This window comes from Pseudonocardia wallangbongensis, assembly GCF_054486945.1.
In genome coordinates this window covers 398723-452744 of record NZ_JBRERS010000001.1, presented here as the reverse complement: position 1 = coordinate 452744, position 54022 = coordinate 398723, and the positions used below count along the sequence as shown (strand labels likewise).

Below are 54022 nucleotides of genomic sequence, written 5' to 3'. Positions count from 1 at the left end.
TACGTCGACCACGCCGTGCACCTCGACGGCAGTGTCGAGCGCTTCCGGTTCCGCCACCACCTCACCGACGGTGGCCGGTTCTTCGTGGCCCGCTACGAGCACTCGATGAACTGCCAGGTGGACACCGAGCCGTTCGGGTTCCTGCTGATGGGGCAGGTGTTCGAGGGACGGCTGCGGATGTCGTCGGGGCGTGAGGAGCTGACCCCCGGCCACGGCGAGCCGTTCGTCCTGGATCCGGCCGCGCCGATGCGGATCCGCTGGGAGGACTTCCGGGCCGGGCTGGTCAAGCTCGACCTGGGCATCGTCGAGCGCGTCGCCGGGGAGATCGCGGGGGGCGGGCCGGTGCGGTTCTCGCTGGCGCGGGCCGTGTCGCCCGCGCGGGCCGCGAACTGGCAGGCGCTGGTCCGGTACATCACCCACGACTTCTGCCGCAACGATGTGGTCTACGGCAGCCCGCTGATCCACGCGCAGACGATGCGGTTGCTGGCGGCCACCGCGCTGGAGACGTTCCCGAACGTCACGATGTCCGCCGACCGCACCCCGCCCGGGAGCGGCAGCGGACCCGGCGCGGTGCGCCGCGCCACGGCGTTCATCGACGACTACGCGGCCGACCCGATCGGGCTGACGGAGATCGCCCACGCGGCCCGGCTCTCCCCGCGTGCGATGCAGGACGCCTTCCGCCGCCACCTCGAGACGACGCCGATGGCCTACCTGCGGCTGGTGCGCCTGCGGCGGGCCCAGCAGGAGCTGCGGGCGGCGGATCCCGGGGCCGGGACGACGGTCGCCGCGGTCGCCACCCGGTGGGGCTTCGCCCACCACGGCCGGTTCGCGGCGAGCTACCGGCGCGAGTTCGGCCGCACCCCCGCCCAGGACCTGTACGGCTGACGGGGGTCAGGCCGGGTCGAGCCGCAGGTCGAGCCAGGCCACCTGCTCCGCCGTGAGCCGGACCGTAGACGCGTTCATCGACGAACGGGTCTCCTCGACCGAGCGCGGCCCGATGAGGGCGAACGTCGGGAAGCGCTGTGCGAGGACGTAGGCCAGGGCGATGGCGGTGGGCGCGACGTCCAGCTCCTCCCCGAGCGTCCGGGCCCGGGTGAGGCGTTCGAAGTTGCCGTCGCTGTAGAAGCACCGGACGAGCTCGGGGTCGGAGCGGTCTGCCGGCGCCGCGCGGCCGGCGAAGAACCCGCGCGCCTGCGACGACCACGGGAAGAGCGGTGTCCCGGTGCGTTCGAACCACTCCCGCCCGGCATCGTCGGTGACGTGCACGCAACCCTCCCACGGCACGTCGAGGGCATGTGCCAGCCCGAAGTGGTTGCTGACGGCGGCGAAGCCGCGCTTGCCGCGGGCCGCCGCGTACGCGTTGGCCTCGTCGACCCGTGCGGTCGTCCAGTTGGAGCCGCCGAAGGCCCCGATGCGGCCGGCCGTGACGTGTGCGTCGAGCACGTCCACGAACTCCCCGACGGGCACCTCGGGGTTGTCGCGGTGCATGAAGTAGATGTCGACGTGATCGGTCTGCAGGCGCTCGAGGCTCTCGACGAGCTGGCTGGTGATCGACGGCGGGTCGCAGTTCGGGGTGTGGGCGCCCTTCCCGATCACGACGACCTCGTCGCGGACGCCGCGGTCGGCGATCCACTGGCCGAGGAGCTTCTCCATCAGCCCGTCGGCGTAGTGGTGGGCGGTGTCGAAGGCGTTGCCCCCGCGGGCGAGGAAGTCGTCGAACATCGCGGCCGCGTGCTCGGGCGTGCGCTGGTTGTCGCAGCCCATGACGAGGCGCGAGATGTCGCGGTGGACGCCGGGGATCCGGCCGGTGGGCACTGGGTTCGGATCGATCACGGCCTCATCGTGCCGCACGATCACCTCCTGCCGTGAGCAAACGATTGACCAACCCTCCTCGCTTCTTCCCGTTCGTCCGCGACGCGCACCTGCCCGCGTACGCCAAGGCGGCCTACCCGGTTGCGGCGATCGTCGTTCGTCGGCGACCCGAGCGGGGTCTCGGCCGTCACGGTGGGGCACCCGGAGAAGACGCTGTCGGGCACCCGGACCGACGTGATCCTGCACTATGCCGACCGCCCGCTGCGGGCGGTCGTCTCGACCAACCACGACCACCGCTTCGGCCCCCGCCACGAGGAGAGCTACATCCAGTGGGAGGGCACTCACGGGGCCGTCCGCGCCCAGATGGGGCTGCTGCTCGACTACCCGACGGGCGGCCCCGACCTGCTGGAGTGCCGGCTCGACGGCGACCCCGACTGGCGGCAGGTTCCGTTCACCGGGTCCTGGTTCCCCGACGCGTTCATCGGCTCGATGGGCGTGCTGCAGCGCTACCTCGAGGGCTCGGTGGCGACGCTGCCCACCTCGGTCGAGGACGTCCTGCACACCACGGCCGTGATCGAGGCGGCCTACGCCGCGGCCGCGGCCGGCGGCGTGCCGCCGGCCTACGGCTCGTGGGCCGGCCGGAGCTCGTGATCGTGCCGGGCCCGGCACGGCACCCCCTGCAATCGGCTACGGGGCGGTGGACTCGCGCACGACCAGCTCCGGGGGCGGGTCCGTGATCGTCACGTCGGCCTTGTCGCCACCCTCGACGCGCCGGATCACCGCGGTGATCGCCGTGCGGCCGAGCGTGTAGAACTGCATCCGCACCGCGGTGAGCGGCGGCCACGTGTTCTCGGCGGTCCACGAGTCGTGCACGCAGACCACGGACAGGTCCTCCGGCACCCGCACCCCCGCCGCCCTGGCCTCGGCCAGCAGCCCGATCGCCGCGTTGACGTTCGCGACGACCACCGCGGTCGGTCGCGGGCGCAGGTCCAGCATCCGGCGCAGCGCGGCGCGGCCGTCGTCGGGCCGGTAGCCGAGGCGGGTCTCGTGGCCCTTGGCCACCGGCAGTCCCGCGTCGGCCATCGCCTTCTTGAACCCCACCCGGCGGCGCTTGGCGGTGAACGAGCGCGGTACGCCGCCGGCGAATGCGATGCGTTCGTGCCCGAGGCCGATGACGTGCTCGGTGGCGATCCGGGCGCCCGTCTCGTCGTCGAGCGCCACCGATCCGACGTGGCCCGGGGCCGCGGAGTTGATCAGCACGATCGGGGCGGAGGACGCCATGAGCTCGGCGAGCCCCGTCGGGTCCACCCCGTCGCCGACCTGGACGGCCATCCCGTCGACCCGGCCCTCGCCGATCAACCGGGCGATCACCTCGGCCCCCGGCCGCACGTCGTCGGAACGCCCGAGCAGGAGGGTGTACTCGTGCGCGGACGCCTCGTCCTCGGCGCCGTGCATCAGCTCGGTGAACAGGGCGTTCGTCAGGTCCGGCACCACCAGCCCGATCACCCGCGTGCGGGCCGACTTCAGCGCGCGGCCGGCGAAGTTGGGCCGGTACCTGAGCTCCCGCGCGGCGTCGAAGATCCGTTGCCGGGTGGCGTCGCTGACCCGCACCGAGGGGTCTCCGCTCAGCACCCGCGACACGGCCGACACCGAGACGCCCGCCAGCCCCGCGACATCGGCCAGGGTGGGCACGGCGGCGAGCCTACCCGGCGCACTCCCGCGTCGGCCCGCCTCGCCGCGCCCACCGCTCACGGGTGCGGGGCGGACGCCGGGGCTTCTCCGGCGACGTCGGCGGCGACCCCGAACTCGGCGAGCAGGGCCACCGCCCGCGCCTCGTCGCCCACGGCCCGCAGCGCCGCGGCGACGGCGCGGGCGTTGGCGACGGTGCCGGGATGGCCGTCCCCGAGCACGCGGCGCCGCCGGGCGAGGGTGTCCTCGTCGAGCTCGCGGGCCCGCTGGTGCTCGCCCAGGGCGTGGAGGTCGGCGGCGAGGTTGTTCACGGAGTTGAGCGTGTTGGGGTGGTCGTCGCCGAGCGCGCGGCGGCGCCGGGCGAGGGTGTCGTCGTCGAGCGCCCGTGCCTGCTGGGGATCGCCGAGCTCGCGCAGGGCGACGGCGAGGTTGTTGGCGTTGGCGAGCGTGTCGGGGTGGTCGGGGCCGAGGATGCGGCGGCGCCGGTCGAGCGAGTCCGCGTCCAGCTCGCGGGCCTTCTGGAACTCGCCCAGCGCGCGGAGGTCCGTCCCGAGGAAGTGGGCCGACTCCAGGGTCTGGATGTCGTCGCCGCCGAGGACGCGGCGGCGCCCGAAGAAGGCGAGCTCGTCCAGCTCGCGGGCTCTCCGGAAGTCGCCGAGCCCGCGGTAGTCCCCGGCGAGGACGCCCGCGTTGGCGAGCGTGCCGAGGTGGTCGTCGCCGAGTGCGCGGCGGCGGCGCGCGAGGGTGTCCTCGTCGAGCTCGCGGGCCTGCCCGCTCTCACCCAGCTCCCGTAGGTCGGCGGCGAGGTTGTTCGCGGTGGCGAGGGTGGTGGGGTCGTCGGGGCCGAGGATGCGGCGGCGGCGCTCCAGCGTGTCCTCGTCGAGCTCGCGGGCTTGCTGGTACTGGCCCAGCGCACCCAGCTCGACGGCGCGGTTGTGCGCGTCGGCGAGGGCGTCGGGGTGGTCGGCGTCGAGAGTGGGTCGACGGTTGAATGTCCAGGGCACTGGGTCCTCTGCGATGTCGAGATGATCAGGCGTTGTGCTTGCCCTGATCGTGGCAGGCGCGCCGCGCCATGGCAGCAACGACCCGCGCACCGGTCAGCGAGTATCCGCTCCGATCCCGTAGAAGCGGCGCGCGGTGCCGGCGTACACCTCGGCCCGATCGCCCTCGGACAGCCCGGCGAGAACCCGGGCCAACCCGTCGAACACCCGGTCGTACCCGCCGGCCGCCACCGAGATCGGCCAGTCGCCGCCGTACATCAGGCGGGTGGGGCCGAAGAGGTCGAGGGCCCGGTCGACGAAGGGGCGGAGCGCGTCGGGCGTCCAGGTGTCCGGCGCGGCGCCGGGGTAGAGGCCGGAGATCTTCGCGTGGACGAGCGGGTTCCCGGCGGCCGCGGCGATGAGGCTCCACCAGGGCTCGACGGCGTCCTCGCCGATCGGCGGCTTCCCGAGGTGGTCGATGACCAGGCGCAGGCCGGGGTGCCGTTCGGACAGGGTGGGCACGTGCTCGAGGTGCCGGTGGAGCACGGCGACGTAGTCGAACGCCACCCCGCCTCCTCGAGGACGCCGAGGCCCTCGTCGACGTCGGGCCGCAGGATCCAGTCCGGGTCCGGCAGGTCGTGGGTCAGGTTGCGGATGCCGACGATCCGCGGGTCCTTCCGGAGCTCGGCGAGCCGTTCGGCGGCCCGTGCGGGCCGGTCGAGCGGGACGTAGGCGACGACCGCGGCCACTCGCGGGTGCCGGTCGGCCACCTCGAGCATCAGGTCGGTGTCGGCGTCCGTGTCGTCGGACTGGACGAGGACCGTGGCGTCGACGCCGGCCCGGTCGAGGTGCGGCTCCACCTCGTCGAAGGTGAAGGTGCGGTTCCACTGCGGGACGTGCCGGCCCAGCCAGGGGTACGGCGAGCGGGTGAGGTCCCAGACGTGCTGGTGGGCGTCGATGATCACTCGTTCCGCCTCTCTGCTGGATGTCCCGCTCGGCGCGGACGATCGCGGGTTCCGGGTCCGCTCCCCGCCAGACCACGGCGTCGACCAGCGCGCTCACGGAGGCTCCGGCCCGCAGCGGCCATGGCGGGGAGCCAGTCGGCGGGGACCACCAGGATGTCGGTGGGAGGCGGAGCCGGCCCGAGCGCCGCGGCCTGCAGCTCGGGGAGCCCGTGCCAGGTGGCCGACACCGTCCCGGCCGACCAGGCCGCGGCGTGCGCCGAGGCGGCCCGGCGGAAGCCCTCGAACTCGCGCCCCCACAGGCGCAGGGGTGGAGCGGTCATCCGCGCTTGTTGGCGCTGCGTTTGTTCACGAGGTACAGGTGGGTCAGGACCAGGACGGTCTCGCGGCGCTGGTTGGTCACGGTGACCTGTTCGTGGACGTAGCCGTGGGTCTCGGGCATCCGCTTGTGGTCGGCCTTCTCGGTGATCTCGGCCGTGACGGTGATGGTGTCGCCGATGAACACCGGCTTGATGAAGCGGATCTTGTCGTAGCCGTAGGACATCGACTGCGGGTTGATGTCCCCCGCGGTCATCCCGACGGCGACGGAGAGCACGAGGGTGCCGTGCGCGATGCGCTGCCCGGCCGGCTGCGTGGCCATCCACTCCGCGTCCATGTGATGCGGGAAGAAGTCCCCGGTCTGGCCGGCGTGCAGCACGATGTCGGCCTCGGTGATGGTCCGGCCGACCGTCGTGCGGCTCTCGCCGATCGCGTGGTCCTCGAACCAGCGCTCCTCGACCTTCATGCGCCCTCCTCCCGCAGCAGCCGCTCGGCGGGGGCGCCCGCCCGCCCGAGCAGGTCGTCGTCGGTCAGCTCGCCCGCGAGCACCGCGGTGACCCAGGGCGAGACGGTGTCCTGGAACTCGATGTAGCCGGCGGTGTGCGGCCGCACCCACGCCCGTTCGAGGGTCTGCCGGGTGCCGCGGAAGAAGACCCACGAGTCGGCGCCCCGGCGGTCGTCGTCCCAGGACGCGCCGTAGCCGGGTTGCCCGCCCGCGTCGTAGTAGACGCCCGACCGCACCTGCGGCGACGCGACCCAGAGCGCGCAGGCGCGGGCCGCGTCCACGTCGCGGGCCCGCGCCGACACCGCGACGCCCGCGCCGCCGAGCAGAGAGCCCGCGACGCCCGGCACGTCCCCGTACTTCAGCCGGTGCGGGCGGAACCCGGCCCGGGAGTAGTTGGCGTAGCACCAGCGGTCGTCGCCGTCCCCGGCGAGCGCCTCGGCAACCTCGATGGGGTTCGCGGAGAGGCACCACCGCGGCACCCGCTCGGCGAGCCGGTGCATCAGGTCGAGGACGGGAGCGGCATCCTCGGGGGAGAGGAACGTGCCGGGCGCGGCGCCCACGGGGGTGCCCCGTCCCGCGGCCAGCGTGCACAGGGTCGAGAACGCGTCCACGGGCTTGGCTGGCCACAGCACCCGGCCCTCCCGGGCCAGGTCGAGCGCGCCGTCCCAGGCGGTCGGGGCGGCGGCGAGCCGGTCGGGCCGGTGGACGGCGACCTGGGCGGCCGCATCGGTGGCCAGGCCGTACTGGTGGCCGGCGTGGGCGTAGGTCGCGTGGCTCGGGCCGAGCGTGTCGGCGGCGAGCGCGGTGAGCGCCTCGTCGTGACCGGCCCCGTCGAGCGGGGCGAGGAGCCCCATCGCGGCGGCCAGGGGGACGTGCGGGTGGTCGATCACGAGCAGGTCGTAGCGGGCGGTCAGGTGCTCGAGCGGCTCGTCGGCGAAGGCCTGCAGGGAACGGAACTCCCAGCGCACCTCGACGCCGGTCAGGCGCGCGTACTCGGCGGCCGCCGCGACCTGGCAGTCGTAGCCGCGCGGGTGTTCCCAGGTCATCCCGCGCAGGACGGTCATGCGCCGCCCCCGATCGGCTGCGCACCGCGGACGGCGGTGTTGTGCTCGCCCAGCCGCGGGCCGGGGCGCGGGCTCGTGAGGCGGTGCCCGTCGATGCGGATCGGGGTGCGCGTGGTGGTGAGCGTGAGGCCCTCGCGGCGGACCTCCTGCGTCATCGCGATCTCCCGGAAGCCGTCGTGCTCGACAAGCTCGTCGAGGGTGAGCACGGGGGCGCACCAGACGTCCTCCGCGTCGAGCACCGCGAGCCACTCGTCGCGGGTGCCGGTGCGTAGCCGCTCGCTGACGAGCTCCTCGATCTCGTCCTGCCGTTCCCACCACTGCGCCGGGTCCGTCATGGACTCGAGGGCCGGGATGCCGAGCAGCCGGCTGATCGTCGGCACCGGGTTCATCGCGATCGCGAGGTAGCCGTCGGCGGTGGGGTAGATGCCGTAGGGCGCCGAGAGGAACGCGTGGGCGGACCGCGGGCCCCGGCGCCGGACCGCGACGGTGGGGTCGTTGAGCCTGGTGGTGAGCAGCTCGAACTGCAGGTCGAGCATGGCCTCGAACAGGCTGGTCTGGGCGAGCCCGCCCCGGCCGCTGCGGAACCGGCGCACGAGCAGGGCGGTGATGCCCTGGGCGAGGTGGCAGCTCGCGAGGTGGTCGGCCACCGCCAGCCCCACCGGCACCGGCGGGTCGCCCTCCGAACCGGAGAGCCACGGCAGGCCGGCGACGGCCTGAGCGAGGAGGTCCTGGCCGGGACGGTTCTTGAAGGGCCCGCTGTCGCCGTAGCCGCTGACGCTGCCGTAGACGATCGCCGGGTTGATGGCGCGGGCCGACTCGTAGTCGAGCCCGATCCGCTCCATGACCCCGGGCCGGAAGTTCTCGATCAGGACGTCGGCGCCGCGGACGAGGTCGCGCACCATCGCGAGGTCGCCGGGATCCTTGAGGTCCGCGGTGATGCCGTCCTTGTTCCGGTTCATCGCGTGGAAGGACAGGCTGTCGCCCTGGACCGTGCGCCCGGCGAAGGCGAGGGACCGGCCGAGGTCGCCGCTGCCCGGGCGCTCCACCTTGATCACCCGGGCGCCGAGGTCGGCGAGCCGGAGCGCCGCGACCGGGCCGGCGAGGAACTGGCTGAAGTCGAGAACGACGACTCCCTCGAGCGGCAGGTCGGTCACGGAACCTCCTTGTCGGATGGGCCTGCTCAAACGTTATACCAGGGAAATGGGAGGGTCAATCGACGGCAGGTCGCGCCGTCAGACGGCGGCGGGCGCGCTCCGGGTGCGGCCCACGGCGACCTGGGTGCCGAGCGAGAGCAGGGACGCCGCGACCATCACGACGGCCATCACGAGCGGGCTCGACCCCACGAGCGGCGATACGACCGCGCCAAGCGCGAACTGCAGGGCGCCGAGGAGCGCGGACCCGGTCCCGGCGATGTCGCGCACCTCGCGGGAGGCCAGCGCGGTGGCGTTGCCCATGATGAAGCCGAGGCTCGTGAGCGCGAGGAAGAGGACCACGAGCACGGGCCACAGCGACGGCCCGGTCAGGACGATCCCGAGCAGCGCGACCGACAGCAGCACCAGCGCGGTGGTGGCGATCGCGAGCACCCGTGCCGGGTCGACCCGGCCGGCGAGCTGCCCGTTGGCGATGCTCGCGCCGATCAGGCCGGCGGAGTTGATGCCGAACGCGAGCGCGTACGCCCCGCTCGAGAGGCCGAGCGTCTCCTGCAGGACGAACGGCGAGCCGGAGATGTAGGTGAACAGCGTGGCGAAGGCGAGCGCGAAGGCGCAGGTGAACCCGACGTAGCGCGGGCGCTTCAGGGCGGACCGGACGTCGCGGCCCGTCGTGCGCAGCCCGCCCCGGACCCGGCGCTCGGGCGGAAGCGTCTCGGGCACCGCGGTGAACGCGCCCACCGCCATGAGGAGGGTGAGCGCGCTCAGTGCCACGAAGATCCAGCGCCAGCTGCCGGCCGCGAGCAGGCCGCTGCCGATCAGCGGGGCGACGACCGGGGCGATCCCGTTGATCGCCATCATCAGGGAGAACAGGCGCACCGTCTGGCTGCCCGTGGTGCGGTCGACGATCATCGCGCGGCTCAGCACGATGCCGGCGGCGCCGCCGAAGCCCTGGAGGAACCGGGCGACCACCAGGACGCCGATCGTCGGCGCCGCCACGCAGGCAGCGCTGGCTGCGAGGCAGAGCACGGTGCCGGCGAGGAGGAGCCGCCTGCGGCCCCAGGCGTCGGAGAGGGGGCCGATGACGAGCTGGCCCGCGGCGAGCCCGACCAGGAACCCGGTGAGCGTCAGCTGGACGTTCGAGGCGGTGGTGCCCAGCTCCGCGGCGACGTCGGGGAGGGCCGGGAGGTACATGTCCGTCGCGAGCGGTGCGATCGCGGTGAGCAGCGCGAGCGCGCAGATCCAGACCGCGAAGGGGGCCCGGGTGGCGAGCGACATGTTATCAAGTTATATCTAATCTCTGCGGATATCATCCGGGTGTGACCGACGTCGACGTGGAGCTCGACGACCTGGCCGAGGCGGCCCACACGCTGTCGCGGACGCTGCGGCGCACCGGGGAGCTCGAGGTGGGGCTCGACCAGCTGCCCGGCTCCGAGCTGGACGTCCTGCGGTTCGTCGTGGCCCACCCGGGCGCGTCGGTGTCGGAGGTGGCGCGGGCGCTGCGGCTGCAGACCAGCAACGTGAGCACCACGGTGCGCGCGCTCGTCGAGCGCGGGCTGGTCGTCCGGGAGGCCGACCCGCGCGACCACCGGCGCAGCCGGCTGCGGTCGAGCCCCCTGGCCGACGAGCACCGGCGGCTGCTCGGCCGGGCCTGGTCCCGCGCCATCGCCGGCGCGCTCGCGGAGCTCGCGGACGACGACGCGGTGGCGGTCCGCGCGGCGGTGCCCGCCATGTCCCGGCTGGCCGAGTCCCTCCGTCGGCGGGCCGAAGGGAATACATGACAGTCGGTGACGCGTATCCGGTCCGAGACTGGTCCGCATGGCGAAGCACGTGGTGGACATCGAGGTGATCGGTCCCTGGTCGCTGGAGACCAGCAGGACCTTCTGGGAGCGGTGCGCGCCCGTCGCCCCGGCCGCGACGGCCGGTCCGGACGGCGTGTTGCGCACGGCCTTCTGCGCGGACTCCGATTGGCGGCGCGTCGACGTGGCGGTCACCCGGGGCGGCGGCCCGGCCCGGATCGTCGTCAGCGGCGGCGGTGACCTGGACGCCGCCGCGGCCCAGGTGCGCCGGTTCCTGTCCCTGGACGTCGACGGCCGGGGCTGGCCCGGCGTGGTCGGCCGCGATCCGGTCCTCGCCCGGGTCGTGGCGCGGTGGCCGGGGTTGCGCCCGTGCGGGTTCCACTCGCCGTACGAGGCGGCCGTGTGGGCGGTGCTGTCCCAGCGCATGGGCCAGGCCCGGGCCGCGATGCTGCGCGACCGCCTGATCGCGGACCACGGTGACGCCGGCGCGTTCCCGGCTCCGGCGCGGCTCGTCCGCCTGGACGTCGAGCTGCCGTGGCGCAAGAGCGAGTACCTGCGTGCCGTTGCCTCGGCCGCGCTGGACGGGCTCCTCGACGGGGCCCGGCTGCGCGGCCTCGACCCGGAGGAGGCGGTGCGGCAGGTCCGGCAGGTGAAGGGGCTCGGCCCGTTCTCCGCCGAGCTCGTGGTGCTCCGCGGCGCGAACCACCCCGACGCGCTGCCGACCCAGGAGCCGCGGGTGCGGGCCGAGATCGCCGCGCGCTACGGCCGCGACCCCGCGGAGGTCGCCGAGGGCTGGCGCCCGTACCGCACCTGGGCCGCGGTGCACCTGCGCGTGCTCCGCGCGATCACGGCCGGGACGTGCTCGCCCGGGGACGCCCCGGCACCGCGCGGCGGCGGCCGGGCACCTGGGTCCGCGCCTGCGCGACCGCGGCGGCCACCCGCGCCGATGCTCCGGGCAGGGGGTCCCGGGCCGAGCGGCCGACCCAGTCCGGCCGGTCCCGGAAGCGGGCCAGGACCGAGGCGCCCTCCAGCACCACGGCGGCCGTGATCACCTCGTCGTGCGTGCGCAGGACGATCACGACGATCGCACCGCGGAAGCGGCTCTTGCCGCGGCCCGTGACGAGCATGTGGCCCGGCTCGTCGTGCGCGCGGGCGAGCCGCTTCACCGTGCGGGCGTAGTACTTGTGCTGGGCGATCGCGCTGATGCCGGTGAGCGACATGATCGCGACGACGAGCACGAAGACGGTGGCGTTGTCCACGTCAGGCCTCCTGCGTCGAATCTCCCGGGCCCTTCCGGGAACGGAGGGGCCACGGCTTCGCCCGGCCCTGGGCGGAGGCCCGCTGCGCCCGGACGATGGCCTCCGGGTCGCGCGCCCGCAACTGCACGGTGCCGCAGCCCTCGCACATCCGCGCGCCCACCTCCGTGGCCACCTCGGTGGTCCCGAGCCGGTAGGTGAACCGGAGCGAACCGACGACCGGCACGGCGATCCGGCCGTCGATCCACTCCCCGCCGCACGACGGGCAGCGCTCCGGTGCCTCGCTCATGCCGCCGGTACCCGCCCGAGCCCGGACACCACCGGGTGGCCGTCGAGCAGGCGGTCCTGCAGCGCGCGCAGCTGGGCGATGGTCGTGCCCGTGTCGATCTCCACGTCGTCCTGGGTGAGGACCTGGTCCTGCCCGACGTCGCGGGTGAGCCGCGCGCCCGCGAGCAGGCCCAGCGGTGCGAGCCCGTCCGCCTTCAGGCCCTCGGCGCTCCGGATGACGCCGTACACGCAGTCGCCGCCGATCCCGTCGATCACCTCGCCCGCGCGCATCGCCCGCTTCGCCCCCGCCGCGACCTCGGCCCGCCACGCGCGCGGCTGGATGTCGCTGCGGCCGTCCAGCACGGCCGCCGGGATCGAGAGCGGCGCCTCGATGCTGGCGAGGTGGTAGGGCCGGTAGAAGGAGTAGTACGGCCCGGCACCCATGCCGAGGTACTCCATCTCCTCCAGCACGGTCGGCTCGTCGCTGCGGGCCACCACGAACACGCCGGGCGCCACCGGGCCGGTGGCCATGTCGACCACCCCGCTGCGGTCGAGGATCCCGCCGTCGGCGGCCGGCCGGAACACGTCGTGCAGTTCGGGCACCGTGGTGCGGTGGCCGGAGAGCCCGCGCTCGCCGACGCCGAGGTCGGCGGCGTTCGCCAGTGCCGCCATCTCGATCATCGCCTTGGACCCGTCGACGAAGCTCGCGAGCATCTTCGGGTTCATCCGCTTGCGCCGGGCCTCGTCGGCGAGGCCGGCCGGGGTGGCGTGCGGGTCCAGCGGGTTGTTCTTGCCCTTGCCCGCGCACACGACGTCGAACGCGAGGTCGCGGGCGAACTCGACGAGCTTGAGCGCCTCGGCGGGCTCGTCGCCCCGGCACAGCGTGTACACGGCGCCGGACTGCGCGGCGATCCGCGACAGCATCCAGCCGACGGTGACGTCGGTCTCGACGTTGAGCAACCCGACGTGCCGTCCCGCCAGGAGGCTCCGCAGCGCCACCTCGGCACCGATCTCCGGCACCCCGGTGGCGTCGATGACCATGTCGACGGGCAGCGCGGTGGCCAGGGTGTGGTCGGTGACGGCGACGGTGCCCCCGTCGGCGACGACGCCGCTGAGCGCGTCCAGGTCGTCGCCCGTCGAGACGTTCTCGACGCCCACGGCGTGCAGGGCCCCGGTGGCCCGCCGGAGATCCACGTCGGCGACGGCGACCACCTCCACGCCGCTGATCCGCCGGACCTGCGCGACGAACCCCCGGCCCATCTGGCCGGCCCCGACGAGCCCCACCCGCACGGGCCGGCCGGTGGCCCGCTCCCGATCGAGAAGGCGTTCACGGTATGCCAATGCGACCCCCTAGCGTGGCGAGCGGAACTCGATGACGTGGCCGGGCCGCGGCTCGGGCACGCCGCCCGCGGCGTGGACGGCTCCGGGCAGCAGCTTCTGGTCGGGCTGGTCGACGTAGAGCACGACGTGGCCGAGCTCGTCGAGGTTCTTCGCGGCGATGTCGCCGACCGCGGTGACCGTGAGCTCGTGCCCGCCCACGGAGACGACGTCCCCGACCCCGATCACGATGTCGGGAACGCGGTCCTCGGGGCGGTGCACGACGCTCACGTCGGCCAGCGCGTCCGGGAGCGGCTCGGCGTAGAGGATGACGACGCCGGCGGCGAGCATGTCGCCCGCCTCCGGCCCGACGCTGGTCACGGTCGTGCGGTAGTAGGTCATTTCCCTCCAGTCACAGGCCGAAGCTCGCGAACCACGCGATGACGACGGCGAGCGGGGACGTGATGAGCCGGCTGAACAGCACGGCCGGCACGCCGATCTCCACCGTCTCCGCCCTCGCCTCGCCGAGCCCGAGGCCCACCGGCACGAAGTCGCAGCCGACCTGGCCGTCGATGGCGAACAGGGTGGGGAGGGCGTACTGGACCGGCAGCGCGCCGGTGGCGATCTGCGTGCCCATCAGGACGCCGACGATCTGGGCCACGGCCGCGCCGGGCCCGAGGATCGGCGACAGGAACGGCAGCGCCACCACGGCGCTGATCGCGATCAGCCCGAGCGGGTTGCCGGACAGCGGGGCGAGCAGGTTGCCGATCGCGGTGGCGATGCCGGTGTAGATGACGACGCCGAGCAGCAGGCTGACGTACGCCATGAACGGCAGGATCGTGTTCAGCGTCAGGCTGATCGACTGGCGGCCCGCGGCGAGGAACGTGTTGATGATGTGGCCGATCCCGCCACCGAACCGCACCAGGAACCCGCGCGGCGCCTGGGTTGCGGGTGCCGGCGCAGGAGACGGTGTCGGCGTGCCCTCGGGCAGGGCGGCTTCGGACGCGCCGTCGCTGAGCTCCACCTCGTCGGGCCCCACGGCCGAGACGAAGATGTCCTCGGTGATGAACTGCGCGAGCGGCCCGCCCGGCTCCCCGGGGTAGACGTCGACCGTCGGGATCCGCTTGCGCGGGTACACCCCGATCCGGGCGGTGCCCCCGCAGTTGATGACCGCGGCGAGGACCTCCTCGTCCGGCACGCGGGTGCGGAAGCCGTCGACGACCTCGGCGCCGGAGAGATCGGCGATCCGCTGCGCGACGGCGTGGATGCCACCGCCGGTCACGGAGATGACCTTGTTGCGTTCCGCGGTGGGGGTCAGCTCGAGCCCCTGGCCCCAGCCGTTGGCGCCGGGACGCACGGTGACGGTGCGGTAGGCGACCTCGCGAGTGGTCATCTCGTCGCACCTCCGGCGGTGCTGAACTCGGCGTCGAACGAGCGGAACAGCTCGGTCTTGCCGGCGCGCCGGATCAGGTAGGAGGTGATCAGTTCGGTGATCACGCCGCGGATGAGGATGACGACGACGCCCACCGCGAAGTAGCGCACGGCCAGCGGCACCGTCGACTGGCCGAGCTGGGTGATCCCGCTCGCGACGCCGAGCCAGACGAAGAGCTCGCCCGCGTTCGCGTACGGGAAGAACGTGGTGACGGGGTGGACGAAGGAGACCGCCGAGTCGTAGAAGGCGGGCTTGTGCCGCTCCCGCAGGAAGCGGCCGAACGTGTAGCACATCGGGTTGGTCAGCATCAGCACCGCGATCACCGGCATGACCGTGTATCGGGTGATCCACCAGCGCGACGACCACTGCACCGCCCGTGTCACCCGGTCCTCGCCGATGAACGCGATCAGCGCGTACATGCCGGTGAGCAGCACGATCAGGGTTGGGAGGATGCCGGTCACCAGCCCCGCGAACTGCTTTCCGGCCTCGTTGAAGATGCCGATGAAGTGCTCGCCGGCCCAGATGATCGCGTTGAGGATCGGGTTGTCGCTGCCCTCGCTCGGGGGCGGGGGAGCTTGGCTCAGGGAAAAGGTCACGTCCATGGGAGCCTTCCGGATGCCAATTTCACGTATGTGCAGACGATTCACATCTGCGCGCGATGCGTTGATAGCACCGCGAGACGTGGAGCACAAGTGGGCCGGCTACTCGTCGAGCTCGCGCTCCAACATCGCGGCGAGCTCCTCGAGGGTGGCGGCGGCGTCGTCCCCGTCGGCGTGGAGCGTGACGACGTCGCCGTGGGCCGCGCCCAGCGTGAGGAGGTTGAGCAGGCTCCGCGCGTTGACCGGCGGTTGCCCGTCCTTCGCGATCCGCACCGGGACTCCCGCCCGCGCCACCGCTTTGGCGAACAGCGACGCGGGTCGCGCGTGCAGCCCGACCTTCGAGCCGATCCGGACCTGCCGTTCGGTCATGGGCAACCTCCGTTGGTTGGGTCGAGTGTGCACATCTGTGCAGATATCGCACTTGGTGGGTACTATCCATGCTCACATCGGTGATTGACAAGGAACTTGGTGACGATGCCTGCTCCACGTGATCGCGGTTCCCTGGTCAAGGCGGCCCGGATGTACTTCCTCGACGGCCGTTCGCAGGACGACATCGCCCGCGTGCTGGGCACGAGCCGGTCGAACGTCTCGCGGATGCTCACGGCGGCCCGGGCGCAGGGCGTCGTCGAGATCCGCGTCCACGACCAGACGGCCCGGGCGTTGGAGCTGGAGCAGGCGCTGCGCGACGCGTTCGGGCTCGCACAGGTGCGGGTGGCCGCGTTCCGCCCGGGGGCCGACGTGGTGGCGGCGGCGGGTGACCTCGCCGCCCAGTGGCTCGACGAGACCGTCCGCGACGGCCAGGTCGTGGGCCTGTCGTGGGGGACGTCCCTGCAGGCGATGGTCTCGGCGGTGTCCGTCGACAAGCCCCGTGACGTGGAGGTCGTCCCGCTCGTCGGCGGCCTGACCGTCGACGCGTCCCTCGTCGCGGGGGAGGAGCTGGTGCGCGAGCTGGCCGGCCGGCTCGGGGCGACGCACCGCTACCTGCACGGACCGGCCCTCCTGCGCTCGGGTGCCGCACGCGACGCGCTGCTCGCCGAGCCGTCCATCCGGGAGGCGCTGCGGTCGGCGCTCTCGGCCGACATCGCGATGATCGGGATCGGGTCGGTCGGCATCGGTTCCAGCAACGTCATCGTCGACGGCCTGGCGCTCACGGACACCGAGCGCGCGGCGTTCCTCGCCGAGGAGCCGGTGGGCGACGCCTGCTGCCGGTTCTTCGACGCCGAGGGCCGGCCGATCGGGGGCGAGGTGCACGACCGGGTGCTCGCCGTCGAGCTCGAGGAGCTCCGGCGCATCCCCGTGGTCGTGGGCGTCGCCACCGGCGCGGAGAAGGCAGCGGGTGTGCTGGGCGCGGTGCGCGCGGGGTTCGTCGACGGGCTGGTCACCGACTCCGGGCTCGCCCACGCCCTGCTCGGCGCGGCCGGTGGGGGTTAGTGCTGCAGCCGGGGTTCGTGATGGTGCCGGCGCAGCGTCGCTGCTGGCGTGGGGTGCGCAGTGATAGTCATCGGGTGGAGCTGGCCAGGGGATTCGCTGCCGGTGGGCGCGCCGTACCCGGCTCGTAGCCCGATCGCCGCACCCCGTCGACCCGGTCCGGGGCGCGGGCCCTCCGGTTCGCTTCGTCTCCGGCGCCTTTCCGAGATGGCCTGGTTGGCGCCACTACCGTCCCCCCGGGGTCACCCGGGCGGCCGTCCCCGACCTGCCGGCACGCCCGTTGGCGACGGGATCCTGCGGATGGGTGGGACTCGACCGGCGGTGGTGCCGTTGCCCGGGCCGCTCAGGCTGCGGTGTCGGCGCCGAGTGTGCTGCCGCCCGACGCCCGGCCTGGTGTGACCCGAGGATGGGGCGTGATCAGCGGATACGGGACCTGCCGTGCATAGGTGAGCGTGATGTCCCGATCCCGCCGATCACGGCCCGCTGGGTGTCGATGTCGGGGTTGTTCGTGGGGTCGCCCGGGTGTCTGGGGAGTGCAGAAGGGGCGGGCGGGACCACCGCAGGTCGAGTGGCCGCCAGCAGTGGCGGTCTCGTCGGGACTGGCGTGCCGGCAGGTCGGGGACGGCCGCCCCGGTGACCCCGGGGGGACGGTGGTGGTGCCAACCCGACCACCCGCGGGGGTGAGGTCGGGTCCGGACGGGAGTGGCCGCGCCCGGGGCCGGGTCGACGGGGTGGGGGCGGTCGGCTGCGAGCCGGGTACGGCGCGCCCACCGGCAGCCGATCCCGCGACGAGACAGACCCGACCGCCGGGTGCCGGTCACGTTCATGATCCGAAGTATCGGGTGTCCATGGGCGTAGCGACAGCCATGGGCAACCGAAACTTCGGATCATGCCTGCGCATCGACGGGCATCGGCCCTGCGCCGCCGGCCAGCAACATGATCACGAACTACCGCTGCGGTATTGAGCACCCTTTACAGCCGGTTCTCACGCGTGCTAGAGATGTTCACCATCGTGAATCATCTGCACGAAGTTGCGCTTGCGAGGGGAGCGGCGTTGCGTGATCTCGCGAAGGAGCCCGAGGCGGCGCGGCATGCGCTCCGGACGATGTGGACCGCCCGCCGGTTCGAGGAGGCGGTGGACCAGCTCTTCGCCCGCGGTCTCATGCACGGCACGATGCACCTGTCCATCGGCCAGGAGGCCAGCGCGGTGGGCACGTGCCTCGCCCTGCGGCCGGACGACCTGATCACCTCGACGCACCGCGGGCACAGCCACTGCGTGGCGAAGGGTGCGGACCTGACCCGGATGATGGCCGAGCTGCTCGCCAAGGACACGGGGTACTGCCGCGGGCGGGGCGGCTCGATGCACATCGCCGACGTCGACACCGGCAACCTCGGCGCGAACGGGATCGTGGGTGGGGGGATCCCGATCGCGGTGGGCGCGGCGCTCGCGCAGCAGCTCGGGGGCACCGGGCGCGTCGTGGTCGCGTTCTTCGGGGACGGTGCCGCCAACGAGGGCGCGTTCCACGAGGCGGCCAACCTGGCGGCGGTGTGGGAGCTGCCGGTGGTGTTCGTCTGCGAGAACAACCACTACGGGATGTCGATGTCGGCCGACGAGGCGTTCGCGATCGAGGACATCGCGAGCCGCGCGGCGGCGTACGGATTCCCGGGGACCACCGTCGACGGGAACGACCTGCAGGCCGTCTACGAGGCGGTGTCCGCGGCCGTCGACCGGGCGCGCACCGGCGACGGCCCGATGCTCGTCGAGAACGTGACCTACCGGTGGAAGGGCCACTCGAAGAGCGACAAGAACCTCTACCGCACGCGCGAGGAGATCGCCGAGTGGCAGGGGCGCGACCCGATCGCCCGCTTCGAGGGCGCGGTGCGCGCCGCCGGCGGCCTCACCGGGGCCGAGGTCGACGCCGCCCGCAAGGAGGCGACCCACGCGGTGCGCGAGGCCATCCGAACGGCCAACGCCGCGCCGCCCGCACTGGCCGGCCGCGACGTGCTCCTGGCCGCGGTGTACGCGGACGCGCCGGCATGACCACCACCTCCGACCTCCGCGAGACGACATACGCCGAGGCCGTCCGGGAGACCCTCGCGGACCTGCTCGGGACCGACGAGCGGGTCTTCCTCATGGGGGAGGACATCGGCGTCTACGGGGGCGCGTTCGGCGTCACCACTGGCCTGCTCGAGCGGTTCGGGCGCGAGCGCGTCCGCGACACGCCGATCTCGGAGATCGCGATCGTCGGCGCGGGTGTCGGGGCCGCGCTGTGCGGGCGGCGGCCCGTCGTCGAGCTGCAGTTCTCCGACTTCGTCACCTGCGCGATGGACCAGATCGTCAACCAGGCCGCGAAGATCCACTTCATGCTCGGCGGCGCGGCCCAGGTGCCGCTCGTCATCCGCGCCCCCGCCGGCTCCGGCACGGGCGCGGCCGCGCAGCACTCGCAGAGCCTGGAGGCGTGGTTCGCGCACGTCCCCGGCCTCAAGGTCGTCATGCCCGCCACCCCGGCCGACGCCATGGGCCTGCTGCGCGCGGCGGTGGCCGACCCGAACCCGGTACTCGTCCTGGAGCACAAGCTGCTCTACAAGGAGCGGGGCCCGGTCCCGCCCGGGCACCACGTCCCGCTCGGGACGGCGGCCGTCCGGCGCCGCGGCGGCGACCTGACGATCGTCGCGACCTCGGTGATGGTCGGCCGGTCCCTCGCCGCCGCGGAGGTGCTCGCCGCCGGGGGGATCGAGGTCACGATCGTCGACCCGCGCACGATCACGCCCCTCGACGAGGCGACGATCCTCGGCGAGGTCGCAGCCACCGGGAAGGCGCTCCTGGTGCAGGAGGCCCCGCGGACCGGCGGCTTCGTCGCCGAGATCGCGGCCCGGATCGCCGAGTCGGACACGTTCCGCGCGCTCAGGGCACCGGTCGTGCGGCTCTGCGGGCTCGACGTGCCGATGCCCTACGCGCCCGACCTCGAGAAGGCGGCCGTGCCGCAGGTGCCGGACATCGTCACGGCCGCCCGCCGACTGCACGAGGGAGGATGACCGTGGCCGAGACGCCGATCCGGATGCCGAAGCTGTCCATGACCATGGAGGAGGGCGAGTTCGCCGACTGGCTCGTTGCCCCGGGAGATACCGTTACCAAGGGGATGCCGCTGGCCGTCGTCCTGACGGACAAGGTGGAGATGGAGATCGAGTCGGAGGTCACGGGCACGGTGACGCGCCTGACCGCCGCCGAGGGCGACGTCGTCGCCGTCGGCGATCCGCTCGGCTACGTCGACGCCACCGACGAGGACGGCCTCGGCGACCTGGACGAACTGCTCTCCTGACCTGCCCGCCCTCACCGACGAGGAGCAACGCATGCACGAGGTCCTGCGCGGGATCGGAGCGAGCCCCGGTGCGGTCGCCGGACCCGTCGTCCGGCTCGCGCCCCCGCCGCCGGACCCGCCTGCGGACGGCGCCGTCGAGGACCCCGGTGCGGAGGCCGCGCGGGCCGGGGCCGCGCTCGCGGGCGTCGCCGAGTTCCTCCGGGCGCGCGGGGCGGCCGCCGGGGGAGCGGCCGAGGAGGTGCTCGAGGCCCAGGCGATGATGGCCGAGGACCCCGAGCTGCGCGAGCGGGTCGCCGATCTCGTCGCCGGCGGCCGCACGGCCGCTCGCGCCGTCCACGAGGGGTTGACGTCCTACGCCGAGGTGCTCCGGGGGGTGGGCGGCTACGTCGGCGAGCGGGTGGCCGATCTCGAGGACATCAGGTGCCGGGCGATCGCCCTGCTCACCGGCGCCAGGATGCCCGGGATCCCGCTCCTGCGCCGGCCGTCCGTACTCGTCGCGCGCGACCTCGCGCCCGCGGACACCGCCATGCTGGACCGCGACCGGGTGCTCGGTTTCGTCACCGAGCTCGGCGGCCCGACCAGCCACACCGCGATCCTCGCCAAGCAGCTCGGCATCCCCGCGGTGGTCGCGTGCCCGGAAGCCGCGGATCTCGACGAGGGCGCCCATGTGGCCGTCGACGGGTCCGGCGGGGAGATCACGGTCGACCCGCCGGAGAGCGTCCTCGCCGGCATCGTCACGCGGACCGCGGCCCGTGCGGCGAGGCCCCAGCCGGCCGGACCGGGCCGCACCGCGGACGGAACCCCCGTCGCCCTGCTCGTCAACGTCGGCACGGTCGCCGATGCGCGGGCGGCCGCCGACGTGGCGTCCGAGGGGGTCGGGCTGTTCCGCACCGAGGTCCTCTACCTCGGCCGCACCTCCGCACCGCCGGTGGCGGAGCAGGTCGAGGCCTACCGGGCCGTGTTCGACGCGTTCGCCGGGCGGAAGGTCGTGATCCGCACCCTCGACGCGGGCGCCGACAAGCCGTTGCCGTTCATCGACCACGCGCAGGAGGCGAACCCGGCGCTCGGGGTGCGCGGGCTACGCGTGGCGCGGCGCCAGCCAGGGCTGCTCACCGACCAGCTCGCGGCCATCGCCGATGCGGCGGCGTCCTGCTCCGCGGAGGTGTGGGTGATGGCGCCGATGGTGTCCACGCCGGCCGAGGCCGCGGAGTTCGCCGGGCAGGCCCGCGCGTACGGGCTGGCGACGGTCGGCGCCATGGTCGAGGTGCCGGCCGCCGCGCTCCGCGCCGCCCGGCTCCTGGAGTGCTGTGACTTCGTCAGCATCGGCACGAACGACCTCGCCCAGTACGCGTTCGCGGCCGACCGGACGACGTCCGCGCTCGCCGACCTCCTCGACGTCTGGCAGCCCGCGCTGCTCGACCTCGTCGGGGCGGTCGCCGACGGCGGGCGTCGCACGGGCCGTCCGGTCGGCGTCTGCGGGGAGGCGGCCGGTGACCCGCTGCTGGCGCTCGTCCTCGTCGGGACGGGGCTCAGGAGCCTGTCGATGGCCCCGGCCTGCCTGCCGGCCGTCCGCCACGCCCTGAGCACCCACACCCTCGACGAGTGCGTCGACATGGCGAAGGCCGCGCGGGAGGCGGACGACGCCGTGTCCGCCCGCGAGGTCGTCCGCCGGCTCGCTTCTCCCGAAGTACTGGCCCTGCTGTAGTGGGAGGCACCATGCAGCGCTACGTCGTCCCCCTGCAGTGCCACCGCTGCGGGAGCGAGCGGTCGCACGCGGTGGTGTACCTGGGAACGATCATTGCCCGCGTCACGTGCTCGGAGTGCGGCTCCACGGTGGCCCCCCGGCCCGATGTCCTCCTGGAGCGCTACCTGCGGGACCTCGAGCTTCGGCTCGCCGACAAGCCGGGGAAGATGCTGCGCCACGCCCGCCGGCAGCCGGTCGACTTCCTCTTCCACTACCTGCCGCTGGGCATCATCCGCAAACCCGGCGAGATCCTGCGCGAGTGGAAGCTGCTCGTCGGCAGCTCGTCCACCGGCACGTCCCGCACGCCGGGCTGCGGCGAGCCGCGCCCGGCCGACGTCCCGGAGGAGACGCCGCGGAAGCCCTGATCGAGGGCGGTCCGCTCAGCTCGTGAGCTGCCGGACGAACCACCGGGTCACGATCTCGTCGACCGCCCCGGCCGTGGGCAGCTGCGGAGCCGGTTCCAGGCCCGGCTCCTCGGCCAGCGGGTGCGCCAGGCCGGGCACGCCGACCAGCTCGACCTCGTCGGGGTGCGAGTACCGCTCGCGCAACGCATCGACCAGAGCGGCCGCGTCCGTACGCAGGGCCGGGTGGTCCCGCTCCCCGCTGACGAGCAGCAGCGGCGGCTGCACCGTGAGATCAGCGGCACGGGCGACGAAGTCCAGCTCGTCGGCGACCTCGTCGGCCTTCGCGGTCCACCGGTACGGGTGGCCCGCGAGGCCCTCGACGAGCGGGACGACGGACCGGATCCGCACCGCCGGGTTGACCAGCGCGACCGCACTGACCGGAACCTGCCCCGCGGTCAGCACGTGCAGCGCCACGGTGCCGCCGAGCGAGGCGCCGAGGACACGAACCGGCTCGTCGTCGACCGGCAGCTGATCACGCAGCGCGGTGAGCGCGGCCGGGAACTCGGCGGCGGCCTGGTGGGCGAGCGGGGCCAGGAAGGCGAGCAGCGCGTCCTCGCGGGCGAGCGCGACGGCGGCGTCGAGCCGGCCGTCGACCATCCGCGCGCCGCACATCGGCATGCCCAGGTGAACGCGCCAGGCAGGCACTCCGGCCATGGGCAGCGCGGCCGCGAACGCCGCGTCCGTGCGCGGCGCGTCCAGCATGTGCCACGTCACGATCAACGGCGCAGGACCGTCGTTGACTCCGGCCGGCGGGAGCGCCGTGTACGGCACCCCGGCCGCGGTACCGGTGATCGCTTCCATGTCTCCCCCTCGGTCCACGGATCGCCACCGTAGACAGCGGGGCGGCCGCCGCGACCCTCCTTTCACCACGGGCGAAACCAGCGGTGACCCGGCGCAGTCCGTCCGGAGACGCAGCGGGATCCCCGGTGAATGCCCGCACCGCGCAGCGGTGCGACCCGTGATCGATGCGAGCTGCACCTGGCGGCGGCCGCGGCCACGCGGCGTCCATCCCGTGGCGACGGTGATCGACGAGTGCGGTCACAGAGCCGCACGGGCGCGGCCTGAGAACGGCATGCGCTGATCAAGCCTGGGCAGCGCCGGGCGTGGATCATGCCGGCGCATCCACGGCGTCGGCCCCACGATCCACCGCGCTAGAACGCCTGGGACGCGGTGGGGCGCTCGCCGCGACGGGCGGCCTCGACGAGGTGGGTGAGGTCGTCCTCCGTGACCGGGCGGGGGTTGGCGTAGGGGGCGGCCGTGGCCTGCCGGACCACCTCGGCCAGGCCGGACTCCGGCATGCCGAGCTCGGCGAGCGACCGCGGGGCGCCGAGCTTCGTGGCGAGGTCCCACAGGGCGCCGCCGGGATCCGGGCCCAGGAGCGAGGTCAGTGCCGGGCAGGCCACCGCGTTGAAGGCGGCGACGTGGGGGAGGACCACGGTGTGGACCTCGGCGTGCGGCAGGTCGAAGGTCCCGCCGAGCACGTGGCAGAGCTTGTGGTGCAGCGACATCGTGGTGGCACCGAGCACCGCGCCGCACAGCCAGGCGCCGTACTGGGCGCGCGTGCGTGCCGCGAGGTCCGTGGGTTGGGCGACTACCTCGGGAAGGGCCTCGAGCAGCGCCTGCGCGCCCTCGCGCGCCATGAGCGAGATGATCGGCGACGCGTCCGGGGCGTAGAGGCCCTCGACGGCGTGGGCCACCGCGTTGAACCCGCTGGTCACGGACAGCGGGACGGGCAGGGTGAGCGTCAGGTCCGGGTCGTAGACGACGCTGCGGGGGAGCACGGCGGGGTCACGGCCCGTGCGTTTGCGGCCGCCCTCGGTGAGGCCCCAGATGGGTGTCATCTCCGAGCCGGCGTACGTGGTGGGCACCGCGATGACGGGGAGCCCGTGCTCGAGGGCGATCGCCTTCCCCAGGCCGATCGTGGACCCGCCGCCGGCGGCGACGCAGCCGTCTGCGCCCAGCCCGGCCGCCGCCTCGCGGGCCCGCGCCGCCACCTCGACCGGCACGTGCATCCGGGCGTGCGGGTGGACGCCGGCGGCCCGGGAGCCGAGCCCGTCGGCAACCCGCCGGCCGAGCTCCTCCTGCTCCGGCGTGGTGAGCACGAGGACGCGGTCGAGCCCGAGCTGCTCGACCTCCGCACCGAGGCGGGCCGAGGTGCCGGCGCCGAAGACCACCCGCATCGGCAGGGACTGGTAGCTGAACTCATCCCACACGATCGGGCTCCAGCACCAGGTCGACCGACGCCGCCCGGAACGGGTTGTCGACGCCGTACCGGCGCGCCTCCTCGGCGTCGTCGACCTCCTTGAAGTCGGCCACCAGGCTCTGCTTCACGGCGAAGACGGCGTCGGAGTCGAGGTACGGGCTGCCGGCGACGAAGATGTGGGTGGTGAGGTTCCGGTGCCCGGGCGCGCCGGCGATGAAGTGGATGTGGGCGGGGCGGAACGGGTGGCGCCCGGTCGCCAGGAGCATCCGGCCCACCGGGCCGTCGGTGGGGATCGGGTAGTGGCTCGGCACGACCGTCCGGAACTCGAACCGGCCGTCGGCGTCGGTGTGGAAGAGGCCGCGCCCGTTGCCGAGCGGCTGCACATCGGGTTGCTGGACGTCGTAGAACCCGTCCGCGCTGCACTGCCACACGTCGACGGTGGCGCCGGCCAGCGGGGCGCCGTCGGTGTCGAGGACACGGCCGGTGACCACGCACGGCTCCGACCCGCCCATGAGGTCGGTCGAGTCGCCGTTCTCCCGCTCCGGCGAGGCGACGACGTGGAACGGCCCGAGCACCGTGCTCTCGGTGCCGGCCTCCTGCCCGTTCATCGTCTCGACCAGCATCGAGACGCCGAGCACGTCCGAGAGCAGGATGAACTCCTGCCGGTTGGCGTCGCACTTCTGCCCGACGGCGGTGAGGAACTCGATCGCCGCCTCCCATTCGGGCAGCGTGAGACGTACCTTGCGGACGAAGTCGTGCAGGTGGGGCACGAGCTCCTGCAGGATCTCCCGCAGGCGCGGGTCCGCCGTCTCGGCGAAGCTCTCGATCACCGCTGCGGTGGTGCTCTCGGAGGTGAGGTCCATCCTTGGCTCCCGAGGGAAGGAGGCGTGACATGCGAACAGCCGGGTCGGGGCCCACGCTAGGCGGCTCGGCCGCCGGCGGGACAGCCGCTTCGCGCGATCGGTGGCCGGAAACCGCTGCGGTATTGGCTCGGCACGCGATCTGCGACCACGCCTCCTTCGAGGAGTTCCGGAGCGAGCCGAACGCGCTCTACTACCCGGCGCGGGTCGAGCCGCTCGGCGCGGCTCCCGACGACACCGGTCTGCTGCGCGGTGTGCGCACCGAGCACCTCACGGTCGGGCTGCGCCCCTACCACGAGCGGCTGCTCGCCGCCGGCCTGCTGTTCGCGCAGCGGCACAGCTACACCGAGGCCCTACGAGATGGGGCCCTCCGAGATAGGGCAGGCGCGTGATCGACGTCGTCGTGCAGGGTGCGCCGCAGGACGCCTACACGCTCGGTGACCTGGCCCGCGTGGCCGGCGTGAGCGCCCGGCGGCTGCAGGAGGCCTTCCGCGAGCACGTCGGCACCACGCCGATGGGGTACCTGCGGCCGGTGCGGCTCGACCGCGTCCACGAGGAGCTGCAGACGGGCGCGCCGGGCGTCACGGAGACCGCGTACCGCTGGGGTTTCACCCACCTCGGCCGGTCCGCGAGCGCCCACCGGGAGCGGTTCGGCGTGCTCCCCTCGGACACGGCGCGGACGTGACGCCCGCCGGGCTTCAGGTGGCCCGTGCGAGCACGGACTTGATCGAGGCCTCGAGGATGTCGACGCCGGTGTGGAGCTCGTCCTCGCTGATCGTGAGGGGCGGGGCGATCCGGAAGATGCCGCCCATCCCCGGCAGCTGGACGATGTTGAGGTGCAGGCCGCGTTCGAGGCAGGCAGCGGTGACGGCCTGGCCGAGCGTGTCGGCCGGGGTCCGGCTGTCCTTGTCCGTCACCAGCTCGATGCCCTGCAGGAGGCCGCGGCCCCGGACGTCGCCCACGACCTCGTGGTCGTCGCGCAGGCCCAGCAGCCGGCTCCTGAGCTGTTCGCCCAGCTTCGCGGAACGCGCGACCAGGTCGTCGCGCGCGATGACGTCGAGGACGGTCAGGGCGACGGTGGCGGCGAGGGGATCGGAGACGTGGGTGGTGAAGAAGAGGAAGCCGCGGTCCCGGCAGACCTGCTCGATCTCGGCGCTCGTCACCACGGCCGCGACCGGCAGGCCGGCCCCGAGCGTCTTGGAGAGGGTGAGGATGTCGGGGGTGACGCCGTCGCGCTCGAACGCGTACATGTGGCCGGTCCGCCCGAGACCGGTCTGCGCCTCGTCCAGGACGAGGAGCATGCCGCGCTCCGCGCACATCTCCTTCAGGCGGGCGAGGTAGCCGAGCGGCAGGTCGATGATCCCGCCGGACGACAGGATCGGCTCGACGATGCATGCGGCGAGCGCACCGGTCGACTGCTGGTCGACCAGGGCGAACCCGTACTCGAGCTCGGTCTCCCAGTCGTGGGAGCCGTCGGGACGGCGGAACGGCGACCGGTAGCCGTTGGGGGTGGGCAGGGTGAGGTTCCCCGGCATGGTCGGGCCGTACCCGCGGCGGCCGGCGGAGAACGTCGCCGCTGCGGCCCCGGACGTCATGCCGTGCCAGGACCGGTCGAACGACACGATCTCGTACCTGCCGGTGTACAGCTTCGCCATCTTGATGGCGGCTTCGTTGGACTCCGCGCCGGTCGTCAGCAGCAGCGTCTTGGTGAGGGGCTCGGGCAACGTGGCGGCGAGCCTCTTCGCCAGGTCGACGACGGGCCGGCTCAGCATCCCGCTGAACAGGTGGTCCAGCGAGGCGACCGACTCGGAGACCGCCCGGACGATGTCCGGGTGCGAGTGCCCCAGGACCGCGCTCATCTGGCCGGAGGTGAAGTCGAGGATCGCCGCGCCGGCACTGTCGTGGACGTAGCAGCCGGCTGCTCTCTCGATGATGCGTGGCGTGAAGGGAGCGCCGTAGCGCACCACGTGCCGTTCGACGTCGTCCCAGAAGGTGTCGTCCCTGAAGGTGCCCACCAGGGGAGAGGGTACTCACGCGTGGCCGGGTTCGGGCTCCACGAGGTCGGCCGCGCTCCGCCGCGGGGTGGCCGCGATCGGCCAGCCGTGCCCGATCCGCAGCACCACCTGCGGCGGGCGGGTGGTGCCGACGAGCCTGCGCAGCTCTTCCCGGGCGAGCGGGACCTCCACGACGTGGGAAAGGAACGACGTCGCCAGGCCCTCGGCCGTGGCCGTGAGCAGCACGCGCTGCATCGCCTGACCGGCCTGGACCTCCGCCTCGGGGCCGCTCAGGTGCGCGAACAGGACCGCGAGGAACGGGTCGGCCTCGAAGTCCTTGCCGGGGACGCGGGTGTCGCCGGCGCCCGCGGTGTAGTCGCGCAGCACCCACCGGTCCTGTGGCTCGGGCAGCGGCCCGCCGGCCATCGCCGGCACGCCCCGCGTCTCCGAGGATCGCGCGGTCCAGTCGGCGAACTCGGCCCGGAACCGCGGGTCGGACAGCTGCGTGTCGTGGGCCCGGGCGGCGATGTGCTGCAGCGCGGACCGCTGCCGCGGGTCGTCGAGCAGGTGCAGCCAGCAGCTCTCGTCCTGTGCCGCGCGGCGCAGCGCGTACTGCTCCTGCAGCGTGAGCTGCGCGTCGCTGTAGGGGTGCCGGTTGGTGTGCCGCAACGGGACGGCCCGGAGCAGGCGCTGCTGGTCGGGGGTGACGAGCCTGCGACCGCCCGCGCGCACGACGGCGAGCAGCCCCGGCCGGCTGCGGTTGGGCATGATCGTCACGAGCGGCCGGACGCCGAACCCGTGCAGCCCGAGCCGCAGGTTGAACAGCGCCGCACCGCATGCGATGCGCAGCTCCCGGTCGTTCGGGTCGGCCACGGGCACGCGACGGTCCGGGTCGGCGTGCAGCTCGATCGTCGTGGTCGTCAGCCGGAACCGCCACGGCTGGCTGTTGTGCAGCGACGGCGCCCGGCTCGCCGTCGTCAGCAGGCCGTCGACCTGCTCCTCCGTGAGACCGAGCGCGCCGCAGATCTCACCCATCCGTCGAGACTGGGCCCAGCCGCGGTGCCGGGATACGGGCCGAAGGGCCCGCGATCCAGGGCCGGGCGCACCTGTGCGCCTGGTGCTCCCACCTAGCCGAGCCTCCGGTGGTGGGTGAACAGGCGGCGTTCCCGGACGTCGACGGTCCGGGCCACCGCCTCCCGCCACGGGGTCGACACCGCCCGGGCGTACTGCGGGCTGTCGAAGACGGCGGGGCCGTCCAGCTCGTGCACCGCGAGGCGGTCGGGCCCCGCGCCGTCGACGCGGCGGTACCGCACGGTGCGCCGCCAGCCGGGCACCTGCTGCAGCATCGGCACGTGCTCGCCCGCGTACCAGGCGTCGAGCTCGTCGGGATCGGTGCTGGTCAGACCCACGGTCAGGAGCAGCGGGCAAGCATCGGGAGCGGGATCGGCCGGGTCGTCCAGGCGCGCGTACACCCGGCGGTCGAGCACCGCGAGCCGCTCGACCACCGTCTGCTCGTAGGGGCTGCGCACCCGGGCCTCGGCATAGGCGGGGGAGTCCAGCGCCGCGAGCTCGAGGGGGTAGACCGCGAGCCAGCCCGGCGCCCGGTCGTCCGCCGCGCGGAAGCGGTGCCCGCCGTGGATCCCGGGCACGCGCAGCCGGGCAGGCGCGTGCTCGGTGTCGTACCAGTGGTGGAACTCGTCGAGCGGCACCTCGCCGGGCTCGGACAGGACGAGGAGCAACCCGTCGGCGCAGGCGCTGCCACATGATTTGCTCGCAAGCTCGCTCATCGGAACCCGAAGCAGGTCGTGGGGTTGTCGACGAGCAGCCGCTGCCGGTCGGCCGGGGCGGGTGCGATCTCGGCGAGCAGGTCGACGAGGTCGCCGTCGTCCGGCACGAAGCCGTAGGTGTTGGGGTGCGGGAAGTCCGATCCCCAGACGACCCGGTCGGGGGCGTGGCGCACCAGCAGGGCCGCGAGCGCCGCCGAGTCGGCCATCGACGGCGGCGCCACCGCGAGGCGGTCGGCCCCGGAGACCTTCACCCAGACGTCGCCGGTGTCCAGCAGCCCGCGCAGCGCGGTGACCGCGGGCGAGCCGAGCCCCTGGCGCAGGTCCACCCGGGCCATGTGGTCGATCACCACCCGCAGCGGCAGCGAGCGCACGACGTCGGCGTGCTCGGCGATGCCGTCGCCCGTGACGTGGAGGGCGATGTGCCACCCGTGCGGCGCGACCAGCCGCACGATCGCGTCGATCTCCTCGGCGGAGGGTGCCTTCCCGAGGTGCGGGGTGAAGTGCAGCCGGGCGCCCCGGACCCCGGCGTCGTGCAGCCGGGCCACCTCGGCCGGTGCGGTGCCGGGCCGGATCAGCGCGACGCCGCGGTACCGGCCGGCGCCCTCGGCCAGCGCGGCCTCCAGGGACGCGTGGTCGGCGCCGTGCGCGGCCGACTGCACGATCACCGCGCGCTCCAGGCCGAGCAGCCGGTGCAGCGCCTGCAGGTCGGTCAGGGGCGCCTCGGGCGGGGTGAAGGTGCGGTCGGGGGCGTAGGGGAACCGCGCGGTCGGGCCGAAGATGTGGCAGTGCGCGTCGCAGGCCCCGGCCGGGAGCGCGAGGGTCGGGCGGTGCGGGGCCGGGTGCGGGCCGGGGTTCTGCGGAGTTGGTCGCCCGTTCATCAGTCGCACCGCGCGGTCATGCCGCCGTCGACGACGATCTCGGTGCCGGTCACGAAGCGGGCCTCGTCGGAGGCCAGGAACAGCGCCGCGTACGCGGTGTCGCGGCCGTCGCCCATGAAGCCCAGCGGGATCCGGGCCTGCCGCTGGGCCAGGAGGGACTCCACGTCGCCGCCTGCGCGCTGGCGGGCCAGCCGCGCCTCCACCATCGGCGTGTGCAACTGGCCGGGCACGACGGTGTTCACCCGGATCCCCTCGGGCGCGTGCTGCACCGCGGTCACCCGCGACAGCTGGATCACCCCGGCCTTGGCCGCGGCGTAGCCGACCTGGGGGGAGCCGGTGAACCGCATTCCCGAGGTGGACGCGATGTTGACGATCGCGCCGCCGCCGCGGACCCGCATCGCCGGGATGGCGTGGCGGCAGCCGAGGTAGGCGCTCGTGAGGTTGAGGTCGAGCTGGGCGTGCCAGCCGGCCTCGTCGAGCTCGGTGGCGCCGCCGGCGCGGGAGCCGCCGACGTTGTTCACCAGCACGTCCAGCCCGCCGAACGCGTCCACGGCCGCCGCGACCATCGACCGGACCGCCACCGGGTCGGTGACGTCGCAGGTGTGGCCCGCGGCCGTCCCACCCTCGTCGGCGATCAGCGCGAGGGTCGCCTCCAGCGGTGCCGGGTCGCGGTCGACGGCGAGCACGCGGGCGCCCTCCCGCGCGAACACCACGGCGGTGGCGCGGCCGTTGCCCCAGCCCTCGCCGACACTGCCCGCCCCGGTGACGACGGCGACCTTGCCCGCCAACCGGCCGGCCATCAGGCCGCCTCCCGTTCCTCGCCGCCGACCTCGAGGGCGACGAGGAACCGGGACACCAGGTTGTAGGCGCCGACCGTGACGGTCAGCTCGACGATCTCGCGCTCGGTGAAGTGCTCACGGAGCCTCCCGAACACGTCGTCGGGGACGGTGACCTGCACGGTCATCGCGTCGGTGTAGGCGAGCACGGCGGCCAGGCGGGGGGCGAGTACGTCCGGTCGCTGCTCGCCGCGCAGCACGTCGATGTCGGCGTCGGTGAGGCCGCCGGCCCGCCCGAGCGGCTCGTGGGCGCGCCACTCGTAGTCCGCCCCGTTGAGGGCCGCGATCCGCAGGATCGCGAGCTCGCGGACGTCCGCGGCGAGCGTCGACGCGGTGCGCACGGCACCGAGCAGGCCGTTCCAGCCCTCGGCCAGCGGCGGGCTGTGCAGCAGCATCAGGTCCAGCGGGGTGAGCGTGCCGCCGCGGCGGGCACGGATCCGCTCGGCGATGTCGCCGTCCGGCCCCGGGAGGTCGGAAGCGGCGTACTCGAGGCGGGCCAATGGATCTCCTTCGCTATCGGTGTCAGGCTGACACGGTTTCCGGCTGGTCCTCGGCGAGCTCGGGGACGTCCGCGCCGTCGAGGACGGCGCGGGCGCGGTCGACGTCGAGCTGCCGCTCCCACCGGGAGACGATCAGGCTGCCCATGATCTGGCCGGACAGGCTGACGAGGCCGCGCATGATGGACATGAACCGGTCGACGCCGATGATCAGCATGATCCCGACGACCGGCACCACCGCCGTGGTGTTGAGCGTGGCGGCGAGGATCACGAAGCCGGCGCCGGCGACCCCGGCGCTGCCCTTCGATGTGATCATGAAGACGGCGAGCAGGCCGATCTGCTGCCACAGCGACATCTCGATGTCGAAGGCCTGCGCGATGAACAGCGAGGCGAACCCCAGGTAGAGGCAGACGCCGTCGCCGTTGAACGCGTAGCCGGACGGCACGACGAGGCCGACGACCTGCTTCGGCGCGCCGAGGTGGGTGAGCTTGCGCATCAGGGCCGGCATGACCACCTCGTAGTTCGAGGTGCCCAGGGTGATCAGCAGCTCGTCCTTGAAGTAGCGGTAGAGCTTGAGGATCCGCAGCCCGCAGATCCGGGCGACGACACCGAAGACGAGCAGGCAGAAGACGATGCCGCTGACCCAGAACAGGAGCACGAAGTTGCCGAGGCTCACCAGGGTGGCCACGCCGAACTTCCCGGTGGTGTAGGCCATGGCGCCGAAGGCACCCAGCGGGGCCAGGTACATCACGAGCCTGATCACGACGAACGTGGCGTCGCCGATCCGCGCCACACCGCGCACGATCGGCTCGCCCGCCGGGCCCATGACCTTGAACGCGATGGCGAACAGGATCGAGACCAGCAGCACCTGCAGCACGTTGCCCTCGGTGAACGCGCTGACCACGCCGTTCGGGATGATGTTCAGCAGGAAGTCGTACCAGTGCGTGCTCTCGGCCCGCTGCACGTACTGCTCGGCCGAGCCGGAGATCGAGAGCGACGCGGGGTCGGCGTGCAGCGCCGCGCCCGGCCGGAGCACGTCCATCACCACGAGGCCGACGATCAGCGCGATGGTCGTGACCACCTCGAAGTAGACGAGCGCCTTCACCCCGACCCGGCCGACCGACGTCAGCTCCCCGGCCGACGCGATTCCCGTGACGATCGTGCAGAAGACGACCGGCGCGATCAGCATCTGGATCAGGCCGATGAAGCCGGTGCCGATCGGCTCCAGGGCGGCCCCGGCGCCGGGGGCGACGAGGCCGACGATGGCCCCGGCCACGATCGCGACGAGCACCGTGACGTACAGCTTGGTCGTGAACGCGCTGCGAATTCGAAAGCGGGTAAGCAGCGACCGAAGGGACATCGTCGTCTCCAAGTTGTGCGACTGACGTACACTTGCTCGACTGACGTGCAGACCTTGGGGCCTTCACGCCCGGATGTCAAGCGCGATGGGAGACTGCCCCGGTGTCCAGAGAGGATCCGGACTTCATCGACTCGGTCGACAAGGCGTTCCAGGTGATGATGGTGTTCTCCGCGGAGAACCCGGAGCTCGGCGTCAGCCGGGTCGCGGAGCTGACGGGCCTGACCCGGGCCACGGTCCGGCGGCTCCTGCTGACGTTCGAGCGGCTGGGCTTCGCCGAGATGCGCGACCGCCGCTTCCGCCTCACCCCGAAGGTGCTGCGCCTCGGTTACGGCTACCTGTCGTCGGCGCCGTGGTGGGAGTCGGCCGAGCCGCACATGCGCGGCCTGTCGGCCGAGCTGCAGGAGTCCTCGTCGCTGGCCACGCTCGACGGCGCGGAGATCGTCTACCTGGCCCGCGTTCCGAGCCCGCGCAGCGTGGCGATCACCCTGAACATCGGGTCCCGGCTGCCCGCCTACCCGACGTCGCTGGGCCGGGTGCTCCTGGCCGCGCTGCCCGACGGCGAGCTCGACGACTACCTCGCGAAGGCGGACCTGCGGCCGCTCACCTCGCACACGGTCACCGAGCGGTCCCGGCTGCGGGAGATCCTCCACGGCGTCCGCCGCGACGGCTACGCGCTGATCGACGAGGAGCGGGAGGTCGGCGTCCGCTCGGTGGCTGCCGGGGTCCGGTACCGCGGCCGGGTGATCGCCGCGCTGAACGTGTCGGTGAACGCGGCCCGGATGTCCGCGGAGGAGCTGCGCGCGCGGTGCGCGCCGATGGTCATCGAGCACGCCGAGGCGATCTCGGCCGAGATCGCCACACGTTGAGGGGACGGGCATGAAGATCGTGATCGCCGACACCAACCTGGCGCCGCTGCGGGCCGAACTGGAGGAGGGTCTGCCCGCCGGCTCGGAGGTGCGCTGGCTCGACCCGCGCGACCTCCCCGCGGTCGAGGCCGCGGTCGTCGGGGCCGACGTGCTGGTCAGCGCGCGCTGCCCGGCCTCGGTCGCCGCGGCGGGCAGGTCGTTGCGGCTCGTGCACGCCGCGGGTGCCGGTTTCGACGGGATCGACATCGCCGCGCTGCCGGCCGGCGCGATCGTCGCCAACACGTTCCACCACGAGGACTCGATCGCCGAGTACGCCGTGTCCGCCGCGGTGCTGCTGCGTCGCGGGTTCCTGGCCCAGGACACCGCGCTGCGCGCCGACCGGTGGGCGTCGCCCGCCTACGGTGCGGGGCCCTGGACCCACTCGCTCGCCGCCGCCACCGTCGGCTTCGTCGGCTTCGGCCACATCGGCGCCCGTGCCTGGGAGGGCTTCCGGGTGTTCGGGGCGCGCGGCGTCGCCGTGACGCGGCGCGGGGACGTCGACGCCGCGGCGCACGGGCTGGAGTGGTCCGGCCCGACCGACGACCTCGGCGCGCTGCTCGACCAGGCGGACGTCGTGCTGGTCAGCGCCCCGCTCACGCCGGAGACGCGGGGCATGATCGGGGCCGCGGAGCTCGCCCGAATGCGGGGCAATGCCGTCCTGGTGAACGTCGGCCGTGGCCCGCTCGTCGAGGAGAAGGCGCTCTACGCGGCCCTGCGCGACGGTGACATCGCCGGCGCCGCGATCGACGTGTGGTACGGCTACCCGACCACCGGCCCCGTCGCGGCGCCGTCGGAGCTGCCCTTCCGGGACCTGCCGAACGTCCTGATGACCCCGCACTCCTCCGGCGTGACGCGCCAGACCTTCGCGGGCCGCGCCGTGGACGTCGCGGCCAACATCCGGCGCCTCGCGGCGGAGGAGCCGCTCGTGAACGTGGTGGCGGTCGCCTGATCCGGGTCAGGGCAGGCCCGAGAGGTCCGCGCGGAACTGCATCGCCCGGTACGGCCAGCCCGTCGCGGTGTTCCACTGGCTCACCACGAGGTGCAGTTCGCGCAGCGTCGAACCGGGCAGCACGTACCCGCCGTAGAGCTGAGCGACGTTCCCGCAGGCGTGGTCCTCGCCGTCCCAGTCGCAGCCGCGCAGCACCGTCACGGGCGGCGCGCGGTGCAGGTCGGCGGTCGGCCCGTCCAGCACGCGGACGTCGAGGCAGTAGCGGCCGGCGTCGAACACCGACAGCAGCCAGTGATCGGGCCCGTCCCCGGGGACGCGGCGTAGCGACAGCTCCCCGAACCGGCCGGGCAGCACGACGGTGGGCGGGTTCCCCCAGCCCCAGCGGTCGTCGGCGATGCCCCAGCTCTGCCACGCGTCCGGGTCGGTCAGCGCGGTCTCGGGCACCCGGTGCAGCAGCAGGCCGTGCTCACGCTGGAAGCCGGTGGTCATCGCGTACACCCAGCCGTCGGTGCCCCGTTCCCAGGTGAGCATCTGGAACAGGCCGTCGTGGAGGCCGGCCGGCCAGCGGGTGCCGGTGGGCCGCCAGGTGCGCCCACCGTCGCGGGAGCGGTGCAGCTCGGTCCAGCGCACGTTGCCCAGCTCGCGGCACACCATGACGTGCAGGTACATCTCGTCCCCGACCGTGATCACGTCCGTGGGGAGGACGGTGGTGAGGCGCCGCAGGCGCAATCCGTTGCGGCGCCAGCCGTGGTGGATGTACCGCACCACCTGGCGGGCCTCGCCGCGGCGCCCGGCCGCGCCGGTCCAGCGCAGCCCGGTGGGGACGCTCTCCGGGTCGGCGAACAGCACGACGGGCGAGCGCCAGCCCGGCCCGCCGACACCCGCCTGCCGGAACGTGTCCCCGAACACCGAGACCAGGTGTCCCTGCGGGGCCGTCGTGGTGGCACCCAGGTCGGTGCCGCCGATGCCGAACCGGTCGGTGATGCCCGGGCCGGTGAGATCGGCGATCTTGGTGGCGAGCCGTTCCGTCACACCGCCATCCTGCCTGCTCCTCCCCCAGGAGCGCCCTGAACAACTCGGGCCTACTGCGCGACGCCTGGTTTCACCCAGTTGTTCGGTCCCGGGGTGTCGCCGAACCCGGGTGTGGGCTCGGCGTCGGCCGCTGCTGGCGGGGTGGGGTCTCCGGTGGCGCCGCGCATCGTGCGGGGCCGCTCCTCACCTGTCAAGGGCGCCTTCGGCGTCGCTGCGCGATCGCTTCGCGACCCTTGACAGGTGAGCCTCTGCGGCCCCTCCCGGGCATTTCGCGGGCAGGCCGGGGGCCTGCCCGGTCGGCGCGCGGCGCCACCGGAGACCGGGTCTCGCGGGCATGATCACGGCTTCGGTGCGGGGGCGGCCGTATGTGGCTGTGGGTGCACCGATCTGCTGATCAAGCCCACTGCCCGACGGGCATGATCGGCCGCTTGGTGCGGGAGCAGCCACATGTGGCGGTGGGTGCACCGATGGGCTGATCATGACGCTCGCGGTAGGGGGCCTGGGTCGCTGCTCGCGTCGGTGCTGGGGGCGGCTTGATCGGCAGGATCGTGACGTGGGCCGGGCCACTTCCGCGGATGTGCGGTTCATGTCACGGATCTGCTGATCACATCCCTGTCTGGGCCGGCGGTGTGCGGGGCGGACCCGGTCGCGGTACCCGCCAGGTGGGGTCTCGGTCGGTGACCATGGGCAAATGGTCGCTCCCGGAGATCGACTGACTGCCATCTGCCCTTGATCGGCGCCGGCCGGGCGCCTCTGAGGTCCCTCCTAGAGTTGGCACCATGGCAGAGCTCGCCCCCCGCCGGCTGATCCTGACGCTGTACGGGCTGTACGCGCGCGAGGAGCACAACTGGATGTCGGTGGGCTCCGTCGTGCGGTTGATGGGGGACCTCGGCGTCGACTCCGCGGGCGTCCGCTCGTCGATCTCGCGGCTCAAGCGGCGGGGCGTGCTCGAGTCGATGAAGTCGGGCCGGTCCGCGGGCTATGCGCTCTCGCAGGGTGCGCTCGAGGTGCTCCGCGAGGGCGACACGCGGATCTTCGACCGGCGGCGGGCCGGCGCGTCGGGCGATTTCGTGCTCGTGGTGTTCTCCATCCCGGAGTCGGAGCGGGAGAAGCGGCACACGCTGCGCACCACGCTGTCCGGTCTGGGGTTCGGCACGGCCGCGCCCGGCGTGTGGGTCGCACCGGGCCACCTGCGCGACGAGGTCGGCCGCACGCTGGAGCGGCGCGGGCTCACCTCCTACGTCGACCTGTTCACGGCCCACCACGCGGGCTTCGGCGAGCTGCGCCGGCAGGTCGCGCGCTGGTGGGACCTCGACGACATCAACGCCCGGTACGCGGAGTTCCTCGACCGGTTCTCCGACGCGCAGGCACGGTGGAAGGGTTCCGCGGACGGCCCGCGTACGGCGTTCGAGGTCTACGTACCGATGCTCACGGTCTGGCGGCGGCTGCCGTACCTCGACCCCGGCCTGCCGCCCGACCTCGTGCCCGAGGGGTGGAACGGCGGCCGGGCGGGGGACCTCTTCGGCGACCTCGACGCGCTGCTGCGCGCCCCGGCCCGCGAGCACGCGCTGGCCGCGATCCACGCCTGAGGCGCCCAGCGTCATGATGACGTCGTGGTCGTCGCCGCGGGGCGGGAGCCCCGGAGAGGACGCGGGCGGCCGCGGCAAGGCGCGCGGCGCCGGGACGGCGGTCGCACACCAACTTGGTGGTCGGCACAGCAACTGCAGTTGGTGTGTGAGCGCGGATGTTGGTGTGTGAGCGGGTTCTGCCGCGGGTCGCGCCGGGTGGGGCCCGTTGCGCGGGCCCTGGCCGTGTTGTCGGCGCGCCCGAGGACATCGCCCAAGATCCACCGGACACCGCCTAGTCGAGGACGGCGATCCCCTGGATCTCGACCAGCGCGGCGGCGTCCCACAGCCGCGCGACGCCGATGCCGGCCATCGCCGGGTACTCGGTGCCGACGAGGCGCCGCCAGATCCTCCCGATCTCCCGGGAACCGGCGAGGTAGGCATCCATGTCGACGATGTAGATCGTGACCGTGGCGAGGTCGTCCCCCGACCCGCCGGCCGCCGTCAGGGCCTGCAGGAGGTTGAGCAGCGCCTGCTCGAACTGCGTGACGATGTCGTCGCCGACGATCGTGCCCGACCGGTCCAGCGCCGTCTGCCCGGCCAGGTAGACGGTGCGCTGCCGGTCCGTCGCCACGGCGTGGCTGAACCCCCGCGGCGCGGCGAGCTGGGGCGGGTTGATGCGCTCGAACGTCATGACTGAACGGCTCCTCCGTCCACGTTGATGCCCTGTCCGTTGATCGCGCCGTTCTGCACGCAGGAGAGTACGGCCGCCGCGACCTCGTCGGGCTGCACGAGCCGGTGGATCGGCTGGCGCCGCTCGAGCACGGCCCGGGCCTCGTCCGGGGACATCCCCGTCCGGTCGGCGATGGCGGCCACCGTCGCGTCCGTCATCGGCGTGTCGACGTAGCCCGGGCACACGGCGTTGGCGGTCACGCCCTGCCGCGCCACCTCGTCGGCGACGGCGCGGACCAGCCCCAGCACGCCGTGCTTGCTGGCCGTGTACGCGCTCACCTGGCGCTCGCCGCGCTTCGCGACCACCGAGGCGATCACGACGATGCGCCCGTGGCGGGCCTCGAGCATCGGGGGGAGCGCGCGGCGGATGCACCGGAACGGCGCGGTCAGGTTGGTGTCGATCAGCTGTTGCCACTGGTCGTCGGTGGTCCGCGTGATCGGCGCGGCGAGCGAGGTGCCGGCGTTCGCGACGAGGACCTCCGCCGGACCCCACGTCCGCTCGACGGTGGCGAACAGGTCCTCGACCTGCTCGGGCACGGTGACGTCGGCCCCGACGCAGAGGGTCGGGCCGGGTACCTGCGCGGCCGCCTCGTCGAGCCGGCCGCGGTCGCGGCCGACCAGGACCGTCCGGAAGCCGGCCTCGGCGAGCCGCCGCGCCGTCGCCAGGCCGATGCCCTGCCCGGCGCCCGTGACGACAGCGACCGCCACTACCGGCCCTTCCACTCCGGCTTGCGCCGGTCGTTGAACGCCGCGTGGAACTCGGCGTGGTCCTCGGTGGTCATCAGCAGCGCCTGGGTCATCGCGTCGAGCTCCATCGACGCCGAGAGCGGCATGTCGAGCTCCCGGGTGAGCAGCGACTTCGTCTGCGCATAGGCCAGCGTCGGGCCGCCTGCGAGCCGGCCGGCGAGGGCGGCCACGGTCTCGTCGAGCTCCTCGTCCGCCACGAGCTGCGACACGAGCCCGTACCGGTCGGCGGTGGGGGCGTCGATCGTGTCGCCGAGCATGAGCAGCTGCGTGGCGCGGCCGAGCCCGACGACGCGGGGGAGCAGGTAGGCGGCGCCCATGTCGCCACCGGAGAGCCCGACCTTGGTGAACAGGAACGCGAACCGCCCGGAGGTGCCGACGATCCGGAAGTCGGCGGCGAGCGCGATCACCGAGCCCGCGCCCGCGGCGATGCCCTGGATCTTCACGATGATCGGGATCGGGCACTCCCGCATCGCCCGGATGACGTCCCCGGTCATCTTGGTGAAGCGCATCAGGTCGGCCGCCTGCATCTTCAGCAGCTCGCCGATGATCTCGTTGACGTCGCCCCCGCCGCAGAAGCCGCGGCCCTCGCCCTGGATCACCAGCGCCTTGACGCCCTCGTGGTGCGGCAGCTCGAGCAGCAGGTCGCGCAGGTCCGAGTACGACTCGAACGTGAGCGGGTTGAGCTTCTCGGGGCGGTTGAGGGTGACCGTGGCGACCGCCCCGTCGACCGCGAAGTCGAAGTGGGACCAGTCCGTGGTCAGCGGTGCCGAAGCCCGGAAACGGCTCAACTGCTCGTCCTTTCCCTGAAGATCTCTCGCGCGATGATCGTGCGCTGCACCTCCGAGGCGCCCTCGTAGATCCGGGGTGCCCGGACGTCACGGTAGAGGTGTTCGAGCGGGTGCCCGCGCTGCAACGCCCGGGCCCCGTGCAGCTGCACGCACTGGTCCACGATCCGGCCCGCCGCCTCGGTGGCGAAGAGCTTGGCCATCGCCGCGGACCGGGTGACGGTGGAGCGGTCGGCGCCGGCGTCGTAGGCGCGGGCCGCGGCATGGACCAGCAGGCGCGCGGCCTCCAGGTCGGTGGCCATGTTCGCGATCGAGTGGGCCACCGCTTGCTGGGCCGACAGGGTGCCGCCGTACGCCTCGCGGCTGGTGACGTGCGCGACGGTGGCGTCGAGCGCGGCCTGCGCCATGCCCACCGCGAACGCGCCGACGCTGGGCCGGAACAGGTCGAGCGTGCGCATGGCGACCCGGAACCCGGCGTCGACCTCGCCGAGCACGTCGGCGCGCTCGACGCGCACCCCGTCGAAGGTGAGGCCGCCGATCGGGTGCGGCGAGATCATGTCGAGGTGCTCGCCGGAGAGCCCTGGGGAGTCGCCGGCCACGGCGAAGGCGGTGACGCCCCGCGCGCCCGCCCCGGAGGTGCGGGCGAACACGGTGTAGACGTCGGCGTCGGGGGCGTTGGAGATCCAGAGCTTCTCCCCCGAGAGGCGCCAGCCGTCGCCGTCGGGCTCGGCGCGCAGGGAGAGCGCGGCGGCGTCGGACCCGGCTCCCGGTTCGGTCAGCGCGAACGCGGCGAGGACGTCGCCCTTCACGACGCCCGGGATCCAGCGGTCGACGGTGGCGGCCGAGCCCGACTGCAGGATCGGGTAGCTGCCCAGCCCCTGCAGGGCCAGGGCGGTCTCGGCCTCGGGACAGACCGCGGCGATGGTCTCGCGCAGCAGGCACAGCTGCATCGCCGCGGCGTCGCGGGGCGGCTCGTCGGGCCTGCCGCCGTAGAGGTCGCGGAGCAGGCCCAGCTCGCCCATGGCGGCCACGAGCGGGCGGTTCACCCGGCCGTCCTCGCGCGCGAGCGGGACGAGGTGCTCGGTCGCGAGCGCGGCGACGCGAGTGGTGTAGGCGACCTGCTCCATCCCGGCATCGTATGTCGCATTGACAACGAGCGTCAAACAAACAATATACTGGGTGCCGTGCGCATGGCAGTCATCGGTGGAGGCCCCGGCGGCCTGTACTTCGCCGCGCTGGCGAAGCAGCTCGGATCCCTCCAGGGGATCGACCACGAGATCACGGTCTGGGAGCGCAACGCCGCCGACGACACGTTCGGCTTCGGCGTCGTGTTCTCCGACGAGACGCTCGGTGGCATCGAGCACGCCGACCCGGTGGTGCACGCGGCCATGCAGGCGGAGTTCGCCCGCTGGGACGACATCGACGTCCACTTCCGCGGGGAGACGATCACCAGCGGCGGCCACGGCTTCGCGGCGATGGGCCGCAAGCGGCTGCTCCAGATCCTGCAGGAACGCTGCCGGGAGCTCGGCGTCGACGTGCGCTTCTCCAGCGAGGCGCCCGACGTGGAGCAGCTGCGGCAGGAGCACGACCTCGTGGTGGCGAGCGACGGTCAGGGCTCGGCGGTGCGCACGAAGTACGCCGACCACTTCGGCCCGGACCTCGACATCCGCCGGTGCCGCTACATGTGGCTGGGCACCGACACGGTCTTCGAGGCGTTCACCTTCGACATCCGCGAGACCGAGCACGGCGTCATGCAGATGCACGGCTACCCGTTCGACGAGCACGGCAGCACGTTCATCGTCGAGATGCACGACGACGTGTGGCGCCGGGCCGGTTTCCAGGAGTCCGAGGCGCTGGACCTGGCGCCGGGCGAGTCCGACGAGCGCTCCGTCCAGGCCGTGCGCGAGGTCTTCGCCGACGTCCTCGCGGGCGGGCGCGTGCTCGCCAACAACTCGCGGTGGATCAGCTTCACCACCGTGCGCAACGCGCGCTGGTGCCACGACAACGTGGTGCTGCTCGGCGACGCCGCCCACACCGCCCACTTCTCGATCGGCTCCGGCACCAAGCTCGCCATGGAGGACGCGCTGGCCCTGGCGGCGTGCCTGCACGAGACGGAGAAGGTCCCGGCCGCGCTCGCCGCCTACGAGGCCGAGCGCAGGCCCGTGGTGGAGTCGACCCAGCGGGCCGCGCAGGCGAGCCTGGAGTGGTTCGAGAACCTCGGCCAGTACGTCCACCAGCCGCCGCTGCAGTTCGCGTTCAACATCCTCACCCGCAGCCGCCGCATCACCTACGACAACCTCCGGCTGCGCGACCCGCGGTTCGTCGCCGCCGTCGACACCTGGTTCGCCGGTGGCGGCGACCCGCGGCCGCCGATGTTCCACCCGTTCCGGCTCGGCGAGCTGGAGCTGGTCAACCGGGTCGTCGTCTCGCCGATGGACATGTACGTCGCCCCGGACGGCATGCCGACCGACTTCCACCTCGTCCACCTGGGCGGCAAGGCGCTCGGCGGCGCCGGCCTCGTGATGACGGAGATGGTGTGCGTCTCGCCGGACGGGCGGATCACCCCCGGCTGCACCGGCCTGTGGACCGACGAGCAGGGCGCCGCGTGGCGGCGCGTCACCGACTTCGTGCACTCCTCGTCACCGGCGAAGATCGGCCTCCAGCTCGGCCACTCCGGGCCCAAGGGCTCCACGAAATTGATGTGGGAGGGCATCGACCAGCCACTGGACTCCGGGAACTGGCCCGTCGTCGGGCCGTCGGAGCGCCCCTACCGCGAGGGTGTCAACCAGGTGCCGACGGCGCTCGACCGGGCCGGCATGGACGCGATCGTCGCCGAGTTCGTCGCGGCCACCGAGCGCGGTGCCCGCGCCGGCTTCGACCTCGTCGAGCTGCACTGCGCCCACGGCTACCTGCTGTCGTCGTTCCTGTCGCCGGTCACCAACCGGCGCACCGACGCCTACGGCGGGCCGATCGGGAACCGGCTCCGGTTCCCGCTGGAGGTCTTCGCGGCGATGCGCGAGGTGTGGCCCGCCGACCGGCCCATGACCGTGCGCATCTCCGCCACCGACTGGGTGGAGGACGGCATCACCCCCGAGGACGCGTGCGAGGTCGCCCGCGCCTTCGAACGGGCCGGGGCGTCCGCCATCGACGTCTCCACCGGGCAGGTCACCCCGGACGAGCGCCCGGCCTTCGGCCGCTCGTACCAGACGCCGTTCGCCGACACCATCCGCAACGTGCTCCACGTCCCGACGATCGCGGTGGGCGTCATCTCCTCCGCGGACGACGTCAACACGATCATCCTGTCCGGCCGGGCCGACCTGTGCGCCGTGGGCCGCGCCCACCTGTACAACCCGAGCTGGACGCTGCACGCCGCGGTGGAGCAGGACTACGACGGGCCGGGCGCGGCCTGGCCCGACTCGTGGCGGGCCGGCCGCCGCAAGCCCCAGTCCGGCCGCACCGACGGCCCGAAACCACGCCTGGACCTCATCCGCCGCCCGCCGGCGGACGGCCACCTGCGCTGGCGCCCGAGGCGATGACCCGGCCCGACCGCACACACCCGGTCCGGACCGCACACACCGCCCACCATGTGTGCGGTCCTGGATCGGTGTGTGCGGTCGGGCCGGGGGCTATCGGCTGACGATCACCGCCGCGGCGCGACCAGCCCGGCGCAGTCGAACTCCGGCGCCGCCGCGGTGGGAGAGCGGGCTCGCCGTGCGCTGCGCTGCCCACAGGAGCCGTGCGAGGTCCCCGTCGCCCGTCGCGCTGTTGATCGTCTCGCTCATGGGGGCGACCTAGACGTGATCAGTGGGCCTCGCGGACGGCCACGCGCCCGAGCCCACGAGCTCGTGGACCAGCCGGGTGAGCGTCGACGAGACGGCGTCGACCGGGGCGAGGAGCCGGCTGCGGCGCTGCAGCCCGAGCACCACCGAGCGCTCGACGTCCGGCGCGGTCAACGGGGCGCCGGACAGGCGCCCGGCCGCGACGTCCGCCGCGACGCCGGCCGCCGGGAGCACCGTCCAGCCGTGCCCGGCGAGGACGAGGTTCTTCTGCAGGAGCATCGAGTTGGTCTGGACGACGACCCGCGGCTCCACGGGCACGGCGGAGCGGGCCCGGTCGATGAGCGCCCGCAGCCCGTGCCCGCTGACCGGCAGGACGAGCGGGTGGGCGAGCACCGTCGCCCAGGGGACGGGGGAGTCGGCGGTGAGCCCGGCTGCGGGTGGCGCCACCGCCCAGAGCTGTTCCCGCAGGAGCGGCAGCACCGACAGCGACGGCGTGTCGCTCAGGTTGTAGAGCAGCGAGAGGTCCACCTCGCCGGTGTCGAGCCACTGCTGGAGGTGGCCGGAGTAGCCGGTGAACAGCCGCAGCTCGATCCCGGGGTGCCGGCTCGCCACGGCGTCGGTCAGCGGCCGGGCGAGGATGTCGAGGACGCTCTCCAGCAGGCCCACGCTCACGATGCCGGTGACCTCGCCGGGCTCGGGCCGCAGCTCCGCGCGGGCCCGCTCCAGCTCGTCGAGCGCCCGGCGCGCCCGCATGATCAGCACCTCGGCCGCGGGCGTCGGGACCATCCCCTGCCGGGTCCGCTCGAACAGCGGGAGCCCGAACTCCTCCTCGAGGAGGCGGATCTGGCGCGTGACCGCCGGCTGCACGACGTGCAACAGCTTGGCCGCCCGGGTGACGCTGCCCACCTCGGCGACCGTGACCAGGGCGCTGAGCTGCCTGAGTTCCACGGCGGTGCGCCTCCTCATGCCGGGGTCGCATACCCCCATCACGAGTCAGTATTTCACTCACGCCGGGATCACCGCGCATGATGAGGGAATGAGCGATGTCGCGCAGGTGTCCCTGACCGACGCGCTGGAGGGATGGCGGCCCCCGCCGGTCGAGACGACGAGACGGGTCGACCCGTGGGTGGCGGAGGCCTTCGCGGACCTGCTCGACGCGCCGCGGCCCGTGCACCTGCCGCCGCTCTGGCACTGGTTCCTGCTCCTCGACCATCCCGCGGGCTCGAACACCGGCGCCGACGGACATCCGGCCGCCGGGCCGTTCCTGCCGCCGATCCCGGGGAGGCGGCGGATGTTCGCCGGCGGCCGGCTGCGCCAGGACGCCCCGATCCCGCTCGGGGCGGAGCTGTCGAGCCGCGCCGCCGTCTCCGACGTCACGGTGAAGACCGGCCGCAGCGGCGAGATGGCGTTCGTGACCGTCCGGACCGAGCTGTCCGCCGGCGGCGCGCCGGTCGGCGTCGAGGAGCAGGACATCGTCTACCGCTCCGAGCCGCCGGGCACACCTCCGCGCACGCTGCCACCGCCGGAGACCGATCGCCCCGACCCCGCGGGGGAGTGGCGGCTGGAGCTCGCCACGAGCCCGGTGCTGCTCTTCCGCTTCAGCGCCCTGACCTACAACGGGCACCGGATCCACTACGACGAGCCGTACGCCACGGGGGTCGAGGGGTACCCGGGGCTCGTGGTGCACGGCCCGCTGCTCGCCCTCCTCGCGCTGGAGCTCCCGCGCCGGCACGCCCCCGGCCGCGCCGTCCGGTCCTTCGAGTACCGGCTGGTCCGGCCCGCGTTCGCCCCGGCGCGCATCGTCAGCGCGGGGAGCGTGCAGGGCTCGGAGGCCGACGTGGTCGTCGCCGCCCGCGGCGCCGCCCCGTCCCTGACGGCGAAGGTCGGTCTCGCGTGAACCCGCCCCTGCACGGGATCACCGTCGTCAGCCTGGAGCAGGCGGTGGCCGCCCCGTTCGCCACCCGCCAGCTCGCCGACCTCGGCGCGCGCGTCATCAAGATCGAGCGTCCGGACGGCGGCGACTTCGCCCGCGGCTACGACGAGTCGGTGCACGGCAACTCGAGCTACTTCGTGTGGCTCAACCGCTCCAAGGAGTCCCTGACCCTGGACGTGAAGTCGGCCGAGGGCCGGGCGGTTCTCGGGGAGCTGCTGGACCGGGCCGACGTCTTCGTGCAGAACCTCGGCCCCGGCGCCGCCGGGCGGCTCGGGGTCGACGCGGCGAGCCTCGCGACCACGCACCCGCGGGTGATCCCGTGCACGGTGTCGGGGTGGGGCACCGACGGACCGTGGGCCGGCCGCAAGGCATACGACCTGCTCGTCCAGGCCGAGACCGGGGTGCTGGCGCTCACCGGCACCCCCGAGCACACGGCCCGGGTCGGCATCTCGATCGCCGACATCGCCGCGGGCATGTACGCCTACTCCGGAATCCTCACGGCGCTGCTGCGGCGCGCCACCACGGGCGAGGTCTCGGCGGTGGAGGTCTCGCTGTTCGAGGCCCTCGCGGAGTGGATGGGTTCGCCGGCCAACTACACCGCCTACGGCGGCCGCCAGCCCGCCCGCAGCGGCGCCGACCACGCCACGATCGCGCCGTACGGCCCGGTCGCCACCGCCGACGGCGCCGTCGTGCTCGGGCTGCAGAACGACCGGGAGTGGCGCGCGCTGTGCGCCGTCGTGCTCGACGACCCCGGCCTCGCCGACGACCCGCGGTTCGTCACCAACTCGGCCCGGGTCGAGCACCGCGGCGAGCTGAACGCGCTGATCGAGACCCGGTTGGCCGCCCTGGACATGGACGCGGCCTCGGCCCTGCTCGACGGGGCGGGCATCGCCAACGCCCGGCTCAACCAGGTGCGGGACTTCCTCGACCACCCGGTGCTCGACAAGCGCGACCGCTGGCGGCCGGTCGACGTGCCCGGGGGCACGATCAGCGCCCTGCGCCCGCCCGCCGACATCGCCGGCGTCGACCCCGTGATGGGGCCGGTCCCCGTGCTCGGCGCCCACACCGACCCGATCCTGCGCGAGCTCGGCCGCACGGACGCCGAGATCGCGGCGCTGCGTGACCGCGCCGTCGTCTGAGAGGAACGCATGAACGCCGAGGAACAGGCCATCGTCGAGGTCGTGCGCGAGTTCGTCGACCAGGACGTGCGGCCGGTGGTCCGGGAGCTGGAGCACGCCAACGCCTATCCCGAGAAGCTCATCGAGCAGATGAAGGAGCTCGGGATCTACGGCCTCGCGGTGCCCGAGCCGTGGGGCGAGGTGGCCGTGTCGATGCCCTGCTACGCGCTCGTCACCGCGGAGCTCGCGCGGGGCTGGATGAGCCTGGCGGGGGCGATGGGCGGGCACACCGTCGTCGCGAAGCTGCTCGCCACGTTCGGGACGCGCGAGCAGCAGGACCGCTACCTGCCGCGGATGGCCACCGGCGAGATCCGGGCCACGATGGCGCTCACCGAGCCCGGCGGCGGCTCGGACCTGCAGGCGATGAGCACGCACGCCCGCCGCGACGGCGACTCCTACGTGGTCGACGGGGCGAAGACGTGGATCAGCAACGCGCGGCGCTCGCAGCTCATCGCGCTGCTGTGCAAGACCGACCCGAACGCTGCGCCGAAGCACCGGGGCGTGTCGATCCTGCTGGTCGAGCACGGTCCCGGCCTGACCGTCTCGCAGGACCTGCCCAAGCTCGGCTACAAGGGCGTCGAGGCCTGCGAGCTGGTGTTCGACGGCTACCGCGCCCCCGCCGACGCGGTGCTGGGCGGGGCCGAGGGCCGCGGGTTCGCCCAGATGATGCAGGGCCTCGAGACCGGCCGGATCCAGGTGGCCTCCCGGGCCCTCGGCGTCGCGCAGGCGGCGTTCGACGACTCCCTGCGCTACGCCCAGGAGCGGGAGAGCTTCGGCAAACCGATCTGGCAGCACCAGTCGATCGGCAACTACCTCGCGGACATGGGCACCAAGATCACCGCGGCCCGGCAGCTGATCCTGCACGCCGCCGAGCGGTTCGACGCGGGCGAGCGCAGCGACATGGAGGCCGGCATGGCGAAGCTGTTCGCCTCCGAGGTGGCGATGGAGGTCGCGCTGAACGCGGTGCGCATCCACGGCGGGTACGGCTACTCCACCGAGTACGACGTCGAGCGCTACTTCCGCGACGCCCCGCTCATGATCGTGGGCGAGGGCACCAACGAGATCCAGCGCAACGTCATCGCCGCGCAGCTCGTCAAGCGCGGGGGGCTGGGGAGGGCATGAGCGAGCACGGCTGGCAGAAAGAGGTCTTCGACGCGCTGCGCGACGCCGACGTGCGGCAGATCGCCTTCGTGCCGGACGCGGGGCACTCCTACGTGATCAGCGAGGCGATCGCCGACCCCGACATCCAGGACGTCGTGCTCACCACGGAGGAGGAGGGCGTCGGGGTCGTCTGCGGCGCCTGGCTGGGCGGTCAGCGCGCCGTGCTGCTCATGCAGAGCAGCGGGGTCGGCAACTGCGTGAACACCTTCTCGCTGCTCGAGACCTGCCGGTTCCCCTTCCTGACGCTCGTGACGATGCGCGGCGAGTACGCCGAGTTCAACCCGTGGCAGGGCCCGATGGGCCGCTGCACCCAGGCGGCGCTCGAGCTGATGGGCATCCGCGTGTACCGCGCCGAGGCGCCCGACGAGGTCGGCGAGGTCGTCGGCGCGGCGCTCGACTCGGCGTTCCTCGCCGGTGAGCAGGTGGCGGTGGTGCTCGGTCAGCGCCTGATCGGCCGGAAGACGTGGGGGAGCAAGTGACGGATGCACTCGACCGGCGGGCCGTCGTCGCCGATCTCGTCGCGGGCGCCCCGGACGCCCTGGTGGTCAGCGGGCTCGGCTCGGCGTCCTACGACCTCTACGCCGCGGGCGACCGGGACGAGAACTTCTACCTCTGGGGCGCGATGGGCTCCGCCGTGCCGATCGGGCTCGGGGTCGCGCTCGCCCAGCCGGACCGGTCGGTCGTCGTGGTGACCGGCGACGGCGAGCAGCTGATGGGGCTCGGCAGCCTCGCCACCGTCGGTGCCCGCGGGCCGGCCAACCTCACGGTGGTGGTGCTCGACAACGGTCACTACGGCGAGACCGGGATGCAGGAGAGCCACACCGGCCGCGGCACCGACCTCGTCGCCGTGGCCCGGGGCTGCGGGATCGCCGACGCCGTCCGCGTCACCGAGCAGCACCAGGTGCGGCAGCTCGCGGAGCGGATCGGGGCGCGGTCCGGCCCCGCCTTCGCCCAGGTGCTGATCAGCGCGGACGAGCCCGCCCGCGTGCTCCCGCCCCGTGACGGCGTGTTCGTGAAGAACCGGTTCCGCGCGGCACTGGGGCTGCCCACCTTCTGAATCGGCCGGACGCTCACACACCAACTGCGTCGCCGGCACACCAACTGCAGTTCGTGTGCCAGCACCAGAGTTGGTGTGTGAGCGGTGGAACTCGTGGCTACTGGCCGCTCAGCTGCCCCGCCAGCGGCCCGAGCGGGGGTGCCCATTCCCGGATGTCGGCGTTGGCGACCACGCCCGCCACGCTGTACGGGTCCTTGTCCACGATCGCCTGGACCGCCGCCTTGTCCTCGGCCCGGAAGATCAGCAGGCCGCCGGGGGCCTCGCCGGGAACCCAGGCGCCCGCCACGAGCAGCGCGTCGAGTCCTCGCAGGTAGTCGCGGTGGGTGGGGCGCGTGGCCTCCCGGAGGTCGGTGTCGTCGGTGTAGGTGTAGATCACGGCGAAGGTCGAGGACATGGGGTCGATACTTCCACCCGGACGTGCTCCCGAACCAGAATGAGGCCCATGACGATCTACGCGGTGACCTACCGGTACTCCGACGACGTCGCCACGCGCGACCGCGTGCGCCCCGAGCACCGCGAGTACCTGCGCGGGCTCGCCGACCGGGGACAGCTGCTGCTGTCCGGCCCGTTCGGCCCCGGCGAGCCGGCGGGTGGCCTGCTGATCCTCCGCGCCGAGGGCAAGGCCGAGGTCGGCGCGTTGATCGCGAAGGACCCGTTCACGACCAGCAGCGTGATCGTCTCCAGCGAGATCGCGGAGTGGGATCCGGTGATCGGTCCGCTGAGCTCCGGCATCTCGTGAACCCCTACCGGTTCGCGGGGCGCACGGCCGTCGTCACCGGCGCCGGGAGCGGGATCGGGGAGCAGGTCGCCCGCGGGCTCGCCGAGCGGGGCAGCCACCTCGTGCTCCTCGAGCGCGATGCGGAACGCCTGGACCGGGTGTCGGCGGCCATCCGTGGCGCGCACCCGGGGATCGAGGTGGCGCAGGTCGAGGTCGACCTGGCCGACCGGGCCGCCACCACCGCGGCGGCGGAACGGATCGTGCGCGACCACCCGCGGACGGACCTGCTGGTCAACAACGCCGGGGTGGCGCTCGCCGGCCGGTTCGACGAGGTCACCCTCGACGAGTTCGAGTGGGTGCTGGAGGTGAACTTCCACGCGCCCGTGCGCCTCACCCACCACCTGCTGCCCACCATGGGCGCCGGTGCCCACCTGGTGAACGTCTCCAGCCTGTACGGCCTGATCTCCCCGCCCGGCCAGTCGGCGTACTCGGCGTCGAAGTTCGCGCTGCGCGGCTTCAGCCAGGTCCTGCGCGCGGAGCTGGCCGACCGGGGGATCGGCGTGACCACGGTCCACCCCGGCGGGATCGCCACCAGGATCGCGGCCGACGCGCGGGTGGGCGCCGGCGTCGACCGCGAGGCGCACGCCGTGGGGTTGAAGGAGTTCTCCCGCCTGCTGACCTACCCGCCGGAACGGGCCGCCGCCGACATCCTCCGCGCCGTCGAGCGGCGGAAGGCCCGGCTGCTGATCGCCACGAGCGCGAAGGTGCCCGACGTGCTCGCCCGGCTGTTCCCGGTCGGCCACATGACGGCGATCGCCCGGGTGCTGGGCCGATGACCGTGCTCGTCGAGGCGGGTGGGGCGAAGGTCCGGGTCCGGGAGTCGGGTGATCCCGCAGGCGACCCGATCGTCATGCTGCACGGCATCGGCCGCAGCCTGGAGGACTGGTCGCCCCAGCACGAGCTCCTCCCCGCCGCCCGCCGCGTGATCAGCATGGACATGCTCGGGTTCGGGCTCTCCGATCCACCGCCGGGGCCGATGACGCTCGCGCGGCTGGCCGACGGGGTGTACGACACGCTCGACGCTCTCGGCGTCCACCGCCCGGTCCACGTGCTCGGCAACTCCCTCGGTGGGGCCGTCGCGCTGGCGATGCAGGCCACGCGCCCGGAGCGCGTCACCGGCGTCGTCCTCGCCGCTCCGGCGGGATTCGGTCGGGAGGTCGTCCTCGACCTCCGGCTGCTCGCGATCCCCGGCATCGGCCGGGCGCTGCTGCGGAACGTCGGCCGGGCGGGCGCGCGCCGCACCGAGCGCGCCCTCTACCACGACGGGTCGTTCGTCACCGAGGAACGGATCCGGCACGCCATGCGCGTCGCCGCCCACCCCGGCCGTCCCGAGCTGTTCCTCGACGTCGTGCGTGAGCTGGGCACCGCGCGCGGAATCCGGCCGGGCTGGCGGTCCGCACTGCTCGCCGGCGTCGCTCGCCACCCGCGGCCCACCCTGATCGTCTGGGGCGACCGGGACCGCATCCTGCCCGCGCACCATCTCTCCGCCGCCCGCACGGCGCTGCCGCACGCGCAGTCGCACGTCTTCGGCGACACCGGCCACCTGCCACAGGTCGAGCGGGCCGCGGGGTTCGCCGAGCTGGTCGGCCCCTTCCTCGACTCGCGACTCCCCGCCGGATGACCGGTGATCAGCACTCCACGGTGCCGGCCGGCGACGCCGCCCTCCGGGCTCACACACCAACTGTGGTGCTCACACACCAACTGCAGTTCATGTGCGAGCACCACGGTTGGTGTGTGACCGGCAGCCCGGGTCACCGCCGCAGCAGGCGGGCGACCTCCGTCCGGAGCCGGACGAACTCGGGTGCCGCCCGGGTGCCGATCTGGTCGCGGTCGGCGGGCAGGTCCACCTCCAGCACGGCGGCGACCGTCGCCGGTGCCGGGGACAGCACGACGACGCGGTCGGCCAGGTAGACGGCCTCGTCGATGTCGTGGGTGACGAGCAGGGCCGTCATCCCGTGCTCGGTCCGGACGCGCAGCAGCAGGTCTTCCAGGTCGGCCCGGGTCTGCGCGTCGACGGAGGCGAACGGCTCGTCCAGGAGCATCAACGCGGGCCGGTGGGCCAGGGCCCGCGCGATCGCCACCCGCTGCTGCATGCCGCCGGAGAGCTGGCGCGGGTACCGCGCGCCCTGCCCGTCGAGCCCGACCTGCTTCAGCGCCTCCTCCGCCCGCTCCCGCCGCTCGGGCCGGTCGACGTGCCCGCGCAGCGGCAGCTCGACGTTGCCGCGCACCGACAGCCAGGGGTAGAGCGAGCGGCTGTAGTCCTGGAACACCATGGCCAGGCCGGGGACGACGCCCCGCACCGGCTCGTCGTCGAGGCGCACCTCGCCGGACGTGGGGGTGAGCAGGCCGGCCACGGCACGCAGCAGCGTCGACTTCCCGCAGCCCGACGGCCCGACGATGCACACCAGCTCGCCGGGCCGGGCGTCCAGGGAGACGTCGTGCAGCGCCGGGCCCGGCCCGTAGCGGTGGCCGAGGCCCGACACGTCGAGCGCGACGGACATCCTCACGCCCCCTTCTGCTGCCAGTGCAGCACCCGGGACTCCAGGGCGACGAGGCCCGAGTTGAACGCGTAGCCGAGCACGCCCAGCAGCACCACGACCGCCCACATGGTCAGGAAGTCGAACCGCCGCTGCGCCATCGCCAGCTGGAAGCCCAGACCGTTGGTCGCGCCGACGAGCTCCGAGATCACCATGAGGATCAGGGCGAGCGACAGGCTCACCCGCAGGCCGGCCAGCACCTTGGGCGTCGCCGCGGGCAGGACGACGCGCAGCCACCACTCGGTGCGGCGCAGCCGGAGCACCCGCGCGGTCTCCACCTGCACGGGGTGCACCGAGGCCGCGCCGTCGATGCTGCTGAGCAGGACCGGCCAGATCACGCCGACGACGATCGTGGCGAGCTGCATCGGCGTGCCGAGGTCGAACAGCACGAGGAACAGCGGGACGAGCAGCGGCGGGGGGACGGCCCGCACGAACGCGAACAGCGGGCTCAGGTACTGCAGGGCGACCCCGGAGCGCCCCAGCACGAGGCCGGCGACCACGCCGCACAGCGCGGCGATCGCCCAGCCCGCGAGCATGCGCCCGACCCCGGGGAACAGGTGGGCGACGACGAGGTCGGAGTGCCACAGCCGGTCCCACAACGCCATGGCGATCTCGGACGGTGGTGGGAAGAACGGGCTGTCGCCGGCACGGGCGGCCGGCTCCCAGAGCGCGACCGCGACGACCAGGACCGCCCAGCGGCGGACGAGGGGCATCACGCGTCGGGCTCCCCGGCGTCCCAGCCGAGGAAGCGGCGGTGCGCCAGCTCGAGCACGGCGTTGACGGCGCAGCCGATCAGCCCGACGGTGAGCGTCCCGGCCAGCACGAGGTCCATCCGCCCGCCGCCGCTGCCGGCGAGGAAGACGAACTGCCCGATGCCACCGGTGCCGGCGCCGAGCAGCTCGCTGCTGACGACGAGGATGAGCGCGATGGCCGCCGAGACGCGCAGCGCGGTCATGACGAACGGTGCGGCGTGCGGGAGCGCCACCGTGAACAGCCGCCGGGTGGCCGACAGGCCGAAGGCTCGGGCGGTGTCGGTCTGCACCGGGTCGATCTCGCCCATGGCGTAGCTCGTCGTGAGCAGGAGCGGCCACACCGCGGCGTACACGGCCAGCGTGATGGTGGTCTCCGGGCCGCGGCCGAGCAGGACCACCGCCAGTGGGATGAGCGCCACCGACGGCACCGGCCGGAGGAACTCGACGAGCGACCGGGTGGCCGCGCGGACGGGTGCGACGCTCCCGAGGACGAGCCCGGCCGGCACCGCGAGCAGCACGGCCAGCACGACCGCGGCCGCCCACGAACCCAGCGTGGCCAGCACGTCGGCGAGGAAGCCCGGGTCGGTGAGCAGGCCCGCCAGGGTCGCCAGCACCGTCGACGCGGGCGGGAACAGCTCGCTGGGCACGGCGCCGGAACGCCCGAACACCTCCCAGGCCAGCAGGAACGCGAGCACCCCGATGAGGCCCCGGACCGCGATCGGCCTCACGTCGCGCGGACGAGGTCGTCCACGTTCATCGGTGCGGTGAGCGCCCCGAACTGCAGCATCAGGTCGGCCACCCGCTGGATCTGCGCGGCGTCCGTAGTGGTCGGGTACGCGCTGGCGCTGATCTGCGCGGCCGTCTCCGGGCCGATCCCCGCCGAGGAGACGAGCAGCGGTTCGAGCACCGTGCGGTCGGCGCAGCGGCGCTGCGCCTCGACGAGCGCGTCCCGGAACGCCCGGACGACGTCGGGGTTCTCCTCGGCGAACCGGCCCGTGACCACGTAGCCGTCGATGGGCAGGTCCGCCGTGGGGCCCGAACACGGGTCCAGGACCGTGCGGACCGAGAGCGTGCGCCGGGCCTCCGACAGGAAGGGCTCGGGGAGGAACGCGGCGTCGACGCGGCCGTTGGCGAGCGCGTTCGCCATGTCCGGGAACGGGATCTCGACGAAGGTCAGCCGGTCCGCCGGGAGGCCCGCGGCGCCCACCACCGCGCTGACGGTCAACGTGGCGATGTTGTTGAGGGCGTTCACCCCGATCGTGCGGCCCGCCAGGTCGGCGGGCGCCTCGACGGCCGAGTCGGGCAGCGTCACCACCGAGAAGTTGTCCGGCCGGGCCCGGCTGGCCTCCGCGATGATCACGACGTCGAGGTTCTGGGATCGCGCCGCGATCGTCGAGACGTGGTTGCCGAACAGCACGTCGAGGTCGCCGGCGATGAGCGCGGGCAGCGCGACCGCGCCGCTCTGCACCCGCTCGGTCGAGACGGCGAGCCCGCCGGCCGTGAACAGGCCCTGTTCGGCGGCCAGCGCGAGCGGTGCCGCCCCGACGATGGGGAGCATCCCCACGCGCACCTCGGTCGGCCCGGCCGCGGCGGCCTCGTCGCTGTCGTCGGCGCCGCAGGCCGCGAGGACGGGTGCCGCGAGCAGCCCCATCGCGGTGAGGAACCGTCTCCGG

Annotated in this window: 61 protein-coding genes and 1 pseudogene (2 of these 62 cut by a window edge); 23 read left to right on the top strand and 39 right to left on the bottom strand. The window is 73.5% G+C overall.

The genetic code is table 11. The features are described from left to right. Nucleotides 1–885: the 3' portion of a helix-turn-helix transcriptional regulator gene (locus ACU436_RS02230; RefSeq protein ID WP_459021041.1), read on the top strand. It extends 78 nt beyond the left edge of the window; the window shows 885 of its 963 coding nt (coding positions 79–963); its start codon lies off the left edge, out of view; its stop codon occupies nucleotides 883–885. A 6-nt stretch (nucleotides 886–891) separates the two neighbouring features. On the opposite strand, the gene ACU436_RS02225 is transcribed toward ACU436_RS02230, so the two are convergent. Next, nucleotides 892–1833, bottom strand: coding sequence for an aldo/keto reductase (locus ACU436_RS02225; protein ID WP_459021039.1), 942 nt, complete (start codon nucleotides 1831–1833; stop codon nucleotides 892–894). 120 nt (nucleotides 1834–1953) lie between these two features. Between ACU436_RS02225 and ACU436_RS02220 the strand changes: the two genes are divergently transcribed. Continuing rightward, nucleotides 1954–2463: a hypothetical protein gene (locus ACU436_RS02220; RefSeq protein ID WP_459021037.1), complete on the top strand. Its 510-nt coding sequence runs from the start codon at nucleotides 1954–1956 to the stop codon at nucleotides 2461–2463. A gap of 36 nt (nucleotides 2464–2499) precedes the next feature. Here ACU436_RS02220 and ACU436_RS02215 read toward each other — a convergent pair whose 3' ends face one another. The 9 genes and pseudogenes from ACU436_RS02215 to ACU436_RS02175 form a co-directional block, all read right to left on the bottom strand. After that, a complete protein-coding gene (locus tag ACU436_RS02215) occupies nucleotides 2500–3504 on the bottom strand; it encodes a LacI family DNA-binding transcriptional regulator (protein ID WP_459021035.1) in 1005 nt (334 codons plus the stop codon). A gap of 56 nt (nucleotides 3505–3560) precedes the next feature. Then, the gene (locus ACU436_RS02210) at nucleotides 3561–4505 is read right to left on the bottom strand and encodes a tetratricopeptide repeat protein (RefSeq protein WP_459021033.1); all 945 of its coding nucleotides are present in this window, start codon (nucleotides 4503–4505) and stop codon (nucleotides 3561–3563) included. 93 nt (nucleotides 4506–4598) lie between these two features. Then, nucleotides 4599–5048 (bottom strand): amidohydrolase family protein, encoded by a 450-nt coding sequence (locus ACU436_RS02205; protein ID WP_459021032.1) that lies wholly within the window; start codon nucleotides 5046–5048, stop codon nucleotides 4599–4601. Nucleotides 5049–5104: 56 nt separating this feature from the next. After that, nucleotides 5105–5446 (bottom strand): annotated as a pseudogene (locus ACU436_RS02200) (amidohydrolase family protein); the annotation flags it as partial. Next, nucleotides 5443–5766: a hypothetical protein gene (locus ACU436_RS02195; RefSeq protein ID WP_459021030.1), complete on the bottom strand. Its 324-nt coding sequence runs from the start codon at nucleotides 5764–5766 to the stop codon at nucleotides 5443–5445. The gene ACU436_RS02195 and the pseudogene ACU436_RS02200, both read right to left, overlap by 4 nt. Next, nucleotides 5763–6227, bottom strand: a complete 465-nt coding sequence (locus tag ACU436_RS02190; protein WP_459021028.1) for a MaoC family dehydratase — start codon at nucleotides 6225–6227, stop codon at nucleotides 5763–5765. The genes ACU436_RS02195 and ACU436_RS02190 overlap by 4 nt, the downstream gene beginning before the upstream one ends. Continuing rightward, a complete protein-coding gene (locus ACU436_RS02185) occupies nucleotides 6224–7330 on the bottom strand; it encodes an extracellular solute-binding protein (RefSeq protein ID WP_459021026.1) in 1107 nt (368 codons plus the stop codon). The genes ACU436_RS02190 and ACU436_RS02185 overlap by 4 nt, the downstream gene beginning before the upstream one ends. Then, nucleotides 7327–8484, bottom strand: a complete 1158-nt coding sequence (locus ACU436_RS02180; protein ID WP_459021024.1) for a CaiB/BaiF CoA transferase family protein — start codon at nucleotides 8482–8484, stop codon at nucleotides 7327–7329. The genes ACU436_RS02185 and ACU436_RS02180 overlap by 4 nt, the downstream gene beginning before the upstream one ends. 78 nt (nucleotides 8485–8562) lie before the next feature. Next, the gene (locus tag ACU436_RS02175) at nucleotides 8563–9756 is read right to left on the bottom strand and encodes a multidrug effflux MFS transporter (protein WP_459021022.1); all 1194 of its coding nucleotides are present in this window, start codon (nucleotides 9754–9756) and stop codon (nucleotides 8563–8565) included. A gap of 41 nt (nucleotides 9757–9797) precedes the next feature. Between ACU436_RS02175 and ACU436_RS02170 the strand changes: the two genes are divergently transcribed. Next, entirely contained in the window at nucleotides 9798–10259 is a 462-nt protein-coding gene (locus ACU436_RS02170) for a MarR family winged helix-turn-helix transcriptional regulator (RefSeq protein WP_459021020.1), read from the top strand. 863 nt (nucleotides 10260–11122) lie between these two features. Here ACU436_RS02170 and ACU436_RS02165 read toward each other — a convergent pair. From ACU436_RS02165 to ACU436_RS02135, 7 genes are read right to left on the bottom strand one after another with little or no spacing between them, the layout of a single operon-like run. Then, on the bottom strand, nucleotides 11123–11497 hold the full coding sequence (locus tag ACU436_RS02165) for a transcriptional regulator GutM (protein ID WP_459022595.1): 375 nt from the start codon (nucleotides 11495–11497) through the stop codon (nucleotides 11123–11125). A gap of 40 nt (nucleotides 11498–11537) precedes the next feature. Continuing rightward, nucleotides 11538–11822: a hypothetical protein gene (locus ACU436_RS02160; RefSeq protein ID WP_459021018.1), complete on the bottom strand. Its 285-nt coding sequence runs from the start codon at nucleotides 11820–11822 to the stop codon at nucleotides 11538–11540. Further along, a complete protein-coding gene (locus ACU436_RS02155) occupies nucleotides 11819–13141 on the bottom strand; it encodes an NAD(P)H-dependent oxidoreductase (protein ID WP_459021016.1) in 1323 nt (440 codons plus the stop codon). The genes ACU436_RS02160 and ACU436_RS02155 overlap by 4 nt, the downstream gene beginning before the upstream one ends. A 9-nt stretch (nucleotides 13142–13150) precedes the next feature. Further along, nucleotides 13151–13519 carry a PTS glucitol/sorbitol transporter subunit IIA gene (locus tag ACU436_RS02150; RefSeq protein ID WP_459021014.1) on the bottom strand — a complete coding sequence of 123 codons (369 nt, stop codon included), beginning with the start codon at nucleotides 13517–13519 and terminating at the stop codon, nucleotides 13151–13153. 10 nt (nucleotides 13520–13529) lie between these two features. Beyond that, complete coding sequence (srlE, locus tag ACU436_RS02145; protein WP_459021012.1) at nucleotides 13530–14510, bottom strand: PTS glucitol/sorbitol transporter subunit IIB; 981 nt, start codon at nucleotides 14508–14510, stop codon at nucleotides 13530–13532. Next, on the bottom strand, nucleotides 14507–15196 hold the full coding sequence (srlA, locus tag ACU436_RS02140) for a PTS glucitol/sorbitol transporter subunit IIC (RefSeq protein ID WP_459021010.1): 690 nt from the start codon (nucleotides 15194–15196) through the stop codon (nucleotides 14507–14509). The genes srlE and srlA overlap by 4 nt, the downstream gene beginning before the upstream one ends. A gap of 54 nt (nucleotides 15197–15250) precedes the next feature. Continuing rightward, nucleotides 15251–15517: an HPr family phosphocarrier protein gene (locus tag ACU436_RS02135; protein ID WP_459021008.1), complete on the bottom strand. Its 267-nt coding sequence runs from the start codon at nucleotides 15515–15517 to the stop codon at nucleotides 15251–15253. Between the two features lie 105 nt (nucleotides 15518–15622). On the opposite strand from ACU436_RS02135, the gene ACU436_RS02130 reads away from it, so the two are divergent. From ACU436_RS02130 to ACU436_RS02105, 6 genes are all read left to right on the top strand, one after another. Continuing rightward, nucleotides 15623–16579, top strand: coding sequence for a sugar-binding transcriptional regulator (locus ACU436_RS02130; protein ID WP_459021006.1), 957 nt, complete (start codon nucleotides 15623–15625; stop codon nucleotides 16577–16579). Between the two features lie 1051 nt (nucleotides 16580–17630). Continuing rightward, the gene (locus tag ACU436_RS02125) at nucleotides 17631–18617 is read left to right on the top strand and encodes a thiamine pyrophosphate-dependent dehydrogenase E1 component subunit alpha (RefSeq protein WP_459021004.1); all 987 of its coding nucleotides are present in this window, start codon (nucleotides 17631–17633) and stop codon (nucleotides 18615–18617) included. Next, a complete protein-coding gene (locus ACU436_RS02120; protein ID WP_459021002.1) occupies nucleotides 18614–19612 on the top strand; it encodes an alpha-ketoacid dehydrogenase subunit beta in 999 nt (332 codons plus the stop codon). Before ACU436_RS02125 ends, ACU436_RS02120 begins: the two co-directional genes overlap by 4 nt. A 2-nt stretch (nucleotides 19613–19614) precedes the next feature. Continuing rightward, complete coding sequence (locus tag ACU436_RS02115) at nucleotides 19615–19896, top strand: biotin/lipoyl-containing protein (RefSeq protein ID WP_459021000.1); 282 nt, start codon at nucleotides 19615–19617, stop codon at nucleotides 19894–19896. A gap of 31 nt (nucleotides 19897–19927) precedes the next feature. Next, on the top strand, nucleotides 19928–21601 hold the full coding sequence (gene ptsP, locus ACU436_RS02110) for a phosphoenolpyruvate--protein phosphotransferase (protein ID WP_459020998.1): 1674 nt from the start codon (nucleotides 19928–19930) through the stop codon (nucleotides 21599–21601). 11 nt (nucleotides 21602–21612) lie between these two features. Next, nucleotides 21613–22005 (top strand): hypothetical protein, encoded by a 393-nt coding sequence (locus tag ACU436_RS02105; RefSeq protein ID WP_459020997.1) that lies wholly within the window; start codon nucleotides 21613–21615, stop codon nucleotides 22003–22005. 15 nt (nucleotides 22006–22020) lie between these two features. On the opposite strand, the gene ACU436_RS02100 is transcribed toward ACU436_RS02105, so the two are convergent. The 3 genes from ACU436_RS02100 to ACU436_RS02090 all read right to left on the bottom strand — a co-directional run bounded on the left by ACU436_RS02100 (nucleotide 22021) and on the right by ACU436_RS02090 (nucleotide 25110). Then, on the bottom strand, nucleotides 22021–22845 hold the full coding sequence (locus ACU436_RS02100) for an alpha/beta hydrolase family protein (protein WP_459020995.1): 825 nt from the start codon (nucleotides 22843–22845) through the stop codon (nucleotides 22021–22023). A gap of 350 nt (nucleotides 22846–23195) precedes the next feature. Continuing rightward, complete coding sequence (locus ACU436_RS02095) at nucleotides 23196–24257, bottom strand: maleylacetate reductase (RefSeq protein WP_459020993.1); 1062 nt, start codon at nucleotides 24255–24257, stop codon at nucleotides 23196–23198. Then, nucleotides 24247–25110, bottom strand: a complete 864-nt coding sequence (locus ACU436_RS02090; protein ID WP_459020991.1) for an intradiol ring-cleavage dioxygenase — start codon at nucleotides 25108–25110, stop codon at nucleotides 24247–24249. The genes ACU436_RS02095 and ACU436_RS02090 overlap by 11 nt, the downstream gene beginning before the upstream one ends. A gap of 122 nt (nucleotides 25111–25232) precedes the next feature. Here ACU436_RS02090 and ACU436_RS02085 point away from each other — a divergent pair, with 122 nt between their 5' ends. Beyond that, nucleotides 25233–25499, top strand: coding sequence for a hypothetical protein (locus ACU436_RS02085; RefSeq protein ID WP_459020989.1), 267 nt, complete (start codon nucleotides 25233–25235; stop codon nucleotides 25497–25499). Next, complete coding sequence (locus ACU436_RS02080) at nucleotides 25496–25792, top strand: helix-turn-helix transcriptional regulator (RefSeq protein ID WP_459020987.1); 297 nt, start codon at nucleotides 25496–25498, stop codon at nucleotides 25790–25792. Before ACU436_RS02085 ends, ACU436_RS02080 begins: the two co-directional genes overlap by 4 nt. A gap of 13 nt (nucleotides 25793–25805) precedes the next feature. Here the strand turns inward: ACU436_RS02080 and ACU436_RS02075 are convergent, their stop codons facing one another. The 7 genes from ACU436_RS02075 to ACU436_RS02045 form a co-directional block, all read right to left on the bottom strand. Beyond that, nucleotides 25806–27122: an aspartate aminotransferase family protein gene (locus tag ACU436_RS02075; protein WP_459020985.1), complete on the bottom strand. Its 1317-nt coding sequence runs from the start codon at nucleotides 27120–27122 to the stop codon at nucleotides 25806–25808. Between the two features lie 15 nt (nucleotides 27123–27137). Further along, nucleotides 27138–28136 (bottom strand): Acg family FMN-binding oxidoreductase, encoded by a 999-nt coding sequence (locus tag ACU436_RS02070; RefSeq protein ID WP_459020983.1) that lies wholly within the window; start codon nucleotides 28134–28136, stop codon nucleotides 27138–27140. Nucleotides 28137–28228: 92 nt separating this feature from the next. Continuing rightward, nucleotides 28229–28888, bottom strand: coding sequence for a hypothetical protein (locus ACU436_RS02065; protein WP_459020981.1), 660 nt, complete (start codon nucleotides 28886–28888; stop codon nucleotides 28229–28231). After that, a complete protein-coding gene (locus tag ACU436_RS02060) occupies nucleotides 28885–29766 on the bottom strand; it encodes an amidohydrolase family protein (RefSeq protein ID WP_459020979.1) in 882 nt (293 codons plus the stop codon). The genes ACU436_RS02065 and ACU436_RS02060 overlap by 4 nt, the downstream gene beginning before the upstream one ends. After that, complete coding sequence (locus ACU436_RS02055; RefSeq protein WP_459020977.1) at nucleotides 29766–30566, bottom strand: SDR family NAD(P)-dependent oxidoreductase; 801 nt, start codon at nucleotides 30564–30566, stop codon at nucleotides 29766–29768. The genes ACU436_RS02060 and ACU436_RS02055 overlap by 1 nt, the downstream gene beginning before the upstream one ends. Further along, complete coding sequence (locus tag ACU436_RS02050) at nucleotides 30566–31102, bottom strand: carboxymuconolactone decarboxylase family protein (protein ID WP_459020975.1); 537 nt, start codon at nucleotides 31100–31102, stop codon at nucleotides 30566–30568. Before ACU436_RS02050 ends, ACU436_RS02055 begins: the two co-directional genes overlap by 1 nt. Before the next feature lie 22 nt (nucleotides 31103–31124). Next, entirely contained in the window at nucleotides 31125–32459 is a 1335-nt protein-coding gene (locus tag ACU436_RS02045) for a cation:dicarboxylate symporter family transporter (RefSeq protein ID WP_459020973.1), read from the bottom strand. A 101-nt stretch (nucleotides 32460–32560) separates the two neighbouring features. Between ACU436_RS02045 and ACU436_RS02040 the strand changes: the two genes are divergently transcribed. Beyond that, nucleotides 32561–33325, top strand: a complete 765-nt coding sequence (locus tag ACU436_RS02040; protein WP_459020971.1) for an IclR family transcriptional regulator domain-containing protein — start codon at nucleotides 32561–32563, stop codon at nucleotides 33323–33325. Nucleotides 33326–33335: 10 nt separating this feature from the next. Continuing rightward, nucleotides 33336–34313, top strand: a complete 978-nt coding sequence (locus tag ACU436_RS02035) for a 2-hydroxyacid dehydrogenase (RefSeq protein WP_459020969.1) — start codon at nucleotides 33336–33338, stop codon at nucleotides 34311–34313. Nucleotides 34314–34319: 6 nt separating this feature from the next. Here ACU436_RS02035 and ACU436_RS02030 read toward each other — a convergent pair whose 3' ends face one another. Next, complete coding sequence (locus ACU436_RS02030) at nucleotides 34320–35345, bottom strand: DUF4185 domain-containing protein (protein ID WP_459020967.1); 1026 nt, start codon at nucleotides 35343–35345, stop codon at nucleotides 34320–34322. Between the two features lie 779 nt (nucleotides 35346–36124). Here ACU436_RS02030 and ACU436_RS02025 point away from each other — a divergent pair. Next, entirely contained in the window at nucleotides 36125–36934 is an 810-nt protein-coding gene (locus tag ACU436_RS02025) for a PaaX family transcriptional regulator (RefSeq protein WP_459020966.1), read from the top strand. Between the two features lie 271 nt (nucleotides 36935–37205). Here ACU436_RS02025 and ACU436_RS02020 read toward each other — a convergent pair whose 3' ends face one another. The 4 genes from ACU436_RS02020 to ACU436_RS02005 are packed head-to-tail and all read right to left on the bottom strand — an operon-like array spanning nucleotide 37206 to nucleotide 40301. Then, nucleotides 37206–37604 (bottom strand): RidA family protein, encoded by a 399-nt coding sequence (locus ACU436_RS02020; RefSeq protein WP_459020964.1) that lies wholly within the window; start codon nucleotides 37602–37604, stop codon nucleotides 37206–37208. Beyond that, entirely contained in the window at nucleotides 37601–38350 is a 750-nt protein-coding gene (locus ACU436_RS02015) for an SDR family NAD(P)-dependent oxidoreductase (protein WP_459020962.1), read from the bottom strand. Before ACU436_RS02015 ends, ACU436_RS02020 begins: the two co-directional genes overlap by 4 nt. Then, entirely contained in the window at nucleotides 38350–39177 is an 828-nt protein-coding gene (locus ACU436_RS02010; RefSeq protein ID WP_459020960.1) for an enoyl-CoA hydratase family protein, read from the bottom strand. Before ACU436_RS02010 ends, ACU436_RS02015 begins: the two co-directional genes overlap by 1 nt. Next, nucleotides 39174–40301, bottom strand: coding sequence for an acyl-CoA dehydrogenase family protein (locus ACU436_RS02005; protein WP_459020959.1), 1128 nt, complete (start codon nucleotides 40299–40301; stop codon nucleotides 39174–39176). Before ACU436_RS02005 ends, ACU436_RS02010 begins: the two co-directional genes overlap by 4 nt. A gap of 57 nt (nucleotides 40302–40358) precedes the next feature. Here ACU436_RS02005 and ACU436_RS02000 point away from each other — a divergent pair, with 57 nt between their 5' ends. Continuing rightward, entirely contained in the window at nucleotides 40359–42710 is a 2352-nt protein-coding gene (locus ACU436_RS02000) for a bifunctional salicylyl-CoA 5-hydroxylase/oxidoreductase (protein ID WP_459020957.1), read from the top strand. A 90-nt stretch (nucleotides 42711–42800) separates the two neighbouring features. Here the strand turns inward: ACU436_RS02000 and ACU436_RS01995 are convergent, their stop codons facing one another. Together ACU436_RS01995 and ACU436_RS01990 are read right to left on the bottom strand one after the other, a co-directional pair. Beyond that, on the bottom strand, nucleotides 42801–42956 hold the full coding sequence (locus tag ACU436_RS01995) for a hypothetical protein (RefSeq protein ID WP_459020955.1): 156 nt from the start codon (nucleotides 42954–42956) through the stop codon (nucleotides 42801–42803). Nucleotides 42957–42965: 9 nt separating this feature from the next. Continuing rightward, nucleotides 42966–43901 carry a LysR family transcriptional regulator gene (locus tag ACU436_RS01990; protein ID WP_459020953.1) on the bottom strand — a complete coding sequence of 312 codons (936 nt, stop codon included), beginning with the start codon at nucleotides 43899–43901 and terminating at the stop codon, nucleotides 42966–42968. 88 nt (nucleotides 43902–43989) lie between these two features. On the opposite strand from ACU436_RS01990, the gene ACU436_RS01985 reads away from it, so the two are divergent. Genes ACU436_RS01985 through ACU436_RS01965 form a run of 5 tightly spaced genes read left to right on the top strand, consistent with a single transcriptional unit; the run spans nucleotide 43990 to nucleotide 48282 of the window. Further along, nucleotides 43990–44850 (top strand): HTD2 family dehydratase, encoded by an 861-nt coding sequence (locus tag ACU436_RS01985; protein ID WP_459020951.1) that lies wholly within the window; start codon nucleotides 43990–43992, stop codon nucleotides 44848–44850. Then, nucleotides 44847–46025 carry a CaiB/BaiF CoA transferase family protein gene (locus tag ACU436_RS01980; RefSeq protein WP_459020949.1) on the top strand — a complete coding sequence of 393 codons (1179 nt, stop codon included), beginning with the start codon at nucleotides 44847–44849 and terminating at the stop codon, nucleotides 46023–46025. Before ACU436_RS01985 ends, ACU436_RS01980 begins: the two co-directional genes overlap by 4 nt. 9 nt (nucleotides 46026–46034) lie before the next feature. After that, nucleotides 46035–47186, top strand: a complete 1152-nt coding sequence (locus ACU436_RS01975; RefSeq protein ID WP_459020947.1) for an acyl-CoA dehydrogenase family protein — start codon at nucleotides 46035–46037, stop codon at nucleotides 47184–47186. Beyond that, nucleotides 47183–47704 carry a phosphonopyruvate decarboxylase gene (locus ACU436_RS01970; RefSeq protein WP_459020945.1) on the top strand — a complete coding sequence of 174 codons (522 nt, stop codon included), beginning with the start codon at nucleotides 47183–47185 and terminating at the stop codon, nucleotides 47702–47704. The genes ACU436_RS01975 and ACU436_RS01970 overlap by 4 nt, the downstream gene beginning before the upstream one ends. Then, nucleotides 47701–48282, top strand: coding sequence for a thiamine pyrophosphate-dependent enzyme (locus ACU436_RS01965; protein WP_459020943.1), 582 nt, complete (start codon nucleotides 47701–47703; stop codon nucleotides 48280–48282). The genes ACU436_RS01970 and ACU436_RS01965 overlap by 4 nt, the downstream gene beginning before the upstream one ends. Nucleotides 48283–48379: 97 nt before the next feature. Here ACU436_RS01965 and ACU436_RS01960 read toward each other — a convergent pair whose 3' ends face one another. Beyond that, nucleotides 48380–48676, bottom strand: a complete 297-nt coding sequence (locus tag ACU436_RS01960; RefSeq protein ID WP_459020941.1) for a YciI family protein — start codon at nucleotides 48674–48676, stop codon at nucleotides 48380–48382. A gap of 48 nt (nucleotides 48677–48724) precedes the next feature. On the opposite strand from ACU436_RS01960, the gene ACU436_RS01955 reads away from it, so the two are divergent. From ACU436_RS01955 to ACU436_RS01945, 3 genes are read left to right on the top strand one after another with little or no spacing between them, the layout of a single operon-like run. After that, nucleotides 48725–49021 (top strand): YciI family protein, encoded by a 297-nt coding sequence (locus tag ACU436_RS01955; RefSeq protein WP_459020939.1) that lies wholly within the window; start codon nucleotides 48725–48727, stop codon nucleotides 49019–49021. Beyond that, complete coding sequence (locus ACU436_RS01950) at nucleotides 49018–49836, top strand: SDR family NAD(P)-dependent oxidoreductase (protein ID WP_459020937.1); 819 nt, start codon at nucleotides 49018–49020, stop codon at nucleotides 49834–49836. Before ACU436_RS01955 ends, ACU436_RS01950 begins: the two co-directional genes overlap by 4 nt. Next, nucleotides 49833–50681, top strand: a complete 849-nt coding sequence (locus tag ACU436_RS01945) for an alpha/beta fold hydrolase (RefSeq protein WP_459020935.1) — start codon at nucleotides 49833–49835, stop codon at nucleotides 50679–50681. The genes ACU436_RS01950 and ACU436_RS01945 overlap by 4 nt, the downstream gene beginning before the upstream one ends. A gap of 130 nt (nucleotides 50682–50811) precedes the next feature. On the opposite strand, the gene ACU436_RS01940 is transcribed toward ACU436_RS01945, so the two are convergent. The 4 genes in view from ACU436_RS01940 to ACU436_RS01925 are tightly spaced (at most 2 nt apart) and all read right to left on the bottom strand, a layout consistent with a single transcriptional unit that may run on beyond the window. Beyond that, nucleotides 50812–51561, bottom strand: coding sequence for an ABC transporter ATP-binding protein (locus ACU436_RS01940; RefSeq protein ID WP_459022593.1), 750 nt, complete (start codon nucleotides 51559–51561; stop codon nucleotides 50812–50814). A 2-nt stretch (nucleotides 51562–51563) separates the two neighbouring features. After that, a complete protein-coding gene (locus tag ACU436_RS01935) occupies nucleotides 51564–52310 on the bottom strand; it encodes an ABC transporter permease (protein WP_459022592.1) in 747 nt (248 codons plus the stop codon). Further along, the gene (locus tag ACU436_RS01930; RefSeq protein ID WP_459020933.1) at nucleotides 52310–53077 is read right to left on the bottom strand and encodes an ABC transporter permease; all 768 of its coding nucleotides are present in this window, start codon (nucleotides 53075–53077) and stop codon (nucleotides 52310–52312) included. The genes ACU436_RS01935 and ACU436_RS01930 overlap by 1 nt, the downstream gene beginning before the upstream one ends. Then, nucleotides 53074–54022 carry the 3' portion of an ABC transporter substrate-binding protein gene (locus ACU436_RS01925; protein ID WP_459020931.1) on the bottom strand. 23 nt of this gene lie beyond the right edge of the window, so only the last 949 of its 972 coding nucleotides appear in the window; its start codon lies off the right edge, out of view — the gene reads right to left on this strand; it ends in the stop codon at nucleotides 53074–53076. The genes ACU436_RS01930 and ACU436_RS01925 overlap by 4 nt, the downstream gene beginning before the upstream one ends.

What these genes read in the sequence shown, in the direction of transcription:
- ACU436_RS02195 (WP_459021030.1), bottom strand. Translation starts at nt 5,766, where the DNA reads ATGACCGCTCCACCCCTGCGCCTGTGGGGGCGCGAGTTCGAGGGCTTC.
- ACU436_RS02190 (WP_459021028.1), bottom strand. Translation starts at nt 6,227, where the DNA reads ATGAAGGTCGAGGAGCGCTGGTTCGAGGACCACGCGATCGGCGAGAGC.
- ACU436_RS02185 (WP_459021026.1), bottom strand. Translation starts at nt 7,330, where the DNA reads ATGACCGTCCTGCGCGGGATGACCTGGGAACACCCGCGCGGCTACGAC.
- ACU436_RS02175 (WP_459021022.1), bottom strand. Translation starts at nt 9,756, where the DNA reads ATGTCGCTCGCCACCCGGGCCCCCTTCGCGGTCTGGATCTGCGCGCTC.
- ACU436_RS02165 (WP_459022595.1), bottom strand. Translation starts at nt 11,497, where the DNA reads ATGTCGCTCACCGGCATCAGCGCGATCGCCCAGCACAAGTACTACGCC.
- ACU436_RS02160 (WP_459021018.1), bottom strand. Translation starts at nt 11,822, where the DNA reads ATGAGCGAGGCACCGGAGCGCTGCCCGTCGTGCGGCGGGGAGTGGATC.
- ACU436_RS02150 (WP_459021014.1), bottom strand. Translation starts at nt 13,519, where the DNA reads ATGACCTACTACCGCACGACCGTGACCAGCGTCGGGCCGGAGGCGGGC.
- srlE (WP_459021012.1), bottom strand. Translation starts at nt 14,510, where the DNA reads ATGACCACTCGCGAGGTCGCCTACCGCACCGTCACCGTGCGTCCCGGC.
- ACU436_RS02135 (WP_459021008.1), bottom strand. Translation starts at nt 15,517, where the DNA reads ATGACCGAACGGCAGGTCCGGATCGGCTCGAAGGTCGGGCTGCACGCG.
- ACU436_RS02130 (WP_459021006.1), top strand. Translation starts at nt 15,623, where the DNA reads ATGCCTGCTCCACGTGATCGCGGTTCCCTGGTCAAGGCGGCCCGGATG.
- ACU436_RS02120 (WP_459021002.1), top strand. Translation starts at nt 18,614, where the DNA reads ATGACCACCACCTCCGACCTCCGCGAGACGACATACGCCGAGGCCGTC.
- ptsP (WP_459020998.1), top strand. Translation starts at nt 19,928, where the DNA reads ATGCACGAGGTCCTGCGCGGGATCGGAGCGAGCCCCGGTGCGGTCGCC.
- ACU436_RS02105 (WP_459020997.1), top strand. Translation starts at nt 21,613, where the DNA reads ATGCAGCGCTACGTCGTCCCCCTGCAGTGCCACCGCTGCGGGAGCGAG.
- ACU436_RS02100 (WP_459020995.1), bottom strand. Translation starts at nt 22,845, where the DNA reads ATGGAAGCGATCACCGGTACCGCGGCCGGGGTGCCGTACACGGCGCTC.
- ACU436_RS02090 (WP_459020991.1), bottom strand. Translation starts at nt 25,110, where the DNA reads ATGGACCTCACCTCCGAGAGCACCACCGCAGCGGTGATCGAGAGCTTC.
- ACU436_RS02070 (WP_459020983.1), bottom strand. Translation starts at nt 28,136, where the DNA reads ATGGGTGAGATCTGCGGCGCGCTCGGTCTCACGGAGGAGCAGGTCGAC.
- ACU436_RS02065 (WP_459020981.1), bottom strand. Translation starts at nt 28,888, where the DNA reads ATGAGCGAGCTTGCGAGCAAATCATGTGGCAGCGCCTGCGCCGACGGG.
- ACU436_RS02060 (WP_459020979.1), bottom strand. Translation starts at nt 29,766, where the DNA reads ATGAACGGGCGACCAACTCCGCAGAACCCCGGCCCGCACCCGGCCCCG.
- ACU436_RS02055 (WP_459020977.1), bottom strand. Translation starts at nt 30,566, where the DNA reads ATGGCCGGCCGGTTGGCGGGCAAGGTCGCCGTCGTCACCGGGGCGGGC.
- ACU436_RS02045 (WP_459020973.1), bottom strand. Translation starts at nt 32,459, where the DNA reads ATGTCCCTTCGGTCGCTGCTTACCCGCTTTCGAATTCGCAGCGCGTTC.
- ACU436_RS02035 (WP_459020969.1), top strand. Translation starts at nt 33,336, where the DNA reads ATGAAGATCGTGATCGCCGACACCAACCTGGCGCCGCTGCGGGCCGAA.
- ACU436_RS02025 (WP_459020966.1), top strand. Translation starts at nt 36,125, where the DNA reads ATGGCAGAGCTCGCCCCCCGCCGGCTGATCCTGACGCTGTACGGGCTG.
- ACU436_RS02020 (WP_459020964.1), bottom strand. Translation starts at nt 37,604, where the DNA reads ATGACGTTCGAGCGCATCAACCCGCCCCAGCTCGCCGCGCCGCGGGGG.
- ACU436_RS02005 (WP_459020959.1), bottom strand. Translation starts at nt 40,301, where the DNA reads ATGGAGCAGGTCGCCTACACCACTCGCGTCGCCGCGCTCGCGACCGAG.
- ACU436_RS01995 (WP_459020955.1), bottom strand. Translation starts at nt 42,956, where the DNA reads ATGAGCGAGACGATCAACAGCGCGACGGGCGACGGGGACCTCGCACGG.
- ACU436_RS01985 (WP_459020951.1), top strand. Translation starts at nt 43,990, where the DNA reads ATGAGCGATGTCGCGCAGGTGTCCCTGACCGACGCGCTGGAGGGATGG.
- ACU436_RS01975 (WP_459020947.1), top strand. Translation starts at nt 46,035, where the DNA reads ATGAACGCCGAGGAACAGGCCATCGTCGAGGTCGTGCGCGAGTTCGTC.
- ACU436_RS01970 (WP_459020945.1), top strand. Translation starts at nt 47,183, where the DNA reads ATGAGCGAGCACGGCTGGCAGAAAGAGGTCTTCGACGCGCTGCGCGAC.
- ACU436_RS01960 (WP_459020941.1), bottom strand. Translation starts at nt 48,676, where the DNA reads ATGTCCTCGACCTTCGCCGTGATCTACACCTACACCGACGACACCGAC.
- ACU436_RS01955 (WP_459020939.1), top strand. Translation starts at nt 48,725, where the DNA reads ATGACGATCTACGCGGTGACCTACCGGTACTCCGACGACGTCGCCACG.
- ACU436_RS01945 (WP_459020935.1), top strand. Translation starts at nt 49,833, where the DNA reads ATGACCGTGCTCGTCGAGGCGGGTGGGGCGAAGGTCCGGGTCCGGGAG.
- ACU436_RS01940 (WP_459022593.1), bottom strand. Translation starts at nt 51,561, where the DNA reads ATGTCCGTCGCGCTCGACGTGTCGGGCCTCGGCCACCGCTACGGGCCG.
- ACU436_RS01935 (WP_459022592.1), bottom strand. Translation starts at nt 52,310, where the DNA reads ATGCCCCTCGTCCGCCGCTGGGCGGTCCTGGTCGTCGCGGTCGCGCTC.